52 protein-coding genes, 2 tRNA genes and 1 pseudogene (2 of these 55 cut by a window edge) are annotated in these 56,515 nt (G+C 60.1%); 32 read left to right on the top strand and 23 right to left on the bottom strand.

The window, feature by feature from the left end:
- Positions 1-27, top strand: the final stretch of a protein-coding gene (choV, locus tag ACF8R4_RS06780) for a choline ABC transporter ATP-binding protein (RefSeq protein ID WP_060499153.1). The gene continues 1,152 nt to the left of window position 1, outside the view; only the last 27 of its 1,179 coding nucleotides appear in the window; the start codon falls outside the window, past its left edge; its stop codon occupies positions 25-27.
- A gap of 36 nt (positions 28-63) precedes the next feature.
- On the opposite strand, the gene hisF is transcribed toward choV, so the two are convergent.
- The 6 genes from hisF to ACF8R4_RS06810 all read right to left on the bottom strand — a co-directional run bounded on the left by hisF (position 64) and on the right by ACF8R4_RS06810 (position 4,935).
- Positions 64-834 (bottom strand): imidazole glycerol phosphate synthase subunit HisF, encoded by a 771-nt coding sequence (gene hisF, locus ACF8R4_RS06785; protein WP_003255729.1) that lies wholly within the window; start codon positions 832-834, stop codon positions 64-66.
- 10 nt (positions 835-844) lie between these two features.
- Positions 845-1,582 (bottom strand): 1-(5-phosphoribosyl)-5-[(5-phosphoribosylamino)methylideneamino]imidazole-4-carboxamide isomerase, encoded by a 738-nt coding sequence (gene hisA, locus ACF8R4_RS06790; protein WP_016714501.1) that lies wholly within the window; start codon positions 1,580-1,582, stop codon positions 845-847.
- A 27-nt stretch (positions 1,583-1,609) separates the two neighbouring features.
- Positions 1,610-1,870, bottom strand: coding sequence for a DUF2164 domain-containing protein (locus ACF8R4_RS06795; protein WP_016714500.1), 261 nt, complete (start codon positions 1,868-1,870; stop codon positions 1,610-1,612).
- On the bottom strand, positions 1,871-2,509 hold the full coding sequence (hisH, locus tag ACF8R4_RS06800) for an imidazole glycerol phosphate synthase subunit HisH (RefSeq protein WP_016714499.1): 639 nt from the start codon (positions 2,507-2,509) through the stop codon (positions 1,871-1,873).
- The gene (gene hisB, locus ACF8R4_RS06805) at positions 2,510-3,103 is read right to left on the bottom strand and encodes an imidazoleglycerol-phosphate dehydratase HisB (RefSeq protein WP_009682881.1); all 594 of its coding nucleotides are present in this window, start codon (positions 3,101-3,103) and stop codon (positions 2,510-2,512) included.
- A gap of 170 nt (positions 3,104-3,273) precedes the next feature.
- Positions 3,274-4,935: an OFA family MFS transporter gene (locus tag ACF8R4_RS06810; protein ID WP_104833593.1), complete on the bottom strand. Its 1,662-nt coding sequence runs from the start codon at positions 4,933-4,935 to the stop codon at positions 3,274-3,276.
- Positions 4,936-5,185: 250 nt separating this feature from the next.
- Between ACF8R4_RS06810 and ACF8R4_RS06815 the strand changes: the two genes are divergently transcribed.
- The 5 genes from ACF8R4_RS06815 to ppk2 all read left to right on the top strand — a co-directional run bounded on the left by ACF8R4_RS06815 (position 5,186) and on the right by ppk2 (position 10,091).
- A complete protein-coding gene (locus ACF8R4_RS06815; protein ID WP_392491963.1) occupies positions 5,186-7,444 on the top strand; it encodes an AsmA family protein in 2,259 nt (752 codons plus the stop codon).
- Positions 7,441-8,508 carry an A/G-specific adenine glycosylase gene (mutY, locus tag ACF8R4_RS06820; protein WP_392491965.1) on the top strand — a complete coding sequence of 356 codons (1,068 nt, stop codon included), beginning with the start codon at positions 7,441-7,443 and terminating at the stop codon, positions 8,506-8,508. Before ACF8R4_RS06815 ends, mutY begins: the two co-directional genes overlap by 4 nt.
- On the top strand, positions 8,505-8,777 hold the full coding sequence (locus ACF8R4_RS06825) for an oxidative damage protection protein (protein ID WP_060499157.1): 273 nt from the start codon (positions 8,505-8,507) through the stop codon (positions 8,775-8,777). The genes mutY and ACF8R4_RS06825 overlap by 4 nt, the downstream gene beginning before the upstream one ends.
- A 90-nt stretch (positions 8,778-8,867) precedes the next feature.
- Positions 8,868-8,943 (top strand) — tRNA-Phe (locus ACF8R4_RS06830).
- A 167-nt stretch (positions 8,944-9,110) separates the two neighbouring features.
- Positions 9,111-10,091, top strand: a complete 981-nt coding sequence (gene ppk2 / locus ACF8R4_RS06835) for a polyphosphate kinase 2 (protein ID WP_156868112.1) — start codon at positions 9,111-9,113, stop codon at positions 10,089-10,091.
- A 56-nt stretch (positions 10,092-10,147) separates the two neighbouring features.
- Here ppk2 and ACF8R4_RS06840 read toward each other — a convergent pair whose 3' ends face one another.
- Positions 10,148-10,381 (bottom strand): hypothetical protein, encoded by a 234-nt coding sequence (locus ACF8R4_RS06840; protein WP_060499159.1) that lies wholly within the window; start codon positions 10,379-10,381, stop codon positions 10,148-10,150.
- Between the two features lie 232 nt (positions 10,382-10,613).
- Between ACF8R4_RS06840 and ACF8R4_RS06845 the strand changes: the two genes are divergently transcribed.
- Positions 10,614-11,060 carry a hypothetical protein gene (locus ACF8R4_RS06845; protein ID WP_392491967.1) on the top strand — a complete coding sequence of 149 codons (447 nt, stop codon included), beginning with the start codon at positions 10,614-10,616 and terminating at the stop codon, positions 11,058-11,060.
- Between the two features lie 97 nt (positions 11,061-11,157).
- On the opposite strand, the gene gabP is transcribed toward ACF8R4_RS06845, so the two are convergent.
- Positions 11,158-12,543 carry a GABA permease gene (gabP, locus tag ACF8R4_RS06850; RefSeq protein WP_392491969.1) on the bottom strand — a complete coding sequence of 462 codons (1,386 nt, stop codon included), beginning with the start codon at positions 12,541-12,543 and terminating at the stop codon, positions 11,158-11,160.
- 641 nt (positions 12,544-13,184) lie between these two features.
- Here gabP and ACF8R4_RS06855 point away from each other — a divergent pair.
- The 5 genes from ACF8R4_RS06855 (at position 13,185) to ACF8R4_RS06875 (ending at position 17,490) form a co-directional block, all read left to right on the top strand.
- Positions 13,185-13,958, top strand: a complete 774-nt coding sequence (locus ACF8R4_RS06855; protein ID WP_003255746.1) for an ABC transporter ATP-binding protein — start codon at positions 13,185-13,187, stop codon at positions 13,956-13,958.
- Positions 13,959-13,969: 11 nt separating this feature from the next.
- Complete coding sequence (locus ACF8R4_RS06860) at positions 13,970-14,722, top strand: ABC transporter substrate-binding protein (protein ID WP_011953233.1); 753 nt, start codon at positions 13,970-13,972, stop codon at positions 14,720-14,722.
- A gap of 53 nt (positions 14,723-14,775) precedes the next feature.
- A complete protein-coding gene (locus ACF8R4_RS06865) occupies positions 14,776-15,468 on the top strand; it encodes an ABC transporter permease (protein ID WP_060499162.1) in 693 nt (230 codons plus the stop codon).
- The gene (locus ACF8R4_RS06870) at positions 15,468-16,157 is read left to right on the top strand and encodes an ABC transporter permease (RefSeq protein WP_016497592.1); all 690 of its coding nucleotides are present in this window, start codon (positions 15,468-15,470) and stop codon (positions 16,155-16,157) included. The genes ACF8R4_RS06865 and ACF8R4_RS06870 overlap by 1 nt, the downstream gene beginning before the upstream one ends.
- A 127-nt stretch (positions 16,158-16,284) precedes the next feature.
- Complete coding sequence (locus ACF8R4_RS06875) at positions 16,285-17,490, top strand: methyltransferase (protein ID WP_392491972.1); 1,206 nt, start codon at positions 16,285-16,287, stop codon at positions 17,488-17,490.
- Between the two features lie 292 nt (positions 17,491-17,782).
- On the opposite strand, the gene ACF8R4_RS06880 is transcribed toward ACF8R4_RS06875, so the two are convergent.
- Positions 17,783-18,070: a DUF3077 domain-containing protein gene (locus tag ACF8R4_RS06880; protein ID WP_156868109.1), complete on the bottom strand. Its 288-nt coding sequence runs from the start codon at positions 18,068-18,070 to the stop codon at positions 17,783-17,785.
- Between the two features lie 503 nt (positions 18,071-18,573).
- On the opposite strand from ACF8R4_RS06880, the gene ACF8R4_RS06885 reads away from it, so the two are divergent.
- The 3 genes and pseudogenes from ACF8R4_RS06885 (at position 18,574) to ACF8R4_RS06895 (ending at position 20,488) form a co-directional block, all read left to right on the top strand.
- Entirely contained in the window at positions 18,574-18,822 is a 249-nt protein-coding gene (locus tag ACF8R4_RS06885) for a hypothetical protein (RefSeq protein ID WP_016714488.1), read from the top strand.
- 98 nt (positions 18,823-18,920) lie between these two features.
- A tRNA-Thr gene (locus ACF8R4_RS06890) sits at positions 18,921-18,996 on the top strand.
- A 164-nt stretch (positions 18,997-19,160) separates the two neighbouring features.
- A pseudogene (locus ACF8R4_RS06895) lies at positions 19,161-20,488 on the top strand (tyrosine-type recombinase/integrase).
- A 923-nt stretch (positions 20,489-21,411) separates the two neighbouring features.
- On the opposite strand, the gene ACF8R4_RS06900 reads toward ACF8R4_RS06895, so the two are convergent.
- The 3 genes from ACF8R4_RS06900 to ACF8R4_RS06910 all read right to left on the bottom strand — a co-directional run bounded on the left by ACF8R4_RS06900 (position 21,412) and on the right by ACF8R4_RS06910 (position 26,140).
- Positions 21,412-22,050 carry a hypothetical protein gene (locus tag ACF8R4_RS06900; RefSeq protein WP_392491974.1) on the bottom strand — a complete coding sequence of 213 codons (639 nt, stop codon included), beginning with the start codon at positions 22,048-22,050 and terminating at the stop codon, positions 21,412-21,414.
- Between the two features lie 104 nt (positions 22,051-22,154).
- Entirely contained in the window at positions 22,155-25,271 is a 3,117-nt protein-coding gene (locus tag ACF8R4_RS06905; RefSeq protein WP_392491976.1) for a DEAD/DEAH box helicase, read from the bottom strand.
- On the bottom strand, positions 25,268-26,140 hold the full coding sequence (locus ACF8R4_RS06910; protein ID WP_392491978.1) for a hypothetical protein: 873 nt from the start codon (positions 26,138-26,140) through the stop codon (positions 25,268-25,270). The genes ACF8R4_RS06905 and ACF8R4_RS06910 overlap by 4 nt, the downstream gene beginning before the upstream one ends.
- Positions 26,141-27,352: 1,212 nt before the next feature.
- Here ACF8R4_RS06910 and ACF8R4_RS06915 point away from each other — a divergent pair.
- Together ACF8R4_RS06915 and ACF8R4_RS06920 are read left to right on the top strand one after the other, a co-directional pair.
- Positions 27,353-27,601: a type II toxin-antitoxin system Phd/YefM family antitoxin gene (locus ACF8R4_RS06915; RefSeq protein WP_025754068.1), complete on the top strand. Its 249-nt coding sequence runs from the start codon at positions 27,353-27,355 to the stop codon at positions 27,599-27,601.
- Between the two features lie 10 nt (positions 27,602-27,611).
- Positions 27,612-27,959 (top strand): type II toxin-antitoxin system RelE/ParE family toxin, encoded by a 348-nt coding sequence (locus ACF8R4_RS06920; RefSeq protein WP_060501213.1) that lies wholly within the window; start codon positions 27,612-27,614, stop codon positions 27,957-27,959.
- A 37-nt stretch (positions 27,960-27,996) separates the two neighbouring features.
- Here the strand turns inward: ACF8R4_RS06920 and ACF8R4_RS06925 are convergent, their stop codons facing one another.
- Entirely contained in the window at positions 27,997-30,294 is a 2,298-nt protein-coding gene (locus tag ACF8R4_RS06925) for a TonB-dependent siderophore receptor (protein WP_104833620.1), read from the bottom strand.
- A gap of 140 nt (positions 30,295-30,434) precedes the next feature.
- On the opposite strand from ACF8R4_RS06925, the gene ACF8R4_RS06930 reads away from it, so the two are divergent.
- From ACF8R4_RS06930 to ACF8R4_RS06940, 3 genes are all read left to right on the top strand, one after another.
- Positions 30,435-31,157, top strand: coding sequence for a response regulator (locus tag ACF8R4_RS06930; protein ID WP_392491980.1), 723 nt, complete (start codon positions 30,435-30,437; stop codon positions 31,155-31,157).
- 1 nt (position 31,158) lies between these two features.
- On the top strand, positions 31,159-32,526 hold the full coding sequence (locus tag ACF8R4_RS06935; protein WP_164524045.1) for an ATP-binding protein: 1,368 nt from the start codon (positions 31,159-31,161) through the stop codon (positions 32,524-32,526).
- Positions 32,527-32,663: 137 nt separating this feature from the next.
- Entirely contained in the window at positions 32,664-34,331 is a 1,668-nt protein-coding gene (locus ACF8R4_RS06940) for an FMN-binding glutamate synthase family protein (protein WP_392491982.1), read from the top strand.
- Between the two features lie 30 nt (positions 34,332-34,361).
- Here the strand turns inward: ACF8R4_RS06940 and ACF8R4_RS06945 are convergent, their stop codons facing one another.
- Positions 34,362-35,681 (bottom strand): OprD family porin, encoded by a 1,320-nt coding sequence (locus ACF8R4_RS06945; protein WP_060501223.1) that lies wholly within the window; start codon positions 35,679-35,681, stop codon positions 34,362-34,364.
- A gap of 475 nt (positions 35,682-36,156) precedes the next feature.
- On the opposite strand from ACF8R4_RS06945, the gene ACF8R4_RS06950 reads away from it, so the two are divergent.
- A complete protein-coding gene (locus ACF8R4_RS06950; RefSeq protein ID WP_060501225.1) occupies positions 36,157-38,232 on the top strand; it encodes a TonB-dependent siderophore receptor in 2,076 nt (691 codons plus the stop codon).
- Positions 38,233-38,303: 71 nt separating this feature from the next.
- On the opposite strand, the gene ACF8R4_RS06955 is transcribed toward ACF8R4_RS06950, so the two are convergent.
- Entirely contained in the window at positions 38,304-38,501 is a 198-nt protein-coding gene (locus ACF8R4_RS06955; protein WP_060501227.1) for a hypothetical protein, read from the bottom strand.
- Between the two features lie 183 nt (positions 38,502-38,684).
- Positions 38,685-39,791 carry an agmatine deiminase gene (gene aguA, locus ACF8R4_RS06960; RefSeq protein ID WP_060501229.1) on the bottom strand — a complete coding sequence of 369 codons (1,107 nt, stop codon included), beginning with the start codon at positions 39,789-39,791 and terminating at the stop codon, positions 38,685-38,687.
- A gap of 278 nt (positions 39,792-40,069) precedes the next feature.
- Here aguA and rfbC point away from each other — a divergent pair, with 278 nt between their 5' ends.
- Genes rfbC through ACF8R4_RS06980 form a run of 4 tightly spaced genes read left to right on the top strand, consistent with a single transcriptional unit; the run spans position 40,070 to position 44,330 of the window.
- On the top strand, positions 40,070-40,615 hold the full coding sequence (rfbC, locus tag ACF8R4_RS06965; protein WP_060501231.1) for a dTDP-4-dehydrorhamnose 3,5-epimerase: 546 nt from the start codon (positions 40,070-40,072) through the stop codon (positions 40,613-40,615).
- 42 nt (positions 40,616-40,657) lie between these two features.
- On the top strand, positions 40,658-42,472 hold the full coding sequence (locus ACF8R4_RS06970) for an ATP-binding protein (RefSeq protein ID WP_060501232.1): 1,815 nt from the start codon (positions 40,658-40,660) through the stop codon (positions 42,470-42,472).
- A complete protein-coding gene (locus ACF8R4_RS06975) occupies positions 42,469-43,875 on the top strand; it encodes a sigma-54 dependent transcriptional regulator (RefSeq protein ID WP_060501234.1) in 1,407 nt (468 codons plus the stop codon). The genes ACF8R4_RS06970 and ACF8R4_RS06975 overlap by 4 nt, the downstream gene beginning before the upstream one ends.
- Complete coding sequence (locus tag ACF8R4_RS06980; RefSeq protein WP_060501235.1) at positions 43,875-44,330, top strand: YiiD C-terminal domain-containing protein; 456 nt, start codon at positions 43,875-43,877, stop codon at positions 44,328-44,330. Before ACF8R4_RS06975 ends, ACF8R4_RS06980 begins: the two co-directional genes overlap by 1 nt.
- Here the strand turns inward: ACF8R4_RS06980 and cysQ are convergent.
- Together cysQ and nudE are read right to left on the bottom strand one after the other, a co-directional pair.
- Positions 44,319-45,146 carry a 3'(2'),5'-bisphosphate nucleotidase CysQ gene (cysQ, locus tag ACF8R4_RS06985; RefSeq protein WP_104833622.1) on the bottom strand — a complete coding sequence of 276 codons (828 nt, stop codon included), beginning with the start codon at positions 45,144-45,146 and terminating at the stop codon, positions 44,319-44,321. The two genes, ACF8R4_RS06980 and cysQ, sit on opposite strands and share 12 nt — an antisense overlap.
- Complete coding sequence (gene nudE / locus ACF8R4_RS06990) at positions 45,143-45,709, bottom strand: ADP compounds hydrolase NudE (protein WP_060501240.1); 567 nt, start codon at positions 45,707-45,709, stop codon at positions 45,143-45,145. The genes cysQ and nudE overlap by 4 nt, the downstream gene beginning before the upstream one ends.
- Before the next feature lie 64 nt (positions 45,710-45,773).
- On the opposite strand from nudE, the gene yrfG reads away from it, so the two are divergent.
- On the top strand, positions 45,774-46,436 hold the full coding sequence (gene yrfG, locus ACF8R4_RS06995; RefSeq protein ID WP_164524042.1) for a GMP/IMP nucleotidase: 663 nt from the start codon (positions 45,774-45,776) through the stop codon (positions 46,434-46,436).
- 50 nt (positions 46,437-46,486) lie between these two features.
- Here yrfG and lysM read toward each other — a convergent pair whose 3' ends face one another.
- The gene (lysM, locus tag ACF8R4_RS07000; RefSeq protein WP_060501244.1) at positions 46,487-46,927 is read right to left on the bottom strand and encodes a peptidoglycan-binding protein LysM; all 441 of its coding nucleotides are present in this window, start codon (positions 46,925-46,927) and stop codon (positions 46,487-46,489) included.
- A 177-nt stretch (positions 46,928-47,104) separates the two neighbouring features.
- Between lysM and fdhD the strand changes: the two genes are divergently transcribed.
- The 3 genes from fdhD (at position 47,105) to ACF8R4_RS07015 (ending at position 50,962) form a co-directional block, all read left to right on the top strand.
- Positions 47,105-47,935 carry a formate dehydrogenase accessory sulfurtransferase FdhD gene (fdhD, locus tag ACF8R4_RS07005; protein WP_104833624.1) on the top strand — a complete coding sequence of 277 codons (831 nt, stop codon included), beginning with the start codon at positions 47,105-47,107 and terminating at the stop codon, positions 47,933-47,935.
- A gap of 5 nt (positions 47,936-47,940) precedes the next feature.
- Positions 47,941-50,286 carry an FdhF/YdeP family oxidoreductase gene (locus ACF8R4_RS07010; protein ID WP_104833625.1) on the top strand — a complete coding sequence of 782 codons (2,346 nt, stop codon included), beginning with the start codon at positions 47,941-47,943 and terminating at the stop codon, positions 50,284-50,286.
- A 196-nt stretch (positions 50,287-50,482) separates the two neighbouring features.
- A complete protein-coding gene (locus ACF8R4_RS07015) occupies positions 50,483-50,962 on the top strand; it encodes a glycine zipper domain-containing protein (protein ID WP_060501250.1) in 480 nt (159 codons plus the stop codon).
- Positions 50,963-51,017: 55 nt separating this feature from the next.
- On the opposite strand, the gene ACF8R4_RS07020 is transcribed toward ACF8R4_RS07015, so the two are convergent.
- The 3 genes from ACF8R4_RS07020 to hslO form a co-directional block, all read right to left on the bottom strand.
- On the bottom strand, positions 51,018-51,458 hold the full coding sequence (locus ACF8R4_RS07020; protein WP_060501251.1) for a thioesterase family protein: 441 nt from the start codon (positions 51,456-51,458) through the stop codon (positions 51,018-51,020).
- 232 nt (positions 51,459-51,690) lie between these two features.
- Positions 51,691-53,232 carry a phosphoenolpyruvate carboxykinase gene (locus ACF8R4_RS07025; RefSeq protein WP_060501253.1) on the bottom strand — a complete coding sequence of 514 codons (1,542 nt, stop codon included), beginning with the start codon at positions 53,230-53,232 and terminating at the stop codon, positions 51,691-51,693.
- A 179-nt stretch (positions 53,233-53,411) separates the two neighbouring features.
- Complete coding sequence (hslO, locus tag ACF8R4_RS07030) at positions 53,412-54,311, bottom strand: Hsp33 family molecular chaperone HslO (RefSeq protein ID WP_060501256.1); 900 nt, start codon at positions 54,309-54,311, stop codon at positions 53,412-53,414.
- Positions 54,312-54,431: 120 nt separating this feature from the next.
- On the opposite strand from hslO, the gene ACF8R4_RS07035 reads away from it, so the two are divergent.
- Positions 54,432-55,226, top strand: coding sequence for a phosphatase PAP2 family protein (locus ACF8R4_RS07035; RefSeq protein WP_019096895.1), 795 nt, complete (start codon positions 54,432-54,434; stop codon positions 55,224-55,226).
- Between the two features lie 27 nt (positions 55,227-55,253).
- Here ACF8R4_RS07035 and ACF8R4_RS07040 read toward each other — a convergent pair whose 3' ends face one another.
- Positions 55,254-55,655 (bottom strand): RNA-binding S4 domain-containing protein, encoded by a 402-nt coding sequence (locus ACF8R4_RS07040; protein WP_060501258.1) that lies wholly within the window; start codon positions 55,653-55,655, stop codon positions 55,254-55,256.
- Between the two features lie 174 nt (positions 55,656-55,829).
- Between ACF8R4_RS07040 and ACF8R4_RS07045 the strand changes: the two genes are divergently transcribed.
- Together ACF8R4_RS07045 and rimK are read left to right on the top strand one after the other, a co-directional pair.
- Positions 55,830-56,246, top strand: a complete 417-nt coding sequence (locus tag ACF8R4_RS07045; protein WP_232905545.1) for an ATP-dependent zinc protease — start codon at positions 55,830-55,832, stop codon at positions 56,244-56,246.
- Positions 56,243-56,515: the start of a 30S ribosomal protein S6--L-glutamate ligase gene (gene rimK, locus ACF8R4_RS07050; protein WP_060501259.1), read on the top strand. 633 nt of this gene lie beyond the right edge of the window; the window shows 273 of its 906 coding nt (coding positions 1-273); the start codon lies at positions 56,243-56,245; the stop codon falls past the right edge of the window. Before ACF8R4_RS07045 ends, rimK begins: the two co-directional genes overlap by 4 nt.

Genomic DNA, 56,515 nt, shown 5'->3' on the forward strand with positions numbered 1-56,515 from the left:
GCGCTGCTCGGCAAGAATCACGGGTGATGCAATTGGGGCCGCGTTGCGGCCCCAATCAATCTGTCAGCGAACGACGATGCCGCGCGAAGCCATGTAGGCTTTGGCCTCAGGCACCGTGTACTCACCAAAGTGGAAGATACTGGCCGCCAGCACCGCACTGGCATGCCCTTCCAGAATACCGTCAGCCAGGTGCTGCAGGTTACCCACACCACCCGAAGCAATCACCGGAATACCCAGCGCATCGCTGATGGCCCGGGTAACGCCCAGGTCAAAGCCGTTCTTCATGCCGTCCTGGTCCATGCTGGTCAGCAGGATCTCGCCAGCCCCCAGGCCTTCCATCTTCTTCGCCCACTCGACTGCATCCAGCCCGGTCGGCTTGCGCCCACCGTGGGTGAAGATTTCCCAGCGCGGTGCTTCACCCGGCCCGGACACCTTCTTGGCATCGATGGCGACAACGATGCACTGCGAGCCGAAACGGTCAGCGGCCTCGCCCACAAACTCCGGGTTGAACACCGCCGCCGTGTTGATCGATACCTTGTCGGCACCAGCGTTGAGCAGGTTGCGAATATCCTGCACGGTCCGCACGCCACCGCCCACGGTCAGCGGGATGAACACCTGGCTGGCCATGCGCTCGACGGTATGCAGGGTGGTGTCGCGGCCATCGACGCTGGCGGTGATGTCGAGGAAGGTGATTTCATCGGCACCCTGCTCGTCGTAGCGACGGGCGATTTCCACCGGGTCGCCAGCATCACGGATGTTCTCGAACTTGACGCCCTTGACCACCCGGCCGTTGTCCACGTCCAGGCAAGGGATGATGCGCTTGGCCAGTGCCATGGTTCAGTCCTCAGCCTTGGTAGTTGTCGCAGAAGGCCTGGGCCTCGGCGACATCGAGGGTGCCTTCGTAGATGGCACGGCCGGTAATGGCGCCGATGATGCCTGGGGCCTTGGCGTCCAGCAGGGCCTTGATGTCGCCCAGGTTGTGGATGCCGCCCGAGGCGATTACCGGAATGCGGGTGGCCTCGGCCAGTGCCTTGGTGAACGGCACGTTGCAGCCCTGCATCATGCCGTCCTTGGCGATGTCGGTGTAAACGATCGACGACACGCCATCCGCCTCGAAACGCTTGGCCAGGTCGATAACCTGAACCGCGCTGACTTCGGCCCAGCCATCGGTGGCAACGAAGCCGTCTTTGGCATCCAGGCCAACAATGACCTTGCCCGGGAAGGCCTTGCACGCTTCGGCCACGAACTCCGGCTCTTTGACCGCCTTGGTGCCGATGATGACGTAGCTGACGCCAGCCTTGACGTAGTGCTCGATGGTTTCCAGCGAGCGGATGCCGCCGCCGATCTGGATCGGCAGGGTCGGGTAGCGCTTGGCGATGGCGGTGACCACTTCACCGTTGACCGGCTGGCCTTCGAAAGCGCCGTTGAGGTCGACTAGGTGCAGGCGGCGGCAGCCACCCTCGACCCACTTGGCGGCCATGCTTACCGGGTCGTCGGAAAATACCGTGGAGTCTTCCATGCGGCCCTGGCGCAGGCGCACGCAGGCGCCGTCCTTCAGATCGATAGCGGGGATAATCAGCATCTTGGGAACCTGTCTGTTCTTAGGGTTTCAGGGCTTCTCGAGCGCCCACAGATCACTTTCGATGCTCTCGAACCGCTCCTTGAGGTGCAGCTGAACATCGGCAATCGCCCTGTTGTAGTAATGGGGTGCAATTTCTTTGCTGAACAGCTCGAGGACCTCGGCCACCTCGAACGACCCCAGCTGCAGCTCGAAACGGTCTTCGAGGAAGCGCTTGAGGGTGTCGAGCGCGTCGCGCTCCTGCTCGGGGGCCAGGGTAATGACCGGGGCCTTGGTCTTCGACCTGCTCATTTACCAGCGCCCGTCCCAGGCGACGAAGTTCTGCAGCAACTGCAGGCCATGGGTATGGCTCTTCTCCGGGTGGAACTGCACGGCAAAGCGCGAGCCATCGGCCAGCGCAGCGGCGAAATCGACACCGTAATGGCCGCGACCGACCACCTGGCCCGGCTTGCCGGCATTGATGTAGTAGCTGTGCACGAAGTAGAAACGCGCGCGGTCGGGGATGTCGTGCCACAGCGGGTGGTCGATGGTCTGGCCCACTTCGTTCCAGCCCATGTGCGGCACCTTCAGGTGCTCGCCGTCTTCTTTCAGGTCTTTGCCGAAGAAGCGCACCTGCCCGGGGAACAGGCCGATGCAGTCGACACCGTCGTTCTCTTCGCTGTGCTCCAGCAGTGCCTGCATGCCGACGCAGATGCCGAGGAACGGACGGTCTTGGCTCACTTCACGCACCAGGCTGTCGAAGCCCAGGCGGCGGATTTCGGCCATGCAGTCGCGGATCGCGCCTACACCCGGGAACACCACGCGGTCAGCTTCACGGATGACCGCAGCGTCGCTGGTGACCAGCACCTTGCCGGCGCCGACGTGCTCAAGCGCCTTGGCCACCGAGTGCAGGTTGCCCATGCCATAGTCGATTACGGCTACCGTCTGCATTTACAAGCACCCTTTGGTCGACGGCATTTGCCCGGCCATGCGCTCGTCGAGGGTCACGGCCATGCGCAACGCGCGGCCAAAAGCCTTGAACACGGTTTCGATCTGGTGGTGGGTGTTGTGGCCACGCAGGTTGTCGATGTGCAGGGTCACCAGGGCGTGGTTGACGAAGCCCTGGAAGAACTCCTGGAACAGGTCGACATCGAAGCCGCCGACGCTGGCACGGGTGTAAGGTACGTGCATCTGCAGGCCTGGGCGGCCGGAGAAGTCGATGACTACGCGCGACAGTGCTTCGTCCAGCGGCACGTAGGCGTGGCCGTAGCGGAAGATGCCTTTCTTGTCACCGATAGCCTGGGCGAATGCCATGCCCAGGGTGATACCGACGTCTTCGACGGTATGGTGATCGTCGATATGCGTGTCACCCTTGCACTCGATATCCAGATCGATCAGCCCATGGCGGGCGATCTGGTCCAGCATGTGTTCAAGGAAAGGCACGCCGATATCGAATCGGGCCTTGCCACTGCCATCGAGGTTGATCGAGCACTTGACCTGGGTTTCCAGGGTATTGCGCTCGACGGAAGCCTTACGTTCGACCATCACCAGCTCCGCAAAATCATGGGGCGAAAAGGGCTCCATTATAGGCCCAGAACGCGCCAGCTTGAAACGCGGATGACATATGGCAAAACGAGGAATTACGGGGGCTGGATGCAGTTACAAGTCTATACAAGCAAGTAATCGGGGCTGCTTTGCAACCCCGATGTCCGGGATCAGTGGAACAGCGCTGCAGTTTTCTGCAAGGTTACCCACACCCCCCAGACCAACGGCACAACCACCACCGCCCAGGCCAACAGCACCAGCGGCAGGCTGCCCGGTGCGGCTCTCCACTCCAGCGAACGCGCACCGTCGGCCCCTTTGTCATGGCTCAACGCTCGCTCGGCCGCCAGTTCGGCATCGCTCATGAAGTGCTTGTCGGCCACCGGCCGCACCAGCATGTTGCAGATAAAGCCCAGTACCAGCAGGCCGGCGAGGATGTACAGGGTCATGTCGTAGGCCGCCGCACGCTCAACCCCCGCCGCCAGTTGGTATTCGCGCAGGTAGGTGATCAACACAGGCCCCAATACCCCCGCCGCCGCCCAGGCGGTCAGCAGGCGACCATGAATGGCGCCGACCATCTGCGTACCGAACAGGTCGGCCAGGTAGGCCGGCACCGTGGCAAAACCACCGCCGTACATTGAAAGGATGATGCAGAACGCCGCCACGAACAGCGCAACGTTACCCAGGTGCCCCATGTTCGGCACCAGGCTGTACAGGCCCACACCCAGGGCGAAGAAGGCGAAGTAGGTGTTCTTGCGGCCGATGTAGTCGGAGAACGACGCCCAGAAGAACCGCCCACCGATGTTGAACAGGCTCAACAGGCCGGTAAAGCCGGCAGCAATCGCGGCAATCTGCGCCAACTGAGCCGCATTCAGCTCACTGAACGTCAGCTCGTTGCCCAGCAATTTGCCCGCGAACACTTCCTGCAGGAGTGGCGATGCCATGCCGAGAATGCCGATGCCGGCCGACACGTTCAGGCACAACACCAGCCAGATCAAGGCGAATTGTGGGGTTTTCCAGGCCACACTGACGTGCACATGGCGGTCGGTGACCATGGCATTGCCAGCTTTTCTGGCCGGAGCGACCCAGCCTTCGGGCTTCCAGCCAGTCGGCGGCACGCGGTACGCCAGGGCGCCAGCGGTCATGAATACAAAGTAGATCGCCGCCATGGCGACGAAGCTCTGCCATACGCCCACTTCGTGCTCATTGCCAAAGTGCCCCATCAGCGCAGTGGCCAGTGGTGCACCCACCATGGCACCGCCGCCAAAGCCCATGATCGCCATGCCGGTGGCCATGCCGCGTTTGTCAGGGAACCATTTGATCAGCGTCGACACGGGCGAGATATAGCCCAGCCCCAGGCCGATACCGCCAATGACACCGGAGCCCAGCCACATCAGCCACAGCTGGTGGGTTTTCACGCCAATGGCCGAGATCAGCATGCCGCCGCACCAGCACAGCGCCGAGACCAGGCCGGCCTTGCGCGGGCCGGCGTGCTCCAGCCACCCGCCCAGTACGGCCGCCGAGCACCCCAGGAAAACAAAGAACAGGGTGTACACCCAACTCAACATCGAGATCGGCCAGTCGCATTCGGCGCTGAACATACGGGCCATGAAGCCCATGTCCGCTGCACAGGCGACAGGCGCGGTGATGCCGAGGGCTTGCGAAAGGGGCAACCAGAACACCGAGAAACCATAGGCCATGCCAATGCACAGGTGAATGGCCAGGGCGGCTGGCGGGACCAGCCAGCGGTTGAAGCCCGGGCGGGCGATGATGCGTTCCTTCGTCAGGAAGCCAGGCGCACTGGCCACAGAGCCGGTTGCGACGGTACTGGTCATGGATCTGATCCTTTTTATGGGGAGGGTGCTCGCAAAGCGGCGCAAGGGTAGCAGAGCCAAGTAGCGCGAAAGCAGTCTGATATCGTTAATTCTTGCCCGGCTGAAACGGTCATATTTGCTTGTGGAAAGCCGTACCCTCTGCTGCAAGCGTAAGAAATGCCCTGTATCTCTGGTCGAATACGCAGGGACATCCACTGCGGCGTTATACTCTGCCGTCTGAATTTCACTAACGGACTACAAGGACTCGCCCATGAAAGCGTTCGGCAAAATCCTGGGACTGGGGCTTCTCGGGTTGCTGCTGATCATCGTGGCGCTGGGCTTCGCCCTGACCCACCTCTTTGATCCCAACGACTACAAAGACGAGATTCGCCAGCTGGCGCGCGACAAGGCTAACGTCGAACTGACACTCGACGGGGATATCGGCTGGAGCCTGTTCCCGTGGCTAGGCCTGGAGCTGCATGAGGCCAGCATTGCCACCCTGGCCAAACCCAAGGAACCGTTCGCCGACCTGCAAATGCTCGGCCTGTCCGTGCGTGTGCTGCCGCTGCTGCGCCGCGAAGTGCAGATGAGCGACGTACGCGTCGAGGGCCTGAACCTGACCCTGACCCGTGACGAACACGGCCACGGCAACTGGGAAGACATCGGCAAACCGCTGCCCGCGCAAAACGCCACCCCTGCCGATGCGCAGGCCAATGCCTCCGTTCAGGCACCCGCTGAACAGAAGCCGGCACCTGCCGAAGGCAACGAGCGTGCCGTCAAGCTGGACATCGACAGCCTGACCGTCAACAACGCCCGCGTGCAGTACACCGATGCCAAGACCGGCCAAAGCTATAGCGCCGAAAGCATCCAGCTAAGCACGGGCCCGGTCCACGAAGGCGCCAACATTCCGCTCAAGGCCAGCGCCTTCATCAGCGCCAGCGAGCCGAACATCAAAGCCCGCACCGAACTGGCCGGCGAGCTGCGCTTCGACCGCAAGCTCAAGCGCTACAACTTCGAAGACATGCGCCTGTCGGGCGAAACCTCGGGTGAACCCACCGGCGGCAAGACCGTGACATTCGCCGCCCAAGGCCAGCTGCTGGCCGACCTGGCTGCCAATGTCGCCTCCTGGAACGGCCTGAAAGTCTCGGCCAACCAGCTGCGAGCCCTGGGCGAGCTGAACCTGCGTGACCTGGACAAGGCGCCACAACTGAGCGGCGGCCTGTCCATCGCCCAGTTCAACCTGCGCACCTTCCTCGACAGCATTGGCCGCCCGCTGCCGGCTACCAACGACCCGGCGGCCTTCGCCAAGCTGGAGCTGGTCACCCGCCTGCAGGGCACGCCCAACAGCCTGGCGCTGGAAGACCTGGCCGTGAAGCTGGACGACAGTACCTTCAGTGGCCGTGTGGCCGTGGAAGACTTCGCCAAGCAGGCCCTGCGCCTGCAACTGAAGGGCGATACCTTCGACGCTGACCGCTACCTGCCCGCCAAGAGCGAAGAGGCCAAGGGCGCCACTGCCGCGCGCCAAGCCGAGGTCAAGCAGCAAGAGGCCAGCGCCGTGGCCGGTGCCGGCACCACACCATTGCCCAACGCCCCGACCCAAGTGGCCTGGAGCGACGAAAAGCTGCTGCCGGTCGACCGCCTGCGCGCCCTCGACCTGCAAGCCGACCTGGCCTTTGGCTCGCTGACCGTGGACAAGCTGCCGATCGAAGACGCCCAGCTCAAGGCCATCGGCCAAGGCGGCCTGCTGACCCTGCAAACCCTGCGCGGCGAGCTGTACAACGGCACCTTCGAAGCCAAGGGCACGGTCGACGTACGCCCTGCTGTCCCGCAACTGGGTGTGAACACCAACATCCAACGGGTGCCGGTGGAGCACTTCATCAAGACCGAAGGCAAGGAGCAGGCACCTCCTGTGAAAGGCCTACTGACCCTGACCAGTGATCTGACCGCCACCGGCAACAGCCAGAAGGCACTGGTCGACACCCTTAACGGCAGCGCAAACTTCACCATCAACGATGGTGTGCTGGTCAACGCCAACCTGGAGCAGCAGCTGTGCCAGGCCATCGCCACGCTCAACCGCAAAACCCTGAGCGGCGAGCCACGCGGCAAGGACACCCCGTTCCAAGAGCTGCGCGGCAGCCTGGTGGTGCGCAATGGCGTCGCCAACAACCCCGACCTCAAGGCACGCATCCCGGGCCTGACCGTGAACGGTAACGGCGACCTCGACCTGCGTGTGCTGGGCATGGATTACAACGTGGGCGTGATCGTCGAAGGCGACCAACGCGCCATGCCGGACCCAGCCTGCCAGGTCAACGAACGCTACGTTGGCGTTGAAGTGCCGCTGCGCTGCCGTGGTCCGCTGGAGCTTGGTGCCAAGGCCTGCCGTCTGGACCAGAACGGCCTGGGCAAGGTCGCTGCCAAGCTGGCCGGCAACCGCCTGAAAGACAAGATTGACGAAAAGCTCGATGAAAAACTTGGAGACAAAGTGAGCCCGGAAGTGAAAGACGCGCTCAAGGGGCTGTTCAAGCGATGAGCCCCGAGCAGTTCTCCAGCGCTGTGCTGGATTGGTATGACGAGCACGGCCGGCACGACCTGCCCTGGCAACAGGGCATCACCCCGTACCGGGTGTGGGTGTCGGAAATCATGTTGCAGCAGACCCAGGTCAGCACCGTGCTCAACTACTTCGACCGCTTCATGCAGGCGCTGCCGACCGTGCAGGCCCTGGCCGAAGCGCCGGAGGACGAAGTGCTGCACCTGTGGACGGGGCTGGGCTATTACACCCGTGCACGCAACCTGCAAAAGGCCGCCAGGATCGTCGTCGAGCAACATGGCGGCGAATTCCCACGCAGTGTCGAGCAGCTCACCGAGCTGCCCGGCATCGGCCGCTCCACCGCAGGCGCCATCGCCAGCATCAGCATGGGCATTCGTGCGCCGATTCTGGATGGCAACGTCAAGCGCGTACTGGCCCGCTACACCGCCCAGGCGGGCTACCCCGGCGAACCTAAGGTGACCAACCAGCTGTGGGCCACGGCCGAGCGCTTTACCCCGCAGCAGCGCGCCAACCACTACACCCAAGCGATGATGGACATGGGCGCCACGCTGTGCACGCGCAGCAAGCCCAGCTGCCTGATCTGCCCGCTGCAGCGCGGCTGCGAAGCGCACCTGCACGGTGAAGAAACCCGCTACCCCGAGCCCAAGCCGCGCAAGGCACTGCCGCAGCGGCGTACGCTAATGCCACTGCTGGCCAACCACGAAGGCGCCATCCTGCTTTACCGCCGCCCCTCCAGCGGGCTGTGGGGAGGGTTGTGGAGCCTGCCGGAACTGGACGACATCGCCCAACTCGATGACCTGGCCTACCAGCATGGCCTGCGCCTGGCTGACAGCCGCGCCATGGACAGCCTGACCCACACCTTCAGCCACTTTCAGCTGGCCATCGAGCCTTGGCTGGTGCGCGTCGACCCGGTCGGTCAGCACATGGCCGAGGCCGACTGGCTCTGGTATAACCTCGCCACCCCGCCGCGCCTGGGCCTTGCCGCCCCGGTGAAAAAGCTGCTTAAACGCGCGGCCGACGAACTGATTGCAGGAGACACCCGATGACCCGCACCGTGATGTGCCGCAAGTACCAAGAAGAACTGCCAGGCCTGGAACGCCCGCCCTACCCAGGCGCCAAGGGCCAGGACATCTTCGAACACATCTCGCAGAAGGCCTGGGCCGACTGGCAGAAACACCAGACCATGCTGATCAACGAAAAGCGCCTGAACATGATGAACGCCGAAGACCGCAAATTCCTCCAGACCGAGATGGACAAGTTTTTCGCCGGCGAAGAATACGCGCAGGCGGAAGGCTACGTTCCACCGGCCGAATGACCCCAAAAATCGTAAGCGACGGAATTAATTTAAAATTTTTTCAAAAAGTCGTTGACGAGCGGTCCGGAAATCTATTTAATTCACCTCGTCGCCCAGATAGCTCAGTCGGTAGAGCAGAGGATTGAAAATCCTCGTGTCGGCGGTTCGACTCCGTCTCTGGGCACCACCTTCAAGCTTCTGGTGGTTGCAAAGTTACCCGAAGCGACACAAGAAACCCGCCCAGTGCGGGTTTTTTGTTGTCTACAGTTTTCTTATTGACCAACATCAAATAGCCATTATCCGCTCACCTTCAAAATCGAGGATGGACATCCGACTCGACTTACAAGGACCTCCATGAGCGAAGAATCCCCCCTCCTGCTCCCTGCCCCAAGTGAACCCGCTATTACCCCGGCCCGCACGCGCCGCCCACGCCAGCGCAAGCCGGAGCCGACGATTACCAGCATCAGCCAGCAGCCTGCTGCACTGGAAGTGGCCACTGCCCCCAGGGGCAGCAACGAAGACAGCACAAGGGCGCGACTGCCGGCCAGCTACCCATACCGCACCCGCTTGCGCCGCCAGGAATACGAGAAAGCCAAGCATGAACTGCAGATCGAGTTGTTGAAGGTGCAGAGCTGGGTGAAGGAAACCGGCCAGCGCGTCGTGGTCCTGTTCGAAGGGCGCGATGCTGCAGGCAAGGGCGGCACCATCAAGCGCTTCATGGAGCACCTCAACCCTCGCGGTGCGCGCATCGTTGCCCTGGAGAAGCCTTCCGAGCAGGAACAGGGCCAGTGGTATTTCCAGCGCTATATCCAGCACCTGCCCACAGCGGGGGAAATGGTGTTCTTCGACCGTTCCTGGTACAACCGCGCCGGGGTCGAGAAGGTGATGGATTTCTGTACACCGCTGCAGTACCTGGAGTTCATGCGCCAGGCGCCGGACCTTGAGCGCATGCTGTGCAACAGTGGCATCCTGTTGTTCAAGTACTGGTTCTCTGTAAACCGCGAAGAGCAGCTGCGCCGCTTCATCTCTCGCCGCGACGACCCGCTCAAGCACTGGAAACTTTCGCCCATCGACATCAAGTCGCTGGACAAGTGGGACGATTACACCAGCGCCAAGGAAGCGATGTTCTTCCATACCGACACCGCCGATGCGCCATGGACGGTGATCAAGTCCGATGACAAGAAGCGTGCGCGGATCAACTGCATCCGGCATTTTCTGCACTCGCTGGATTATCCAGGCAAGGACCTCAGCGTGGCGCATGCACCGGATGAACTGCTGGTCGGGCGGGCTTCGCGCGGTTTTGAAGAAGACGAAGCCACCCAGCCGGCAGCCTGAAGACTTAACCTGCCCTCGAAAAACCCCGCAGCCCGAAGACGGGCTGCGGGCAAACCTTATTCATCCTCCATGGAACGAAGGTGCTCGAAAGCGTCCTCTGTCATGTGGCCCAGATAGGAAACACTGTGCAGGTTCAGCGAAAACTCACTGTCGTTTTTGGCTTTTTCCATAATTGCGAGAATGTCGGCCTTTGTAATCAACTGCAGCTTGCACTTGGCGAAGCCAGTAGCATAGAAAAGGTCACCCTCTTCGTCGTAGCCATACAGGGTCACAAGATAGAAATGCTTCATGGTTCTCTCCTTAAGCGCAAATGTGCTCATTCTGAAAACGCCGATTTGGCGTAGTGAGCCCCCAAAAAATGGGTGGCAGCGAGAGAGAGGTTACGCAGGGCAAGCTGTGGGCATAATCTGGATACGCCTCCTCATCAACTGGCACCAGCCTGCACTGCGCCAGCACACGGCTTGGGTTTCTCGGGCAATTGCGCTTCAATACGCACTTTTCAGCCCCCCCAAGGATTGCCCCATGGCCACCCCTACCAAGCAACAGAAACGCGCCAAGCGCGCCGCCAGCAAGGCCAAGCAGAACCGCATGGTACGCAGCGGCCAGGCGGTCAAGGCCAGTGCCGGTGACAGCGCCAGCGTCGAGCAGGTGTACAACAAGGCCATGGAGTCGGGCAGCTACGACGCGATGTTCATCAAGATGAAGGAAGCCCAGGAGAGCGGCGGCCTGGTACCGATGATTTCGGTGTTCCTGGTAGACCCGCTGCTGGCCCTGGTGCTGAAGGGGCACAAGGAAGAACACGCCACCGACTACATCGTGCTGGTGTTCAACGCCTATCGCAAATGGCTGGACGGCGCTGATGAAGAGGCCACCATGGCCTGGCTGGAGAGCGATGAGTTCCAGGAGGCTTATATCGCCGCTTCCGAGCTGGTGGCCAAGCAGCAGCAACAGCAGAAGCAGTTTGGCTGACAGAACCATGTAACCTGCCCGCGAAAGGGCCGGCACAGGCAACAAAAAAGGCCGCGCCCTTCACAGGGCGCGGCCTTTTCGTTACAGCCAGCGCGGATCAGTTGTCCAGCGCTACCCGCCCGGCAGCTTCACGCTTGCGGTGCACCAGCAAGCCAGCCGCCACCACGCCAATGCTCAGCAGCGCAGTCGCAATGATCTCAGCACGGTGATCCTCACGCAGCGCCATCACCACCAGAATGGCAATGATGAAGGCAATGGTCGCCCAGGTCAGGCCCGGGAACAGCCACATCTTGAAGGTAATCTTCTCGCCGCGGGCTTCACGCTGGGCACGCATGCGCAGTTGCGACACGGCAATCACCAGGTACACCAGCAGCGCAATGGCGCCGGAGCTGGCCAGCAGGAACTCGAACACCTGAGCCGGTGCCACGAAGTTGGCGAACACACAGAGGAACGCCGCTGCAGTGGACAGCAATACCGCCACATGCGGGGTCGCCGACTTGGTGGTGCGCTGGGCAATGGCCGGGGCATCGCCACGCTTGCTCAGCGAGAACAGCATGCGCGAAGAGGTGTACAGCGCCGAGTTCAGGCAGCTGGTCACGGCAATCAGCACGACGATGTCGACGATCAGCTTGGCATTCGGCACGCCGACGCGGCTCAGCACGGTCTGGTAGGAACCGGTCTCGGCCAGGGCCGGGTCGTTCCATGGCACCAGGGCCACCACCAGGAAGATCGACACCAGGTAGAACAGGCAGATACGCCAGATCACCGAGTTGGTGGCGCGGCTGATCTGCTTGCCCGGGTCCTTCGACTCGGCAGCAGCGATGGTGACGATTTCAGTACCCATGAACGAGAACATGGTGGTCAGCATGGCTGCCAGCACTGCGCCCAGGCCGTTGGGCATGAAGCCTTGGGTATCGAACAGGTGGCTGGCACCGCTCACTTGGCTGCTTGGCACGAAGCCGAACATGGCAGCGCAACCCACGGCGATGAAGCCGATGATCGCCAACACCTTGAGCAGGGCGAACCAGAACTCGAACTCGCCGTAGTTCTTCACGCTGCACAGGTTGGTCAGGGTCAGCGCCAGGGTAATGATGAGGGAGAACGCCCACAGGTCGACCGCAGGGAACCAGGCGTGCAGGATGGCGGCGGCAGCGTTGGCCTCCAGCGGAATCACCAGCACCCAGAACCACCAGTACAGCCAGCCAATGGTGAAACCGGCCCAACGCCCGATGGCGCGGTCGGCGTATGTAGAGAATGAACCGGTGTCTGGCGAAGCGACCGCCATTTCACCCAGCATGCGCATCACCAGCACGACCAGCGTACCGGCAGCAGCGTAAGCCAGCAGCACGGCCGGGCCGGCCGCTGCGATGGCGTGGCCAGAGCCTACGAACAGGCCGGCACCGATGACGCCAGCGATGGACAGCATGGTGACATGCCGTTGTTTGAGCCCCTGAGCGAGGTCATTGGAATTGTTACCGCTCATTGAAACTACCTTTGTAAGGAGTGGACCACTCCGACTGCGGGTACGGAGCGCGCCAAGGGTTGACCTAGGCGTCGCTGCAATCGGCGGTTTCCTACTGGCAATAAGCAGGCCATGTGCTGAATGCATTCGCCAGAAACTTCTGCAGGCCTTTTAGGACAAGGTTTGGAGGGCTTTCAGCCACACCTTGACCGAAAGGGCGCCAAATCATCGGATTACTGAAATACCCACTTACAAACGCACCAAAGGTGCTCCACGGTAACACCTGTGCACCACTGCAATGCGAAAAAGTGCAACCTATGGGTACAACCTCAAAAGCGCCTGACGCATTCGCGGGTAAACCTGCACCCACTGCAAACGTTTGACCTAAAGGTCGGGTTTACCCCTTCAATGGGCCAAAACCGCTTCCATGAGCGGGCCAAAGCTGGCACCATCGCGCCTTTTTTCATCAAGGCTCTGGTGCTGGGCGACACCTTCGCGGACATCTGCGCGACGTTACGCTGTAGCGATGCGACAAACTGCCCCACCAGTGCCCACAGTCCCCGGCGACCCTGTTGGCCGTCATAATGCCGCTATGCTAGCTTGGCGCACGCCAGGAAGGCCGCCAACAGCTGGGAACGCACCCGAACACATGAGGACCGCACATGGCTCAGGCCACGCCCGCGCTGGAAATCCGCAATCTGCACAAACGCTACGGCGAGCAGGAAATTCTCAAGGGTATTTCGCTGACCGCTCGCGACGGTGACGTGATCTCCATCCTGGGGTCGTCCGGCTCCGGCAAGTCCACCCTGCTGCGCTGCATCAACCTGCTCGAGAACCCGCACCAGGGCGAAATCCTGGTGGCCGGCGAAGCCCTCAAGCTCAAGGCCGCCAAGAACGGCGACCTGATCGCAGCCGACAACCGCCAGATCAACCGCCTGCGCAGCGAAATCGGCTTTGTCTTCCAGAACTTCAACCTGTGGCCGCACATGTCGATCCTCGACAACATCATCGAGGCGCCACGCCGCGTGCTCGGCCAAAGCAAGGCCGAGGCCATCGAAGCCGCCGAAGCGCTGCTGAACAAGGTTGGCATCTACGACAAACGCCACAGCTACCCCGCCCAGCTTTCCGGTGGCCAGCAACAGCGCGCCGCCATTGCCCGTACCCTGGCCATGAAGCCCAAGGTCATCCTGTTCGACGAGCCAACCTCGGCACTCGATCCGGAAATGGTCCAGGAAGTGCTTAACGTTATCCGCGCACTGGCCGAAGAAGGCCGTACCATGCTGCTGGTAACGCACGAGATGAGCTTTGCCCGCCATGTGTCCAGTGAAGTCGTCTTCCTGCACCAGGGCCTGGTAGAAGAGCAGGGATCGCCGCAACAGGTCTTCGAAAACCCGACCTCGGCGCGTTGCAAGCAATTCATGTCCAGCCACCGCTAACGGAGCAATACATGCACACTTACAAGAAGTTCCTCCTGGCAGCTGCTGCCACGCTGGTGATGTCGGCAAACGCCATGGCCGCAGAAAAACTGCGCATGGGCATCGAAGCCGCCTACCCACCGTTCAACAACAAGGACGCCAGCGGTAACGTGGTCGGCTTCGACAAAGACATCGGCGACGCCCTGTGCGCCAAGATGAAAGTCGAGTGCTCGGTCGTCACCTCCGACTGGGACGGCATCATCCCGGCCCTGAACGCCAAGAAGTTCGACTTCCTGGTGTCGTCGCTGTCGATCACCGACGAGCGCAAACAGGCCGTCGACTTCACCGAGCCGTACTACTCCAACAAGCTGCAGTTCATTGCGCCGAAAAACGTCGACTTCAAGACTGACAAAGAGTCGTTGAAGGGCAAGGTCATCGGCACCCAGCGCGCCACCCTGGCCGGTACCTACTTGGAAGACAACTTCAAAGGCGTCGACATCAAACTGTACGACACCCAGGAAAACGCCTACCTGGACCTGGTGTCCGGTCGCATCGACGGCATCCTGGCCGACAAGTACGTGCAGTACGAGTGGCTGAAGAGCAAAGACGGCTCGAACTTCGAGTTCAAGGGCGAGCCGGTGATGGACAGCGACAAGATCGGCATTGCCGTGCGCAAAGGTGACACCAAGCTGCGCGACGACCTGAACAAAGCCCTGGCCGAAATCAAGGCCGACGGCACGTACAAGAAGATCAACGACAAGTACTTCCCGTTCAGCATCGAATGACCCGCCCTGACCGGCGCGCCCCGTGGCGCGCCAGTCCCTAATATGACCTGCCCATGAATATCGACCTGCACGGATTCGGTCCGGCCATGATGGCCGGCACCCTGATGACCGTAAAACTGGCGCTTTGCGCCTTGCTGCTGGGGCTGGTGCTGGGCCTGCTCGGCGCCCTGGCCAAAACCTCTTCGATCAAGCCGTTGCAATGGCTTGGCGGTTTCTACTCGACCCTGGTTCGCGGCGTGCCCGAACTGCTGTGGGTTCTGCTTATTTATTTCGGCACCGTCGGGTTGATGAACGCCCTCGGCGAGGCCCTGAACATGCCAGGCCTTGAGCTCAGTGCCTTTGCCGCAGGCGTGATCGCCCTGGGCCTGTGCTTCGGCGCCTACGCCACCGAAGTGTTCCGTGGTGCCATCCTGGCGATTCCCAAGGGCCACCGTGAAGCTGGCCTGGCACTGGGACTGTCCAAGGGCCGCATCCTGTCGCGGATCATCCTGCCGCAGATGTGGCGCATCGCCCTGCCGGGCCTTGGCAACCTGTTCATGATTTTGATGAAGGACACCGCGCTGGTGTCGGTGATCGGCCTGGAAGAAATCATGCGCCACGCGCAAATCGGCGTGACCGTGACCAAGGAGCCGTTCACCTTCTACATGGTCGCGGCCTGCATCTACCTGAGCCTGACCGTCATTGCCATGATCGGTATGCACTTCATGGAAAAACGCGCCGCTCGCGGCTTTGCGAGGGCTGAATAATGAATTGGGAAGTCATCTTCAAATGGCTGCCACGCCTGGCCGAGGGCGCGGTCCTGACCCTGGAGCTGGTGGCCATTGCGGTGGTTGCCGGGTTGATCCTGGCCATCCCGCTGGGCATCGCCCGCTCCTCGCGCCACTGGTACGTGCGCGCCGTGCCGTTCAGCTACATCTTCTTCTTCCGCGGCACGCCGCTGCTGGTGCAGCTGTTCCTGGTCTACTACGGCCTGGCGCAGTTCGATGCCGTGCGCTCCAGCTCGCTGTGGCCGTACCTGCGCGATCCGTTCTGGTGCACGGTGCTGACCATGACCCTGCACACCGCCGCCTACATCGCCGAGATCCTGCGCGGCGCGCTGCAATCGATCCCCAAAGGTGAGATCGAGGCGGCACGGGCGCTGGGCATGTCGCGTGGCAAGGCGCTGTTCTACATCATGCTGCCGCGTGCTGCGCGCATCGGCCTGCCGGCGTACAGCAACGAAGTGATCCTGATGCTCAAGGCCAGCGCCCTGGCCAGTACCGTGACCCTGCTGGAACTGACCGGCATGGCCCGTACCATCATTGCCCGTACTTACCTGCCGGTGGAGATCTTCTTTGCTGCGGGTGTGTTCTACCTGGTGATCTCGTTCCTGCTGGTGCAAGGCTTCAAGCTGCTGGAGCGCTGGTTGCGCGTGGATGCCTGCCAGGGTCGCTGAGACCTCACTGACTGCTTCGCGGGCAAGCCCGCTCCCACAGGTAAATCACTGGCCTTTCGAGCTGTGATATACCTGTGGGAGCGGGCTTGCCCGCGAAGAGGCCCTGAAAACCAACATACATCTACCCATGCCCAGCCACCTCCACAGCCACCACCTAAGCACCCGCTTCCAGGCCCTCGACGAGTTCCTGATCGAGCACCAGCAGCTGTGGAAACCCCGCCCCTTCACCACCCTAAGCCTGGACTGGGAAACCACCCACCCCGAGCTTGCCAACCACCTGCGCCACTGCTCACTGGCCGACGCCGAAACCGAATGCCCCGCTGACGCCTTGCCGGCCCCGTTCCCGCATCTGGCCCAACAAGCCCAACAGCTCGCCGCCCTCGGCCACCTCCCGGCAACCGACCTGCCCCCCGCCGCCCACCGCCTGGACGTCGCCGTCCCCGGCCGCAAATGGCAGCAGATCGAAGCCTTCGCCAGCCACCTGGCCTTCCACGACCAGCCCCGCCACTGGCTGGACTGGTGCTCCGGCAAAGGCCACCTCGGCCGCCGCCTGTTGCAACCCGGCCAGCAGCTGACCTGCCTGGAATACGATGCCGATCTGGTCGCAGCCGGCCAGGGCCTGAGCACCCATCATCACTCACCCGCACAGCACGTACATCAAGATGTGATGGCCAGCGACAGCGCCCGCCACCTGGCTGGCGACAAAAGCGTGGTTGCCCTGCACGCCTGTGGCGACCTGCATGTACGCCTGATGCAGCTGGCCAGCCAGCAAGGTTGCCGGCAATTGGCCGTAGCCCCCTGCTGCTACAACCGCATTGCAGTGCAGCAATACCAGCCGTTATCCACAGCCGCGCTAGCGTCCGGCCTGCAGCTGTCGCTGGACGATCTGGGCCTGCCCCTGAGCGAAACCGTTACTGCTGGCGCCCGGGTGCGACGCCAACGCGATACCTCGATGGCCCGCCGCCTGGGCTTCGACCTGCTGCAACGCCAGCAGCGCCAGCGCGATGACTACCTGCCAACACCGTCGCTGCCGGTAGCCTGGCTGGAAAAGCCCTTCGAGCAATACTGCCGCGACTTGGCCGAACTCAAGCAGCTGCCATTGAATGGCAATCCGGACTGGGCCGCTCTGGAAGCCGCCGGCTGGCAACGCCTGGCCGAAGTACGCAACCTGGAGCGCGTGCGCAACCTGTTCCGTCGGCCATTGGAGTTGTGGCTGGTGCTCGATCGCGCCCTGTTCCTCGAAGAACAAGGCTTTGAGGTGCGCCTCGGCTTGTTCTGCGACTACCTGCTGACCCCGCGCAACCTGCTCATCCTTGCCGAACGCGACCGATAGCCGCAGCACAACCTGTGGATAACTCTGTGAACAAGCTTGTGATTACCTGTTGGATCCCAACGCTATTTCAAGCGCTCGGCTTATTCCTGCTTGTGCGTCAAGCCCAGTAAAAACAGGCGTTTGCGCAAAGACCGGCGGCGCAGCAATCCGGCATGCCTTTCGCGCAAGCTATCAATGCCACTTGTGCATAAACATTTCTTGTGGTTTGCGCAAGAGGCGTCTGCGGGGTCATTTGTGGGAGCGGCCTTGCGTCGCGAAAGGGCCGCCAAGCGGCCCCGGCGATCTCACATTTTCAATGCGATTTATTCTTGGCAATCTCGATATCGTTCATCAGCGCTTTGGCCATATCGCACAAGTAATCAGCCGCCCCCAGGAATTTATGGTCATCCTCCATATCCCCCTCACGTACCAGGTGCTTGATGTAGCCCATCAGAATCGAAACATGCTCATAGGCCGCATCGACCGGGACGCCGGGCTCTACGCGTAGCAGGTTGAGGGAGGGGTTGCCGGCTGCGAGGAAGGTTTCCACGCCTGCGGTGGTGATTGGTTTGGACGTGCTATCAGGTGGAAGGTTTTTCAACTTTTCAAACTCCTATATTCCTCAAGGAGTCACCGCATTCATCCTTTCTCACGGAACAAATGGCGGCAACCATGCACGGGGTGAGAAACCGAGTGAATATAGGAAGCCTCGGCCAGACCGAAGTCTGCCCGCGCACGGTCGCCATTACGCAGCCGCTAAATTCGTAATCGGGTTCTCACACCCGGTCGCCAGAGCGACCCGAAAACGGTATCCGTGAGCCACTTCCCCGACAACAGCGATACTTCGGCGGCGCGCGTAGGATAGTTCCGAAGCAACCAAACCCTGAAGCCATTAGCTCCCAAGTTCAGAATTTTCGTACAGCTGATGGCCCTTTCGCGGGTTCACCCGAGGCAACAAAAAGCTAAAGCCCCTCCGCTGACCCCGCCCAACGGTGTATCATCCGCCCCCCAATCATTAGAAAGTGACGTCGCGCGCTGCCCGCCAGCCCCGCGACCTTCTGGCGTTGCGCCAGTACCGACAGTGGACCAACGGACCTGACCATCGTGACCCAAGCCAAACCCCTCGCCCTGCTGACCCTCGCCCTGGCCCTGACCGGCTGCGCCAGCGGCACCGCGCCCCACGCCAACAGCAACCTGGGCTGGAACCACCCCGGCATGCAACTGGGCGGCGACAACGGCCTGCCCCTGCGTACCGAAAGCCCTTGCCGCAAGCGCGGCTGCGACAACGACAAGCTGTTCTTCAACCCGGGCAAAAGCGAGCCAAGCGTTACCACGATCCACCGTGGCTGGTAGGAAAATTCTCCTTTTGGGCCGGTGACTTAGGTCTTTTGCGAACATTCGCAACGAAGTGGTTTACAGGCGCCAAACGATCGTTATAATGACGCCCCATTGCCGGTATAGCTCAGATGGTAGAGCAACTGACTTGTAATCAGTAGGTCCCGGGTTCGATTCCTGGTGCCGGCACCATATCCAGCTCAATCGCGTTCCACCGAATGCCTTTGAAGCCCCTAAAACCCGCCCTTTGGCGGGTTTTTTCGTTCCAGGACCCTCCGTCGGGATCCAACAAAATACCCCATCCCCGGGGGTATTTTTAGGGTACAGCGTCTTGCCTGCATGGAGAACGTACCCTTATGCCACGCCTAACCGTTCCTCTCAGCGACCTCAAATGCCGTACGGCGAAACCTCGCGAACGTGCCTACAAGCTATTCGACGGTGGCGGCATGTACCTCTTCGTGAAACCCAACGGCGTGAAAACGTGGCGATTGCGCTACTTCAAGCCCAGCGGCAAGGAAGGCACGCTGATCATCGGCAACTACCCCATCATCTCGCTGGCCGTCGCGAGGACCAAGCGCGATGAAGCCAAGGCCCTGTTGATCGACAACATCGACCCGATGGAAGAGAAGAAGAAAGCGAAGCTTGCTGCTCAACGGGCTTCCCTGCTTTTTGAAACCGTCGCCCTGAGTGGCACGCCGAAATGTCGCGGCGCTGGACGGAGGGACACGCCAAGACCGTCATGAGCCGGTTGCGCACCCACGTCTTCCCCCTGATCGGCCAACGTCCCATCGCTGAGCTTGATACCCATGATCTGCTTGAGATCACTCTGCGTATCAAAGAGCGCGGCACCATGGACGTTGCTCTGCGCGTGCAGAATTATCTCTCCACGATCATGCGGGGCGCGAAGCGGGCGCGCCAGATCAACCAGAATCCGGCTCTCGATCTGGCAGGGTCGATTCATGCCCCGCGTACCGTGCACCGCCCTGCCCTCTCACTCAACCGCCTCCCCGAACTACTTAGCCGGATCGACAACTACAACGGCCGTGAGCTAACCAAGCTGGCTGTATTGCTGACGCTGCATGTGTTCGTGCGCTCCAGTGAACTGCGCTTTGCGCGCTGGGATGAGTTCGACCTGCAAAGGGCGATGTGGGAAATCCCGGACACCCGTAAGCCAATCGACGGCGTGCGCAATTCCACCCGTGGCACCAAGATGAGCGGAGACATACAGATGGTGCCGCTCTCTCCCCAAGTCATCGCGATCCTTGAACGGCTGCGCGGCTTGAGTCGCTTCTCCGAACTGGTGCTGCCCGGTGACCACAAGTACTGGAAGCCAATGTCGGAGAACACGGTTAACCAGGTGCTGCGCAACGTTGGCTACGACACATCAAAGGAGGTATGCGGGCATGGATTCAGGACCATGGCCTGTAGCGCCTTGCTGGAGTCAGGGCTGTGGACAGACGCGGCTATTGAGCGGCAGATGAGCCACAAGGAACGCAATCGCGTGCGCGCCGCCTATATCCACAAAGCCGAATTTTTAGAGCAGCGCAGGCTGATCATGGCGTGGTGGAGCAATTACATCGATGCCAACAGATCGGGGCATGTGACTCCACATGAGTTCGCCCATCCAGCTGGCGACAACATCACTCCCTTGCCAAGTGGGCGTGGCGCATTCAATCGTCGGTGAACATTCGAGAACACCGTTGGCCGCTCTTTAATTCGGGTCCATCCAAACAGGGCTGCAAAGCCGCCCCGTTTGGATGGACCTCGCTTTGCAAAGCTAAAAGCCGACACGGATCCTCTGGATACCACTGATTTCCACCGGTGGATAATTTCATGCACAGGCCTAAATGCCCCGTGGATTCTGGCGTTGACCAAATTTATCCACAGGTGTAGAACTGAGGGTGCAAACGCTGTCTTGGACAGCACCCAGGTGACCAGAACCTTGAAGGTCACGCCGCTCTCGCGGTGGTTCTCCCCCCAAATGGCGATTCGCATCCGGCAGCTCGCCCGGTCACCTCCCTGGTGATGGATGCCTACTTCACATCTTGGCCCTCGTGCGCCAGACAACACCTCCTACTTCGCTGCCCTGCAGCAACCTATCCGCTTGGCCGAATCTTGCGCCAACCTGCGCCCGTCTCTTTCTCTAGGAAAGAGACGGGCGCTTCTAGCACTGCTGCAGCCCTCATCGCACTTGGCTTTGCGGCTACTCCACTCGTGACAATCGGCATGACAAACGCCGATGTCACCAGCAACAGCGATGTAGATGATGGTGCCGCAGACCAGGGAATGGACTGCACCTGACTGACAGTCAGGCATGCCCCGGTCATCGCAGTGCTGCGTTCACCCGGCTCAGGATCTTCAGGCGCTGGTTTAGTCAGCCAGCGCAGCCTCCACCCGCCCACCGGTAACGGTGCTAAGGAGGCCAGATCATGAGATGCCCTTGCTCCCGGACGTAAGGAGCCGCCAGTCCCGCGCTAGAGGACATCCCCACAGGTCGCAGGGGCCTTGATCCCTGATAACACTCAGCATTCTTGGCGGGATGACGTGGGGGAAATCGGAAAATAGTGGGAAATTCTTGCCAACAAGAACTAAAAAATATCGAAAGTGTTACTTTTTGTCGGTCAAGGCATTAATACCATTGATCGAGAATTTCCGACTATATCTAGGAGACTTAAAGTAAGCAGCAGATACTTTTTCTGCCGTTTCAATCAACTCACGAACAGCATCCTCCAGCCCTTCCTGTGCGTAAGCTGTCGACTTATCGTTCGAGTACGGATGATCGGGATCTCTTGTAAAGCACTCTACTCTTGGATGTGCAATTTCATCCAAATATTTATAAAATGCCTCTTTAGATATTACAGTGCCATACATGCGCCAAGCATATTTTTTCCCCCAATAATAGCCGTCAACTGCTTCATGCGTGACGCGATCATCATTTTTTGCTTTTTCCGCTGTGAAATTCCCTCTTGCTATTTGCTGCGCCGCCAAATAACTCAACATAGGGTTAACTATTGAAGTCAGAGACAAGGCCGAAAGATCTACTATATTTCGCCCATCCTTAACCAAATACCCCACATTATAGCGCTCTCCCTCAACAATCACAGGCGCAGAGCTAGCCTCAAACTCATAGACTGTATTGGTAGTCGCAGGCGTAAACTTATGCAAGTAAACACCTGGCGAGATTTTTTCGATCAAGTAGTTACTGGCAATCAAATCATGTGTCGTAAACAGGTCTCTGGACTTCATGGTTAACTTTATCCTTAAAATTCAGATGAAACATATGATCCCAAACATCAAAAGCAAGAGAATGATATGAAAACATCATGATGTCGGCACATCTAATAATACAACTATAAAAACCCTTGCCCTTCTCTCCATACCGCTCGAAGATCGGAACCGCTGACCTTACCATGCAGGGCGGAGCGTGAAACACTTTTATCCCAAAATGCCTCATCGGATGTTTCCAATGCCTTCCTAAATTTGACGCTTTCGGTCGAGCTTAGTTTTCCATTCTGATCTTCATATACTTCCGCAACTCCCATAGCTAAAGCCCTGGGTACGCCTAGTATCGATGCGACAACCGCCTCAGGCTTACTGACACCATATTGGATGTACGCAGGAAGCATTAGCTCTTCGCCAGCACTTTCTTCACTATCTCCACGCGCCACAACCCTGCCTTTCAAATAGGCATGCGCCCCCCAAGAGACCGTTTGCGATACTTTACTAAAAACGTAAGTTCCTGCTGCACGGATTTGATCTGCAGGTGTTTTGCCAACGAAAGACGAAGAAAGATCAGATATTGATGATCCACTTATCCAACCATGAACGATTTTCGCCACAAGCCCTGTATCTATTTGACCAGCCCCCCGCTCTAAAGCGAGAGAAAGTTCAGGAAGCTTGCTCAACGCGTCGACCAAATGCCGCAACCCCTCTGGACTCCTGATTATCGTAGGATCTCCTTCCATCAGGATGCTATCATTTTTTATATGATAGAATAACTCATCGAAACTGTAAGAACCCAAACCGGTTTTATCAGCAACTTTAAGATAATTTTGATTTTTTTCAGCAATCTCGCCTAAATACCTTTTCGCGAGAACAAAGAGAAAGTCCTTAGATTTCTTACTTTTCCCGGACAGACTTGCCTCTACTAAACGTTCAAGATCGCCAAACGTACTTCTTACACCATATGTAGCACTTGCGTGAGACAAATACTGAAGAAACGGCCGAATCGCCTCATGCTTTCTGTAGATCCATTTCAATGAATCTGCACTGTTAATTTCTTCAATAACAGCATCTAAGGCTGAATCAATCCGCTCAGACAAATTGTTTGTGTAATGCTCCCAAAGGCCTCTGTGACTTGTGTTCGCGAAAACAATTAGCCCCCGTTCTGAAAGCCCTACGCGTCCTGCACGTCCAGCAATGTTCCAGAACTCAGCTGGAGAAAGGTTCCCGCTTTGATTATGTATAGAATGTATTACCACACTTGAAACTGGAAAATTCATTCCTTGGGCCAGGGTGGTGGTAGCGGCTAAAAAATCAATTTTCTTTGAAGCAGCCAACCTCTCAACTAAGTATCTGAGTTCACCAGATAGAGCTGAATGATGATAAGCAACTCCTCGACGAAGACAATACGCCAAAGTAGAGGTATCACCATACTCACACTCTGCGAGCGCAACAGCAACCCTGTGCTCCGGAGATGAGTACTCTAAATCAACCTCTAAGCGTTGCGAAGCAAATTCAGAAGCAGCCTTCTCTGCGGCCGTTCTGGAAGATGGGTACATACCTAAAACAGGTCCGATTTTTTGTAAACGGCCCCCAATTATAATTGACTTATTAAGCGCCGAACTGGACTCAGAAAGTTTAAAAACTTCATCTGTAGTCAAAGCCATCCGAGTTTTTGTCAAAGCGCCTGAGTTTCGATGAGGCTCCTTCCATTCAATCTCAAGAACTTTATTCGGTTTCCGTCCAGTGAACGAAGCCAAACCAATCATTAGCCTTGACGGTCTCCATTTAACATCTACAGGAGAACCCCGCTCACCGCTAAGCCAGTCGGCTAACTCATTAGCATTTTCTACAAATGGAGTGAGAAGCAGTATTCTTACATGAGGCTGCTCCCTTCGAAAATTCGCTAGGAGGAGCTCTAATCTTGCTCCTCGTTCACCATCCCGAATGAGATGAGCCTCATCAACTATCAACAGACGTACACTAGAGAACCACTCAGGATGACTGCGTAGTAAAAGGTCCATTTTCTCTGGCGTAGAAACTACGACACCTGAAGAGTTCTCAAGCAAAGAGAGTTCATAGGGATCTTCTTCATATGCGCTTCCCGCAGAAACAACCTCAATCCCCATCTCACGGAAATCAGCTCCCAAAGTTCGCCGCACTTGAGTAGATAGAGCGCGGGTGGGTGTCAAATACACTACACGCGCATCAGAATAAGAGGATACGGTATGTAGTGTCGCAAGCTCAGCCATCAATGTTTTTCCAGAGCTTGTTGGCATCTGAAGAACTACAGCTTCATTACGAGCATCTAAGAAATTTTGCTTGAGAGCTTCCTGCTGAGAAGGCAAGAGACTGAATATAGGATTTCCGCGCGCAGCCAGATGAGATATAAACTTATCAATCAGAACGTTTATATTTTTTGCGTTAGTCCATATGGCATCTGACCGGAGACTAAAAATCGCGCTCGCTGCAGACTTCACCCAAGTAATAAGCTCTGGATCAGATGATAATTCCGCATACTCATCCGCTTTACCTATGAGGACACTGAGCTCGTTTTGAGCACTTGCAGGTCGTCCAGAAGCAGTTTTTACTTCCCCCGAAATTAAATAGCTGGCTAGTGTATCGGCAGCAGCAGATACGTGATAGAGAGAAAGCAGACTTAGTGCAGACTGCTCTTTATTATCTTTCCCCTCTAGCCAAACACGCTCACGCTCAACCTGCTTCGATCTAATATTTGAGAGCGTAACCGCAGCCATTTCAATGTCTGACGAGCTTGATTGACGAGCCAACAAAAATATAGACCTAGCAATACTAGACCTGACTTCAGACAACCAATCCAAGCCACGACCACCTACACTTACAACGGTTTCAATCTTGCTCTTTAGAAGCAACTGACGCAACTCAGTCTGCCTATTAGAAAGCAGGCCTGTCGAAATAAGGCGCATTACATCTCTTTGCTCAGGAATATCCAGATGCAAGCTTGACTCTATAAATGCAAGCCACTTGTCAAAGGATTTACTTGCCCACTCGACTCCACGAGCGTTAGCTGAATCGAGTTTTTCGGCGCAAACATTATCGTCTACGGACAACATTGCAGCTGTCCACAAGTCGCTAATTTCTCGCTGATCAGGGGGTGACAACTCAACCTCATTCGAAACAGCCCCTTGAAAAGCATAGTTATCAAGCCTATTAACTAGGCCATTGATAGATTCCGACTCATAGAACTCTTTTAATGGGTCATTCATGATTGCCGCGCCATATTCATTGCCACCCTACCAAACTCATTTAGATTAGCTCCAACGGACAAGCTAATCCCACGAGTTCGCGCACCTACGAAACTACCTGAGGCTGACTTCAAGGTTGACAAGTCGTCATGATCGGCTTCGACAACTCCGCGGATCAGAACAGGTGCAACAATAATGTCTTTCACGCACTTATCTTGGTGCAAACCAGCCAACATACTTACTAAAACCGGACCAAAATGTGTGCCTTTACAGCGGATCGCACATGCGGAAATGAAGCCTTTCAACTTTTCTAAGTCAACAGGCGCTTTTGAGCATTCAGCTATAAGTTTAGCGGCTTCGCCGGGTGGCCTCTTCAGATCATCAGTCGCTTTTACTTGAATGAGTACGAGTGCAAGCCCCCCACACTCCAACCCCATAAGTGTCCAGCCATCGAATCCTAAAATTGGCTGATTTCTATTACCTTTGGTGGCATGAAGAGATGGCGGAGTTAACATTTTAAATACTCGCGCTAGCGCCTCTCGTGCGAGAATTTCTGCAGTCTCTGAGCGATAGTTTGACAACTGCCCAGGCTTATTTCCTTCTGCATCTGGATTAGGCAAGCCCTCTCGAAAGCTCGCAAGCAAATCACCAAGGTTAAATTGGGATAATACAGTATCTGCAGGCTCAGGCAGCTGTATAAATAATGCCTCTTCAGCGATCTCCCTAATTTCCTGTTCGCCATAAGCATCTCGGATGGCTTGAGCAGCTAGTGCCAACAGTTTATCGGTCGAGTCAGAAGGATCGCATTTCTCCATCACCACCGCCCAATGGTGATCGCCATCTTCAACAAGGTCGACAACTGTACAAAATTCCGAGACACCGGTGGTCATTCTAACTCTACTCCCTGAGCGCCTGGGCCTGAGTGGGGCCTGAAACAGACTAAATACCGTCCGGGGACTATACAGCATAGTTCAATCAAAATGATAGCCATATGATATCAATCGCTACACGTGATTCTACACCAAGCCAAGAGCTAAGGGTTGCCCATTCTCTGCAGAATCCGACCATATGCAGACATTCTGCACAGCCCAGGGAGCATAGAGCCAAACTTATAAATTATTTCTACCAAAATATATGGCCCGATAGATTTGAGCAATCCAATCTCCACTGCACAAGCTCACAAATTGTCGCTACGCATAACTATCGTATTGAGATTACATATCGAAAAGTTGCTAGCCTTAACGAACACGCCCACGAATAACAAGCTAGCAATTTACTCTAGACTGTAAGGTACTGCTGCGCGGCAATGCTATTCAAATATATCTTGAAACTTTATATAAAACTGCTACACGTTATCGCAAGAAGAGAAATCAAAGCATGCCTAATTCGATTCCACCAACAGCCATAATTAGCTGATTTATTTATAGCTACCCTATGAGGTACACCAAAAAATCCACTAAATTCCAACTCCGCGAATTCCTTGCCCTCACAGCTAGAAACCGTTCGTCTGGTGCCGGCACCATACGCAGTACTCAAAAGGCTCACCGAAAGGTGGGCCTTTTTTGTTTTCGGTGTCACAAATCCTTGAAGGCGACGCGATCGGTGTAGGAGCTGGCTTGCCTGCGATGGGCTGCGCAGCGGCCCCGGCAATCTCAAGAGAGCACATTTTCTAGGCAACAACGCAGCTCAAAAAACAGACACGCCTTCGTCGCCAGGCAAATCGGGGCACATGCTATCTACCCTCAAGACCCCGATGAACCCCGCCGGAACCCTTGCGAATGCCTTATACATCACAGAAGCTCTCACACAACACACCCGCCATGCCTATGACTGCTCCGGCAGTTATGCACAAATTGAGCGGGTTTTTTATGCCTGGTCGCTTTGTGTGAGGCCATTCACCACGCCTGCAATCGGCATCTCTACGCAGCTTGCGCTGCCAAGCAACAAGGCAAAGGCGCAAACCTGACCACACATTCTGTGGAACTGGTCTGCGAAGGTTCGGACAGTCGCAAAGTGATGAAACTAACCACCACATGACAGACGGTCTTTTTATGGTCCATATTCGGTCTAAAATGGCTTCCACTGAACATGGAGCCAGTCCGATGCGAGTAGAAACGATCAGCTACCTGAAACGCCATGCTGCTGACCTGGACCTGGAAGAACCCATGGTCGTGACACAGAACGGTGTGCCTGCCTATGTGGTCGAGTCCTACGCGGATCGCAAGCAACGGGATGAAGCCATAGCCTTGGTGAAACTGCTCGCCATCGGTTCCCGTGAGTATGCTCAGGGCAAACACAGCTCGGCCGAAGACCTCAAGACTCGCCTTCTCAAGAAATTTTCTGAGGAGTAATGGGTAGCGCATGAGTAAGCCGACCATACGCTTCACCCATTCCGCCTCTCAGAGCATCGAAGATCAAGTCCACCATCTGGCCGTCTATCACGGTACCGCAGCGGCACTTGAGAAAATCACCACACTGGTCGACACCATTGAGCACCGGCTGGCTGCCGCGCCCGTGGGTTACCCGGTCAGCCCACAAGCGAGCGGGCTGGGTGTCATGCAGTATCGTGAGCTGAATGTCGACGGGTACAGGGTGTTCTACGAAGTGATCGAAACCGACAATGCCATTGCCGTGGGGTTGGTTCTCAGGCAAAAGCAGAGTGTTGAACAGGCATTGATTCGGTATTGCCTGATTTACCCATTACCTTGATGAATTGGGGCTGCAAGGCAGCCCCAGGCGGTGTTGATCAGAACGCCGTACTAACGGTCAGCGAAAGGTTACGCGGGTCACCATAAATCGCCCCCGCATAGAACCCGTACTGGGTGTAGTAGTGCTTGTCGAACAGGTTGTTGGCATTAACGCTGACACTGGTGTCGTCAGTCAGCTGATACTTGGCCATGGCATTCCAGATGGCATAACCCGACCAGTTCACGTCGGCGGTACCGTTGCTCACGCCATTGGTGGGCTGCCCTGCCGGGCTGGAGATGGCGCGGATGTTGGTTTGCGCGGTCACACCGGCACCCAGGGTCAGGCGGTCGAGTGGGCCGCTGAGGCGGTAGGTGGTCGAGGCCTTGAACAGGTGCGACGGGTCGCTGCGGCCGTCACTGTCAACGCGGCGGAAGTGCAGGTAGGTGTAGCCGGCATACACGTTCCAGTTCGGAGTCAGAGCGCCCGCGACTTCCAGGTCGATACCGTCGGTTTCCTGGCCGGAGCCGGCCTTGTAGGCGTTGCCACCGGTCGGGGTGGTCAGGTCGCCGTCCAGCACCGCTTTGTTTTCCTGCTTGGTGCGGAAGTACGCCGCCGAGGCGTTCAGGCGGCCGTCGAACCACTCACCCTTGATACCGGTTTCGTAGCTTTGACCACGAATCGGCTCCACCTTACTGCCGCTGCTGGTTTCAGACGTCTGCGGCGTGAAGATGTCGGTGTAGCTGGCGTACAGCGAGTAGTTGTCGTTCAGGTCGTATACCGCCCCCAGGTAGGGGGTGACGATGCCGTTTTCTTCCTGGCTACTGCGTGCACCGGCCACGCTGCGGGTGACAGAGGAGTAGTTGCTGGTGCGCACGCCGACGATCACCGACAACGGGTCGGTGATGCTCAGGCGGGTGGCGGCGTACATGCCCTGCAAGCGGGTGGTGGTTTTGCTGTGGCGGCCGGTGCGTGAGGCGATGATGTCGTAGTCGTCGTCCACGCCGTTACGCCAGTCGGTCAGCGGGAAGCCGTTGTTGGCGCGGAACTGGCAACCCAATGCAGGCGCGCTGGCCATGCCGTCGCCAACCATGGTGCAGGTGTACTCCGGCGACCAGCCTACGGTGCGGCTGTCGTTGTAGCCGACCATCGCCTGGTGGGTGCGGCCGAACAGCTGGAACGGGCCGGACAGGTCGATCTGGGCCGACTGTTGGGTGGTGTCGCTGGAGCTGTGCAGGCCGTTGAGTACTGCGCCGCTGCCGTCCTGGTCCCAGTAGCCGCCATAGGTGCCGCGCCCGGCCGAGTTGACCTTGGCCAGGCCACGGTGGTTCAGGGCTTCGGTAGTGGCCTGGGCGGCTTTCAGGTCCAGCGTCCAGTCGTTGTCGAAGCGGTGTTCCAGCGAGCCGAACGCGGTGCGCGTGGTGTACTCGCCAAAGCTCCAGCTGGGTACCACGTTGGTGCTGCGTGGCAGGTCAGTCTTGCTGCCGTCGCGGTACCAGATCGGGATGTTTGCGCCCCAGCCGCCGCCCACCACCTTGTTGTACTCGTACTGGTAGCCGGCACCGAGGGTGGTGGCGTCGTCCAGGTCGAATTCGAAGTTGGCCAGCGCGGCGCGGGAACGCTCGGACTGGTTGTCGCGGAACGAATTGGCGTCCTGCTGGGTCATGACAAAGCGCGAACGCAGGCGGCCATCCTCGGACAGCGGCAGGTTCAGGTCGGCGCCCAGGCGGCGTTTGTCCCAACTGCCGTAGGTGGCGTAGGCGCTGCCGCCGAAAGTTTTGGTGGGGGCCTTGCGGATCAGGTTGACGGTGGCCGAAGGGTCGCCGGTGCCGCCCAGCAGGCCGTTGGCGCCGCGCACGATGTCGATGCGCTCGTACAGGTCCATGTTCAGCGCGTTGCCGCTGCCGCTGAAGTCGGAGCCGCCCTGGGTCTGCAGGCCATCCACCTTCCAGTTGCTGATCGAGTAACCACGGGCACGGTAGTCGGTACGCCCACCCACTTCGGACTTGTTGGCCGTTACACCCGGCGTGGTTTCCAGCGCTTGCTCGATGGTGTGGATGTCGCGGTCATCCATCTGCTGGCGGGTGATGGTGGTGACCGACTGCGGCGTCTGCCGTGGCGTCAGCGCCAGGCCGGTAGAGCTGCGGGTGCTTTCGACCGTGTAGCCCAACTGGCCGGCATCGTCGGCGGGCAGCAGGGCGCTGTCTTCGATCTGCGTGGCGTCCAGTTCCAGGGGTTTACTGTCGGCCGCCATGGCACCACCGCTAATGGCGACGGCGACGAAGAAGGCCAGCGGCTTGATGCGGTTGCCGCTTCGGCTGATAGGGGTGAAGGATTGCGGGATGCTCATGGGATTCATTTGGGAAGGCTTCGTATTTGCAGATGATTTTTTGTTAGGATTCTAGGGATCGGCCCTCCGGGCTCCAGACCCGACATGTACGGGGATGTAATTGAACGTAACGAGCGCCACCGGCCCTCACCAAACAGGTGTTTTTCCGCATGAGCACGACCCTGCTGGTTGTCGACGATGACGACGAGATCCGCGAACTTCTTTGTGACTACCTGACAGATGCCGGCTACAACGTGCTGGCCGCTGCCGACGGCCAGCAAATGCGCGACCAGCTGGCCCGGCACAAGGTGGAGCTGGTGGTGCTCGACTTGATGCTGCCGGGCGAAGATTGCCTCAGCCTGTGCCGCCAACTGCAAGCGACGCCGGGGCTGGCAGTCATCATGCTGTCGGCCAAGGGCAGCACGCTGGACCGCATCATCGGCCTGGAAGTAGGCGCCGACGACTACCTGGCCAAGCCTTTCGAGCCCCGTGAGTTGATCGCCCGGATCAAGGCCGTGCTGCGGCGCCCGCAACGGCTGGAGCCCTCTGTCGAAGAGCCTGCCGTGGTGGATGCCCAAGTGTTCGCGGGCTTCCGCCTGGAACATGTGAAGCGCCTGCTCACCCGCCCCGATGGCGAAACCCTGACCCTGCCGCGCTCCGACTACCGCGTGCTGCGCGAACTGCTGGAAGCCAACAACCGGGTCGTTTCGCGCGATCAGCTGACCCGCAGTGCGTTCGGCCGCGACCACCTGCCCGATGACCGTTCGGTGGACATGTGCGTCAGCCGCCTGCGCCAGCACCTGCGCCGCGCGCCGGCAGGTGCCGCGCAGATACTCACCATCCGCAATGAAGGCTACCTGCTGAGCATCGCCAGTAACGTGGCGGATGCCTGAGATGCGCTGGCTTCGCCGCCTGTGGCCACGTACCTTGTTTGGCCAACTGCTGCTGATCATGGTCAGCGGCACGTTGGTGATCCAGTTGATGTCGAGCAGCATCTGGTTCGATGTGCGTTTCGCGCAGGTACTCGAAGCCCCCATTCGGCTGATCGCTGCACGCAGTGCACCGCTCATCGCCCAGGCCGACTGCCACGCTGGCCCGTTGCAGGTACCCGCCCACTACCACCTGCGTTGCGCCGAAACCTTGCCCACACCAGCGCATGACGAACGTCGCGGGCGCAGGCGTGTCGAGCTGTTGCTGCATCAGGCCCTCAAATACGAACTGGGGCATGCCCAGGACGTGCGCCTGATAAAGGTGCAGCTAACCGATGAGCTGGGCCAGCCAATCGTCTGGCGCAGCCTGTTCGGGCTGCGCACGGCCCAGGCGCATATCCAGTTCGCGGTGCCGTTGGCCGATGGCCATTGGCTGACCATCGACGGCCAGGAACTGCAAGGCTGGAGCGGCGAGTCGGCCTGGGTGTTGATCAGCGATTACCTGTTGCGGGTGTATGCACTGCGCATCGTCGCGGTGCTGCTGGTGTGCCTGATAGCCGTACGCCTGTGCTTGCGCCCCTTGCGGCGCTTGGCCGATGCCGCACGTGGCCTGGGTAGCAACCTTGAGCAAGCGCCTTTGGCACTGGATGGCCCGGAGGAAGTGCGCCAGGCTGCCCAGGCCTTCAATGCCATGCAGCAACGCCTGATTGCCATGGTCAACGACAAGGCCTACTTCCTGGCCGCCGTGTCTCACGACCTGCGTACCCCGCTGACCCGCATGCGCCTGCGCCTGGAGCGCCTGCCTGACGATGAGCACCGACAGCGTCTGCGGCAGAACATTACGCAGATGGACGACATGATCGGCCAGGTGCTCGACTACCTGCGCGCAGGTGAGCAGTTGAACCGGCAGCAAGTGGACCTGGACCGGCTGGTGGCACGCCAGTGCGCTGAACTGGCTACCCCTGAAGAACCGCTACCGGTGCATGGCCAAGCGGGTCATTCACAGCTCGATGCCCTGCTGCTGCAGCGCTGCCTGCAAAACCTGCTGGTGAATGCGTTGCGATACGCCAAGGACGTTTCGGTCACACTGGAACGGGCTACCACGGGGGTGTTCATCCATATCGATGACCGTGGGCCAGGGATAGCGCCAGCGCTGCTAGCGACCATCACCGACCCGTTCGTGCGCGGTGAAGGGTCGCGTAACCAGGCTTCCGGTGGGTATGGGTTGGGGTTGAGCATCGCTCAACGGATTGCCAGCAGCCATGGGGGGGAGCTGATGCTGGCAAATCGTGAAGGCGGTGGGTTGCGGGTCAGCATACTGCTGCCCATCTGAAGGCAGACGCGGTCCTACAGGGGACCGCGAGCGCTCTGGAATACGCAATCAGGTAACAGTCTTTTACCGATTACCCAGGTTTTCCCCTGCCCGCCTTTGCCTATCCTATGCCCGGTCATCCTGCCTGCGATGGACCCATGAAACACTCTCTGCCCAGCCGCTACGCCTGCCTTGCCATCTGCCTGTTGTTCAGCTTCGCCAGCCTGCCACTGCTGTCCCAGCATGCCTGGCTCTGGCCACTAACGCTGATCACCGCCCTGCTCAGCCTGGTCGGTCTGAACGACCTGCGCCAAAGCCACCACGCCGTGCGCCGCAACTACCCGATTCTGGGCAACATCCGTTACCTGATCGAAACCATCCGCCCGGAAATCCGCCAGTACCTGATCGAGGGTGACGACGACAAGCTGCCGTTCTCCCGTTCGCAACGCTCGCTGGTGTACGCCCGCGCCAAGAACGAAAGCGCCGAGAAAGCCTTCGGCACGCTCAACGACGCCTACAAGCCCGGCTTCGAGTTCATCAGCCATTCCATGCTGCCAGTGGCTACGCCAGACCCGGCATCGTTCCGCATCGCCATTGGCGGGCCGCAATGCCGCCTGCCTTACTCGGCCTCGATCTTCAACATCTCGGCCATGAGCTTCGGCGCACTCAGCGCCAACGCCATCGCCGCCCTGAACCGGGGTGCGCGCATGGGCCGTTTTGCCCATGACACCGGCGAAGGCAGCATCAGCCCGTACCACCGCGAACATGGCGGTGACCTGATCTGGGAGGTCGGCAGCGGCTACTTCGGTTGCCGCACCGAGGACGGCCGCTTCGACCCTCGACGCTTCGCCGAGCAGGCCCGCTCGCCGCAGGTGAAGATGATCGAGATCAAGCTCAGCCAAGGTGCCAAACCGGGCCACGGCGGCATTTTGCCAGGGCACAAGGTCAGCCCCGAAATTGCCGAAACCCGTGGTGTGCGCGTAGGCGAGGACTGCATCTCGCCGGCAGCGCACAGCGCCTTCCGCACACCAGTGGAATTGCTGCAGTTCGTTGCCAGCCTGCGTGAGCTGTCGGGTGGCAAACCCGTTGGCTTCAAGTTTTGCCTGGGCCACCCGTGGGAATTCATGGGTATCGCCAAGGCCATGCTGGCCACCGATATCACCCCGGACTTCATCGTCGTGGATGGCAAGGAAGGCGGTACCGGCGCGGCACCCCGCGAGTTCAGTGACAACATCGGCGTGCCCATGCGTGAAGGCCTGATGTTCGTGCACAACACCTTGGTCGGCCTGAACCTGCGCTCCAGCATTCGCATTGGTGCGGCGGGCAAGATCGTCAGTGCCTTCGATATCGCCAGCGTGCTAGCCATCGGCGCGGACTGGGTCAATTCGGCACGCGGCTTCATGTTCGCCATTGGTTGCATCCAGTCGCAGAGCTGCCACACCAACAAATGCCCGACCGGTGTAGCCACGCAAGACCCGCTGCGCCAGCGTGCCCTGGTGGTGCCAGACAAGGCCGAGCGGGTAGCCAGCTTCCACCGCAACACACTGCATGCACTGGCCGAAATGCTGGCAGCTGCAGGGCTGGAGCACCCTTCGGAGCTTAAGCCCAAGCACCTGGCCCGGCGCATCAGCCCTAGCGAAATAGGGCTGTTTTCGGACCTGCATACGTTCCTCAAGCCAGGCGAACTGCTCAGTGGTTCGATTGAAAGCGAGTTTTATGCGCGCATGTGGCGGATGGCGCGCAGCGACAGTTTTGCGCCGGAAGCAGGAGAACTGATGCCCGCTGGGGCAAAAGCCGCGCGCCGAAAAGAAACAGCCCCGGCATAAGCCAGGGCTGTTCGATACATCAGATCAGGATCAGAAGATGCTGATCGGGTACTCGACGAATACGCGGACTTCGTTGCCGTCGTCGTTGTAACCGTTCTGCTGCACGGCATTGTTGGTACGCAGGAACGAGCTACGCAGCTTGATGGACAGGTCTTTGGCCGGGCCGTCCTGCACCACGTAACGGATCTGGTTGAAGATTTCGCGCTCTTTACCTTCGCCGAAGCCCTGCGGGTTGGCGACGTTGCGGGTGTTGATGTTGTCACCCACCACGTAGGCCAGCTTGTAGGTCAGGCCCGGGATGCCGTAGGCACCGAAGTCCAGGCCGTAGCCCAGCTGCCAGGAGCGCTCGTCTTCGGCGTTGAAGTCGGACCAGTACGAGTTGGCCAGGTAGATGGTCGAACCACCGTCACCCACGCCACCAGCGTTCTGGTAGAAGCCGTAGTTGTAACCGGTGCTGCCGGTGCTGCGCTGGTGGGCGAGGGTGAACGAGTGCGCACCGTACGCGTAAGTCGCAGCCAGGCTCCAGATGGTGTTGGAGTCGCCGTTCAGGCCAGCAGCCTGGACGTATTGCTTGTCGATGTCCGACTTGTAGCCGTTGAAGTCCAGGGTCAGGGACTGGTCGCTGGCAATCGGGAAGACGTAGTTCAAGCCCAGGTAGTGCTTCTTCATCACGTCTTCGGTGTCGGCGGTGTACAGCGAAGCGGTGAAGTTGTCGGTGAACTTGTAGCTACCACCGAAGACGTTGATCGACTTCAGACCGCCACTATCGCGGCCCTCGGCACTTTTGCGCGCTTCCTGGGTGAAGCGACCGGCGTTCAGTTCCAGGCCCTGGATCTCTTTGGAAGTGATCAGGGTACCGGTGTAGCTTTCTGGCAGCAGACGCGCATCGTCGTATTGCAGCACTGGCAGTGCTGGCATCTGGTCACCATACTTCAGCACGGTGTTGGAGATGCGGAACTTCACTGCTGCACCGGCGCGGGCCAGGTTGTGCGGCGAGCTGGCGTTGCCTTCGGCGTTGGTGGTTTCGTGCGGCTTGAAGAAGTCGACGCCGCCGCCACCGTTGTGGCCTTTGCCGCCATCAAGGCGAACAGCGTACAGGCCGAATGCATCGACGCCCACCCCAACGGTGCCTTGGGTGAAACCGGAGTTGAAGGTGCCGATGAACGCCTGGCCCCATTCGATCTGGTCGTCGGTGCCGTGCTTCTTGTCACGGTTGATGTAGGCGTTGCGCAGAAGGACGTTGGCGTGGCTGTCCTCGATGAAGCCCTTGCTGTCGGCCTGGTCATTGGCCTGTGCCTGGGTCGCGGCGATCATTGCCAGGGCGACCAGGCTGATCCTGGTTTTCAACATGTTGTTTTCCTTATTTCTTAATCAAAAACGCTCTGCACTATGACGCCAGGAACCAACGCCCCTTCGTAGGTTCGACGCTATGCGGATCCAGCCTGGTGGGCCTGCCGGTACGTACACGGCGGCCCTGGGCAGCAGCTTGGCCAAGATCATGGCCAGCAGGCGTTGGCCGAATCCTAGCCGTGTGCGATTACAAATGTCAAAAAGTCGTGAAATGCAGGTTGATATAACCAAAATGACCGGTAGGTCTGGTGCATTTTCACGCCTGCTTGCGCTATCAGTGGGCAATTTATCTTGTGCCGGAAATTGCCTTTTGATCGATCGGACAAATTCCCGCAAGCCGCAAATCGCATGGCGGCGAAGCCTGTTACAAACAGACACATATGTAAAGACAAGCCTTTACAAATACCCAAGCAAGAGCAAATAGCAAGCATTACCATTCGCACCTCTTTTTCACCTGCCCGGTCCGGATGTGCCCATGCTTGTACCCTGCCGCCTTTCCCCCCTCACGCTTGGCCTGTCGCTGCTGTTCAGCGCCAGCCTGGCCAGTGCCGCCACCACCACGCTGCCGGAGTCGTCGGTTACCGCCGACAGCGAGCGCGAGAAAGACAACCCGCGTGTCAAAGAGGTGAGCACCGCCACCCGCACCTCCACGCCCGTGCGTTACGTGCCTCAGGCGATCGACACGGTGAAAACCGCCAACGTGCTGGACTACGGCAGCAACACCCTGGGCAAGGCGCTGGAAGGCATCCCCAACGTCAGCAGTGGCGCCGACACCCGTTTCGACAGCGTGCGCATTCGTGGCTTCGAAGCCAGCAACGACTTCTACCTGGATGGCATTCGCGACGACAGCCAGTACATCCGCGACCTGCACAACATCGAGCGAGTCGAGGTTCTGAAAGGGCCAGCGGCAGTGCTATATGGCCGTGGCAGCCAAGGGGGCATCGTCAACCGGGTCAGCAAGGCACCGGAACCAGGCCGCCGCTCGACCATCGAGGCACAAGCTGGCAGCGAAGACCTGCGCAGCCTGTATGCCGACCTCAGCGCCGACCCCAGCGACACCGTCAGCCTGCGCCTGAACATGGGCAACCAGGACAACAACAGCTTCCGCGACGGGATCGACGGCAGCCGCCAGTTGTTCGCACCGTCGATCAGCTGGCAGATCAACCCCGACCTGAACTGGCTGGTGCAGTATGAATACAGCCGCTACAACCGCACCCCGGACCGCGGGATCCCCGGGGTCAACGGTCGCCCGGCCGACGTCAGCCGTGGTACCACCTACGGCGACCAGCGCGACTACATCGATGACCGCGCCCAGTCCCTGCGCTCACGCCTGAACTACCAGCTGAACGAAACCTGGCAGCTGCGCCATACCTTGGGCCTGTTCAAGCTCGACAGTGAGTTCGACAACACCTATGTCACGGGCTACAACGCCGGCACCAATGTCCTGACCCGCCAGCGCTGGCAGCAGGACCTGAACACCCGCAACCTGTTCAACAACCTGGAGGCTGAGGGCGATTTCGATACGTTGGGCCTGGAGCACAAGCTGCTGCTGGGCCTGGAGATCGGTAACCAGAAGCGTGACCCGGTGCTGTATACCGCCGGCAGTCAGTCGCTTCCGGGCTTGGGCAAACCCAGCAGCAACCAGCAGCACAATGGCAAGCTGTTGCTGTCGAGTGACAACCACACTGTGGTCGACAGCCGCGGCCTTTACCTGCAAGACCAGATCCGCCTGAGCGATCAATGGCAAATCCTGGCTGGCGTGCGCTTCGACCAGTTCGACGTGAAAACCACCAACAAGGACGGCATAAGCGAACCGCAGGACAGCAACGGTACCAGCCCGCGCCTGGGCGTGGTCTACACGCCATGGCGTGACCATTCGTTCTACGCTTCGTGGAGCAAAACCTTCTCGCCAGTGGGCGGCGGCCTGATCGGCATCACCCCGGATGCGCCGGGCAACGGCAACGACGCCAAGCCGGAAGAGACTCGCCAGAAAGAAATCGGGGTGAAAAGCGACTGGCTCGACCAACGCCTGACCACCACCCTGGCCGTCTACGAACTGGAACTGTACAACCGCCGCACCCGTGATCCGGAAAACCCTAACAACATCCTGCTCAGCGGCTTGCAGCGTTCACGCGGCATCGAGCTGACTGCCACCGGCAACATCGTCGGCAACTGGTATGTACGCGGCGGCATCGGCCTGCAGGACGCCATCATTGTCAAGGACAACAACGGCCAGGAAGGCAACCGCATCAACGATGTGGCCAAGCGCAATGGCAGCCTGTTCATCACCTGGAAACCGGAGCTGGGCTGGTATGCCGAAACCGGCCTGACGCTGGTGGGCGAGCGTTACGCGGACAACCAGAACACCACGGTGTTGCCGGGGTATGGCCGCTGGGATGCACTGGCGGGGTACCGCACCCATGACTGGGATGTGCGGGCGGCGTTGAGCAACATTGCCGATAAGACTTACTACAGTTCGGCGACCAGTGCTGCGCAGATCATGGTGGGAGATCCTCGCAGCCTGGTGGTCACGGGTAGCTACAGCTTCTGATCTCTATTGCCTGTACCGGCCTCTTCGCGGGCATGCCCGCGAAGAGGCCGGTACAGGTAATATCGATTCGATCAGTGCCACACCCCCATCAACGCCTGCATCTCTGCATCGCTGATCAGCCCCTGGGGGTAGCGCCCTGCAAGCAGCCGCTGTGGGTCGGTCGTCCTGACCTTGTTGCTTCCATGGTGCTTCAACCACTTCGCAACCAGCTTGAGCGATTGGTGATTCACTGCCGATGGGCGCAATGCCGACTCACTTGCTGCGTTCATTTCTACACGTACTCCCTGGCCCGTGAGCGGCAAATTTACGTAGGTATTGTTACAGATCCGAGAGCGCGGCCTGGCCGAGCTATCTATCTGAAAAACAATACAAAACGTATGCCACCCAGGCCTCCGGCCATCGCCCGAAAAAAAAGGCCCGTCACATGACGGGCCTCTTCATTCACCACGCGCTCAGCGCTTGACCGGCGCCGGCTGCTGCTGGGTCAGGCAGTGAATGTTGCCACCGCCCAGCAACAGTTCACGGCCAGGGATCATCACCACCTCGTGGTCGGGGAAGATCTTCGCCAGGATCGCTCTGGCTTCGGCATCTGCCGGGTCATCGAAGCTTGGCGCAATGATGCCGCCGTTGACGATCAGGAAGTTCACGTACGAACCGGCCAGGCGCACCGACGGGTCACGCTCCTGGCTACCGGCCACATGATCGACACCGGCACACTCTTCAGCCGTGGCGAACAGCGGGCCCGGAATCGGCATTTTATGCACGATGAACTCACGGCCCTTGGCGTCGCGGGTGTTCTTCAACACCTCCATGGCAGCGTGGCAGCGCACATAATTGGGGTCGTTGGAATCATCGGTCCAGGCCAGTAACACTTCGCCTGGGCGCACGTAACAGCAGAAGTTGTCGACGTGGCCGTCGGTTTCGTCGTTGTAGAGGCCATCCGGCAGCCACACCACAGTGTCGACCGCCAGCTGGTCGCGCAACACCGCTTCGATCTGCTCGCGGTTCAGATGCGGGTTGCGGTTACGGTTGAGCAGGCATTCCTCGGTGGTGATCACGGTGCCTTCACCGTCCACGTGAATCGAGCCGCCCTCAAGCACGAAGCCTTCGGTGTGGTAGCGCTGGCAGCGCTCCATTTCCAGCACTTTGGCGGCCAGTTCCTCGTCGCGGTTCCAGGGTGCATACAGGCCGCCATCGAAGCCGCCCCAGGCATTGAAGCCCCAGTCCACACCACGCACTTCACCCTGGTCGTTGATGACGAAGGTCGGGCCGGTATCACGCACCCAGGCGTCATCGTTGCTGATTTCGACTACGCGAATGTTCGGCTGGTCGAGCTGGCGGCGGGCATTTTCGTACTGGCCGGCAGAGGCTGCGACGGTCACAGGCTCGAAGCGGGCAATGGCCTTGGCCAAGGTGACGTGGGCTGCCTGGGCAGGCTTACCCCCCAGGCGCCAGTTGTCCGGGCGCTCCGGCCAGACCATCCACACCTGGGTTTGCGGGGCCCACTCGGCGGGCATGTGGAAACCATCGGCACGGGGCGTGGTGTTGAGGGTTTTCATGGGTGACCTCTGTGATGGCCCTGAGCCGGACTGTGCTGGGGCGTTTGTGAATTTATAACCGATATATATCGACATTTAAAGCCCGTCAGTCGGGACTTTTCCGCTAAAACGACAAACTTGTACCGATAACAATCGAGCCTAATCTGCCCTTGTCTGGTGCCGATAACAGTCTGACGTCTACCATAGCCACACCTTATGCATCCTGTTACAGCTCCCAGCGGAAAATTCCAGCGGGGCCGACTAGGGTCAATACTTGGGCAACGGGCCAGCGAGCCACTATGAACATCATTCCTACTGCAATACCTGAAGTACTGATTATCGAGCCGAAGGTTTTCGGTGACAGCCGTGGTTTTTTCTTCGAAGCATTCAACGCGCGTGAGTTCGCACGGCAAACCGGCGTGAATGCCGAATTCGTCCAGGACAACCACTCACGCTCCATCAAGGGTGTACTGCGCGGGCTGCATTACCAGGTGAAAAACACCCAAGGCAAACTGGTGCGCGTGGTGCAGGGGGAAATCCGCGATATCGCCGTGGACGTACGCAAAAGCTCGCCAACGTTCGGCCAATGGGTCGCCGTGCATCTGTCGGCCGACAATCACCGTCAACTGTGGATTCCACCTGGCTTCGCCCATGGCTTTGCAGTCATGAGCGAGTCGGCCGAGTTTCTCTACAAGACCACCGACTACTACAACCCGGACGCCGACCGCTGCATCCGCTGGGACGACCCCCAACTGGCAATCAACTGGGGGCTGCAGCAACCCCCGGTGCTATCAGACAAGGACAAGCTAGGGCTGCCACTCTCAGAGTCGGAACTGCTGCCTTAACTAGCGCATAATTGCGCCAGACTTTTCTGGCGCATTTACGTGATGATTGCAAAACCCACGCCCCCACGCCGTCCCCGCTGGCGCAGCCTGGCCCTGTTGGCCCTTTGCCTGGCCCCGCTCCTGTGGCCTCTGCACCACCTGGCCGAGCGTTACTACCAGGATGAACTGGCCTCGCAGAACCGCCAGACCCTCGACCTGTACGTCGCCAACCTGCTCGGCACCCTGCACCGTTATGAAACCCTGCCACAAATCCTTGGCGACCTGCCGGCGCTGCGGGGTGTACTGGCCGACCCGTTCCGCCTGGAAGCAGTAACCAACGCCAACCGCCTGCTAAAAGACATCGTGCAGCAGACAGGCGCCGAGGTGATGTACCTGATGGACATCAGCGGCAACACCCTGGCCGCGTCCAACTGGGACAAGCACGACAGCTTCGTCGGCCGCAATTTCGCCTTCCGCCCCTACTTCAACGAAGCCATGGCCGGCCACCTGGGCCGCTTTTTCGGCCAGGGCACCACCTCGGCCAAGCGCGGCTACTTCTTTGCCGCCGCCGTGCGCGACCGTGAGCGTGTCGTTGGCGTGCTGGTGGTGAAGGTTGACCTCGACCACACCGAGACCCTCTGGGGCCGTACCCCCGAGCAGCTGTTGCTGACCGACCACAATGGCGTGGTCATCCTCACCTCGCGGCCTGACTGGCGCTTCCGCGCTACCCGTGTGCTGACCGAAGCCGAACGCCAGGCCATCATCGCCATCCAGCCCTACCCAACCCAGGCACCGCAACCCCTGATGCTCAACCCGGATGCCTGGATCACCCAGACCCGCGATATCAAGGAAACCGGTTGGCAAGTGAGCATTCTCGCCCCTCGCCTACTGGTCGACCGTTCGGTACAGACGGTAATGGCCATCGGCGCAGGCACCCTGCTGGTGGTGATGCTGTTGGCCGGGCTGGTGATGCAGCGGCGCCGCCACTACATCGACCGTATCGACTTCGAGGCCCGTGGCCGCCAGCAGCTGGAAAAGCGTGTGGCCGAACGTACGGCCGACCTCGAAGGCCTCAACTCCCGCCTCAAAAGCGCCGTGCTGGAGCGCGAGAACGCTCAGCAGGAAGCGGTACGTGCCCAGGACGAACTGGTGCAGGCCGGCAAGCTGTCGGTTCTCGGCACCATGTCGGCCAGCATCAGCCATGAGCTGAACCAGCCACTGGCGGCCATCCGCAGTTACGCGGAAAACGCCGAGATCCTGCTCGACCACCAACGCACCGAAGACGCCCGCGGCAACCTCAAGCTGATTGGCGAACTGACCGGGCGTATGGCCTCGATCATTGCCCACCTGCGCGCCTTCGCCCGCCGCGACCGGCACGCCCCGGAGAGCGTAGCCCTGCAACCGGCCCTGGACGATGCCCTGGCGCTGCTGGCCAAGCGCCGCCGGGCCATGGCCGTGGAGCTGATCCGCGACCTACCCGAGGCCACCTTGTGGGTACAAGCCGGCGAAACCCGCCTGCGCCAGGTATTGGGCAACCTGCTCGCCAACGCACTCGACGCCCTGACCGAAAAAGCCAACCCGCGCCGCTTGTGGCTAAGTGCCGAGCAACGTGATGACTGCGTCTACCTATACATCCGCGACAACGGCCCCGGCTTCAGCCGCCAGGCCCTGGAGCACGCCAAGGAGCCATTCTTCACCACCAAGACCCGTACCCAGGGCCTGGGCCTGGGTCTGGCCATCTGCGAAAGCCTGATGCGTGCACTGGGCGGTGAACTGCTGCTGGCCAACCACCCGGAAGGGGGCGCGCTGCTGACCTTGCAGCTGCGCGTGGCCGCACCTGGCGCTACTTTGCCTAATTCGGAGGACCCCTCGGCATGACCACCGAGACACTGATCGACAGCCGAGCCCAGGTCATCCTGGTCGACGATGACCCGCACCTGCGCCAGGCACTGAGCCAGACCCTGGACCTGGCCGGCCTCAAGGTGGTCGCCCTGGCCGATGCCCAAGGCCTGGCCGACCGTATCGAGGCCGATTGGCCCGGCGTGGTGGTCAGCGACATTCGCATGCCCGGCATCGATGGCTTGCAACTGCTGGAGCAATTGCATGGCCGCGACAGTGAGCTACCGGTGCTGCTGATTACCGGCCACGGCGATGTACCGCTGGCGGTGCAGGCAATGCGAGCCGGGGCTTATGACTTTCTGGAAAAACCCTTTGCCACAGATGCCCTGCTCGACAGCGTGCGCCGCGCCCTGGCCCTGCGCCGCCTGGTGCTGGACAACCGCAGCCTGCGCCTGGCGCTGAGCGACCGCCAGCAACTGGCCACCCGACTGGTAGGCCATTCACCGTCCATGCTGCGCCTGCGTGAACAGATCGGCGCCTTGGCCGGTACCCGCGCCGATGTGCTGATTCTGGGTGAAACCGGCGCCGGCAAGGAGGTAGTGGCCCGCGCCCTGCACGATCTGTCCAGCCGCCGCGAGGGGCCGTTCGTGGCAATCAATGCCGGCGCGCTGGCCGAGTCGGTGGTCGAGAGCGAACTGTTCGGCCATGAGCCCGGTGCGTTCACCGGCGCGCAGAAGCGCCGCATCGGCAAGTTCGAGTTTGCCAACGGCGGCACGCTGTTCCTCGACGAAATCGAGAGCATGAGCCTGGATGTGCAGGTAAAGCTGCTGCGCATGCTGCAAGAGCGGGTAGTCGAACGCCTGGGCGGCAACCAGTTGATCCCGCTGGACATCCGCATCATCGCCGCGACCAAGGAAGACCTGCGCCAGTCTGCCGACCAAGGCCGCTTCCGCGCTGACCTGTACTACCGCCTGAACGTGGCACCGCTGCGTATTCCACCGTTGCGCGAACGCGGCGACGACATTCTGGTGCTGTTCCAGCACTTCGCCGACGCTGCCAGCCAGCGTCATGGCCTGCCACCGCACACCCTGCAACCGGCCCAGCGCGCCGTGCTGCTGCGCCACGACTGGCCAGGCAATGTACGCGAGCTGCAGAACGCGGCCGAACGCTTCGCCCTTGGCCTGGAACTGGCCCTGGACGGTCAGGCGCCACCGGCAGCGGTACCTGCAGCGCCCGTGCTGATTGGCAACCTGAGCGAGCAGGTCGAGCAGTTCGAACGCTCGCTGATCGCTGCCGAACTGGCCCAGCCACACAGCTCCATGCGCAGCCTGGCCGAGGCGCTGGGCATCCCCCGCAAGACCCTGCACGACAAGCTGCGCAAGCACGGCTTGAGCTTTGACGGCGGCAGCGGCGGGCATGACGACCATGAGGACAACCGTTGATGAACACCGATAGCCAATACCTGCAATCCGTCCTGCACAGCGACATCCCCCTGACCCGCGAAATGGGGCTTGAAGTACTCGACTGGCAGCAGCACACCCTGCGCCTGCAATTGCCACTGGCGGCCAACGTCAACCACAAGAGCACCATGTTCGGCGGCAGTTTGTACTGCGCAGCAGTGCTGGTGGGTTGGGGCTGGCTGCACCTACGTCTGCGTGAGCTGGGGATCGATGACGGGCATATCGTGATCCAGGAGGGGCAGATCAGTTACCCGCTGCCGGTTACCGGTGCAGCGGTAGCGCGCTGCGCGGCGCCGGATGAGAAAACCTGGGAGCGGTTCGTGAATATGTACCAGCGTCGCGGGCGGGCGCGGTTGACGCTGGAGACCACGGTGAGCAATGTCGGGAGTGACGAGCCCGCAGTCAGGTTCAACGGGCAGTACGTGTTACATCGCTGAGGCAAGCTGAATCAGCGCCTGGCGCCAGCTGGCAGCGCTAGGCAAGGCCAGGAAGAAGGGGTTGAGCAGGGACTCACGCGCCGGGTAGCGAAACGGCTTACCGTCAAGGCCAATCACATCGCCCCCGGCCCCTTCCAGCACGCCTTGTGCCGCAGCAGTATCCCACTGCGAAGTCGGCGCCAGGCGTGGATAACAATCGGCACTACCCTCAGCCAACAGGCAAAACTTCAGCGAACTGCCAATATTGGTCAGCTCCAGCTCGCCCACCGCAGCCCCCAGCCCGGCCAACAGCGCCTCCTGCTCCGGGCTGGAGTGCCGACGGCTGGCAACCACGGTGAAACGCTCGCCCACAGCGGGTGCGTTACGCACCTGGATCGGCTGTGCTGCCTCACCGGCCTCCGCACGCCAAGCCCCAAACCCGCGCCCACCAAAGTAGCAGCGCCCATTGGTCGGCATCGACACCACGCCAAACACCACCTCGCCGTTTTCAACCAGGGCGATGTTGACCGTAAATTCCTCACTGCCCGCAATGAATTCCTTGGTGCCATCCAGCGGGTCGACCAGCCACCAGCGGCTCCAGCCCTGGCGCTCGGCCAGCGGAATATTGCAGTCTTCTTCGGACAACACCGGAATGTGCGGGGCCAGCGCCAACAGGCCATCGGCAATTACCCGGTGCGCTGCCAGATCGGCGGCGGTTACCGGCGAGTCATCAGCCTTGTTGGTAACCGCCACATCGGCACGCCAGAACGGCAGGATCGCCTCGCCCGCCGTCAGCGCCAGCTTGACCACTTCATGCATCAGTTGCAGGTCGTTCATAGCTCCAGCAGCCCCCGCTGGATCAGCAGGTCACGCGCCAGGTACAGCGCCGCCAAGGCGCGTCCTTCGGTGAACTGCGGGTGCATGGCCAATGCCGACAGCTCACGCAGGTTGACCTTGTCGACCCGCATCGGCTCTGGCTCGTCGCCTTCCAGGCGTTCTTCGTACAGGTCGCTGGCCAACACCACCTGGATCTTCTGGCTCATGTAGCCCGGCGACAGCGACAGCTCGGTCAGGTGCTCCAGCTGACGCGCGCCAAAACCAGCTTCTTCCTTGAGCTCCCGGTCGGCGGCCGCCAGCACGTCTTCGCCCGGTTCGATCAGGCCTTTGGGCAACGACAGCTCGTACTCATCGGTGCCACCGCAGTATTCCTCCACCAGCACAGCGTGCTCGGCGTCGAGCATGGCCACGATCATCACCGCACCATAGCCGTTACCCCGACCCACCAAACGCTCGTAGGTACGTTCGTTGCCATTGCTGAAGCGCAATTGCACGGCTTCGACGCGAAACAGGCGGCTGCTGGCGACGATTTCGCGGCTGAGGACGGTGGGTTTCTGGCGCATGGGGCGGCTCCTTGGCGTGAACGGGTTACTATACCGTGGCTTGCCGACTGAACGAGAGTTTCCCATGCCTGTTCTTCCCTGGTCTGCCATCGATACCGTCCTGCTGGACATGGACGGCACCCTGCTCGACCTGCACTACGACAACCGCTTCTGGCTGGAGCATCTGCCCCAACGCTATGCCGAGCTGCACGGGGTAAGCCGGACCATGGCGGAAATGGAGCTGCAGCCGCTGTTCGAACGCAATGCCGGCACGCTGAACTGGTATTGCCTGGACTTCTGGAGCCGCGAGTTGCGCCTGCCGATTCGCGAGCTGAAGCAGGAAATCGCCGACCTGATTGCCCTGCGGCCGGATGCCGATACTTTCCTGGCGGCGATTCGCCAAGCCGGCAAGCGGGTGGTGATGATTACCAATGCGCACCGCGACTCGCTGTCGCTGAAGCTGGAGCGGGTGGAGCTGGCGCCGTATTTCGAGCGGCTGATCAGCTCACACGATTATGGCTACCCGAAGGAAAGCCCACAGTTCTGGGATGCGTTGCAGGCGGATATCGGTTTTGATCCGGAGCGCAGCCTGTTTATCGATGACACGTTGGCGATTTTGCGCAGTGCGCGGCGGTTTGGTGTGGGGCATTTGTTGGCGGTTCGCCAGCCGGACAGCAAGGCAGAGCCGCGGGATACCGAGGAGTTTGCCGCGGTCGAGGATTACCGGGAATTGTTGGTCGGCCTGTGAGGGCCTCTTCGCGGGCAAGCCCGCGAAGAGGCCCTCACAGGCTGTGAAGATCAGTCAGGAATACGCAGCACCTGCCCCGGATAGATCTTGTCCGGGTGCGACAGCATCGGCTTGTTGGCCTCGAAGATCTTGTTGTACTGGTTGGCATTACCGTACACCACCACAGAAATGGCCGACAGCGTGTCGCCCTTCTTCACCGTAACAAACCTGGCCGCCGCAACCACCGGCCCGGTCACGGTGATCTGGTCATCCACGCTGGCCACGCCATTGATGTTGCCGGCGGCGAGAATGATCTTCTCCTTCTCCTCCTGGCTGGCCACCTCACCCTTGAGGATAATCTTGTCACCCTCTACCGTGGCACTGATGTTCGGGTTACCCAGGCCGACACTTTCCACGTGTTTCTTCAACTGCTCTTCGGCATTGGCGTTACCGGGGGTCAGCAGGTCGATCAACTTCTCGCCGGCTTCCTTCACGAAACTGAACAGGCTCATTGCGTTCTCCTTGTTGACGAAACCTCGGACACACGAGTCTAGGCCAGCTTTTCCACTCCCGCCCCTGTGCGACCAATCGACGCGGTCTATCACGGCATAGACCCTAGCGATTAGACGCCGCCGGCCCGCAAGCCTAGGCTTGTGCTATCAGAAAGCCGCCGGTATTCAACGCCTCCGATGAACAGCAAACCTCCGGTCTGCACGGCCTCATCGCCCTTGTCCATGCCCGCCGCCAGCAACACCTATGATTACGTTCAGCTCAACGACGCTAAACGTGACAGCACGCCGCTGGCCGAAGAAGTAGCCCTGGCCATCGTCTACAACGGCCTCAACCAGGCAGTGATGCTGGTCAGCCCCACCGACCTGGAAGACTTCGCCGTAGGCTTCAGTGTAGGTAGCGGCATTGTCGAAGGCACGGCCGAAATCTACGACCTCAAGCTCTCCGGCAGCGGCTCGGCCATGTACGCCGACTTGGAAATATCCAGCCGCGCCTTCTGGAACCTGAAAAACCAGCGCCGCCAACTGGCCGGCACCAGTGGTTGTGGCCTCTGCGGGGTCGAAGCACTGGAGCAGGCCCTGCCGGACCTGGCCGTACTGCCCGGTGCACCCTTGCCCCCGGCCCAGTGGCTGGTCGGCCTGCGCGAGCGCATCGATGCCTTCCAGCCGCTGGGCCAGCATTGCGGCGCCGTACATGCTGCGCTGTTCATGGACCGTCATGGCGAATTGCTGCTCGGCCGCGAGGACATCGGCCGGCACAACGCCCTCGACAAGCTGATCGGCGCACTGCTGCGCCAAGGCATCGACAGCCAGGGCGGCCTGGCCATCGTCACCAGCCGCTGCAGCCTGGAGCTGATCCAGAAGGTGCTGCGTGCAGGCATCCAGACCCTGGTCAGCCTGTCGGCGCCCACCGGCCTTGCCCTGCAATGGGCGCGCAAGCACAACCTCAACCTCATCCATTTGCCCAAGCACAGCGCACCGCGGGTCTACAGCCCAGCGGCGGAGTCGTAACAGCCGTGACCTCGTACCAGCACCTTCCGGAAAACGCCCCAGCCTCCCCCCCTCGCTACAAGCCCTACCCCGGCCCCGCCGGTGGCTGGGGCGCATTGCGCAGCGTGGCCAAGGCCTGGGTCGGCAGCGACAACGCGCTGAAGAACATTCGCGCCCTGCTCAAGACCAACCAGAACGGCGGCTTCGACTGCCCGGGCTGCGCCTGGGGCGACTCGCCGGAAAGCGGCATGGTCAAGTTCTGCGAGAACGGCGCGAAGGCGGTGAACTGGGAGGCGACCAAGCGCCGCGTGGATGCCGCCTTCTTTGCCCGTTACAGCGTCACCTCGCTGCTGCAACAGAGCGACTACTGGCTGGAGTACCAAGGCCGGTTGACCGAGCCAATGGTCTACGACGCCCCCAGCGATCGCTACCAACCCATCAGCTGGGATGCTGCCTTCGCCCTGATCGCCCGCGAGCTGAACAAACTGGCCAACCCTGACCAGGCCGAGTTCTATACCTCGGGGCGCGCCAGCAACGAAGCGGCCTACCTGTACCAGCTTTTCGTCCGTGCTTACGGCACCAACAACTTCCCCGACTGCTCGAACATGTGCCACGAAGCCAGTGGCGTTGCCCTGGGGCAGAGCATCGGGGTCGGCAAGGGCACCGTCACCTTTGACGACTTCGAGCATGCCGATGCGATTTTCGTCTGGGGCCAGAACCCGGGCACCAACCACCCACGCATGCTCGACCCGCTGCGCGATGCGGTGAAACGTGGCGCCCAGGTGGTGTGCATCAACCCGCTCAAGGAACGTGGCCTGGAGCGCTTCCAGCACCCGCAAAACCCGCTGGAGATGCTCACCAACAGCGACCGGCCGACCAACACCGCTTTCTTCCGCCCGGCGCTGGGCGGCGACATGGCGATGCTGCGTGGCATGGCCAAGTTCGTCCTGCAGTGGGAACGCGAGGCCCAGGCCAAAGGCGAGCCGGCCGTGTTCGACCATGCCTTTATCGCCGAACATGGCCACGGCGTCGACGAGTACCTGGCAGTGGTGGATGCCACACCCTGGGAACACATCCAGGCACAATCCGGCCTGACACTGGCGGATATCGAACTGGCCGCGCGCATGTACTGCCGTGGCAAACGGGTGATCATGTGCTGGGCGATGGGCATCACCCAGCACCGCCACTCGGTGCCGACCATCCAGGAAATCGTCAACCTGCAGATGCTGCGCGGCAACATTGGCGTACCAGGCGCAGGCTTGTGTCCGGTACGCGGGCACAGCAACGTGCAGGGTGACCGCACCATGGGCATCAACGAACGCCCACCGGTCGCGCTGCTGGATGCCATCGAAAAACGCTTCGGCTTCCCCGTACCGCGGCACAACGGCCACAACACCGTCGAAGCGATCCACGCCATGCTGGAGGGCCGATCCAAGGTCTTCATCGGCCTGGGCGGCAACTTCGCCCAGGCCACGCCGGATACCGAACGTACCGCCCAGGCGCTGCGCAACTGCGAACTGACCGTGCACATCAGCACCAAGCTCAACCGCAGCCACCTGGTGCATGGCAAGCAGGCGCTGATCCTGCCGTGCCTGGGCCGCACCGACATCGACCTGCAAGCCGACGGGCCGCAGGCGGTAACGGTGGAAGACTCGTTCAGCATGGTCCATGCCTCCAACGGCCAACTGAAACCCCTGTCGACGCACATGCGCTCGGAACCGGCAGTGGTAGCCGGCATTGCCGCCGCCACCCTGGGCAAGCAACCGGTGGACTGGCACTGGCTGGTGGCCGACTACGACCGTATTCGCGACCTGATCGGCGATACCATCGCGGGCTTCAGTCATTTCAACCAGCGCCTGCAACACCCCGGCGGCTTCTACCTGGGTAACAGCGCCGCCAGCCGCGAATGGAAGACCGGTACCGGCCGCGCCAACTTCAAGGCCAACCTGTTGCCAGATACGTTGCTCGACGAACGCGTGCGCGCCAGCGGCCAACTGCCAGATCTGATCATGCAGTCGATGCGTTCGCACGATCAGTACAACACCACCATCTACGGCCTGGACGACCGCTATCGTGGTGTGCGCGGCCAGCGCGAGGTGCTCTTCGCCAACGAAGCCGACATCATCCGCCTGGGCTTCCAGCCGGGGCAGAAAGTGGACATCGTCTCGTTGTGGGGGGATGAGCATGTGCGCCGGGTGCAGGGCTTCACGCTGCTGGCCTTCGACATCCCGGCCGGGCAGGCGGCGGCGTACTACCCCGAGGTGAACCCGCTGGTGCCGCTGGAGAGCATTGGCGATGGCAGCCATACGCCAACCTCGAAGTTCATCGCCATCAAACTGGAGCGGGCGCAGGACGACAGGCGTATCCTGTAAAAACGAAAAAAGCCCTGTTCCGTAACGGTTCAGGGCTTTGTCATAAAGGTCTCAGACAGCCATAAATCGATAAAGTTTCACAGCAAATACAGTAACTTAGAGAATTGTGTACAACTCGTGTTACTCGTCGGATTTCGTTTGCCAGCCACGCCGCTTAGCCTCAAATTCGCCTCGTCATCCTTATGAGGCTCTCTTGATGAAGAAGTACTCCTCGATTCTGTTGTTGTCTTTTAGCTTGCTCAGCGGCGTGGCCATGGCAGGCGGCACCACCGAGGCCGGCATTGGCGGCGCATTGGGTGGGGTACTGGGCTCAGTGGTGGGCAACTCCATCGGTGGTAGCACCGGTGGCGCCATTGGTGCCGGTCTTGGCGGCGCAGCCGGCGGTGCCTTGGGCGCCGACAAGCGCCAGCGCGGTGAGGCCGCTATCGGCGGCGCACTAGGCGCCGCAGGCGGTAACGTGGTCGGTCGCTCGGTGGGCGGCACCACCGGTAGCTACATTGGCGCGGCAGCCGGCGGTGGTGCCGGTGGCGCACTGGGTAACTACATGGGCAACAAGGCCGACGAAGACGAGCGCCACGAGAACCGCCGCTACCGTCGCGACTATGACGACCGTCGTCACTACGACCGTGGCCACCACTACGGCCACCGCAAGCACAAGCGCCACTGGCGCGACTAATGCCTGAGGGCCTCGCCCCGGCAACAAAAGCCCCGTCCCTGCCAGCGGGGCTTTTTTATGCCTGTGGTTCCAGCACCAGGCCGGACAGGATCACCTGCAGCGCCTCTGGCAGCGTCACAGGCCGGCCACTGGCCCGTTCGATGAACACCTGCACCACCGTGCCTGCCGCGCACGCCTCTGGTTCGCCCGGGCGGAACAGCGCCAGACGGTACTCCACCGTACTGCCCGCCAGGCGCGTTACACCCAAGCCCACCTCCAGCACATCCGGGAAGCCCGGCAGCGCGTAGAAGTCCGCCGCCGAACTGACCACGAAGGCCGCCAGTTCACCGTCACGCAGGTCCAGCTCGGCCTGCTCTACAAGAAACGCTTGAATGGCCGTCTCGAAGAAACCGTGCACGGTGGCGCCAGCGATATGGCCGTTCAGGTCGTTGTCCTGAGGGCGGGTAAGGATGGGGTGGAAGTGAGAGAAGGCAGTGCGCTGAGGGGATTCGGTCATCTGTCTGGCTCTTGTCTTCGCAATGGATGCTGACAGTGAAACAGAATTTCCGCACTTTGGCTGCCTGTGCGGGCCTCTTCGCGGGTAAACCTGCTCCCACAGGATTACCACTGCATTCAAGATATGCGCTGTACCTGTGGGAGCGGGTTTACCCGCGAAGAGGCCCGCGCAGGCAGTAGAAAACAAAAAGGCCACCCCAAGGGGCGGCCTTCTTGTTGCGGCTGGTTTCAGCTTACAGCTGTGGACCAGCAGCCTTGATGGCGTCAGAAACTTCGAACTTCTTGAAGTTTTCGATGAACAGCTTGGCCAGGCCTTTGGCGGCCTCGTCGTAGGCCGCTTTGTCAGCCCAGTTGGTGCGCGGGTTGAGCAGCTCGGTTTCAACGCCCGGAACGGCCTTCGGCACGTCCAGGTTGATGATGTCCAGGTGCTCGGTTTCAGCACCGACCAGCGCGCCGCTCTGGATCGCAGCGATCACGGCACGGGTAGTCGGGATGCTGAAGCGCTTGCCAACGCCGTAGCCACCGCCGGTCCAGCCGGTGTTGACCAGGTAGACCTTGGAGTTGAAGCCGTTGATACGCTTGATCAGCAGCTCAGCATACTCGCCAGCCGGGCGCGGGAAGAACGGTGCGCCGAAGCAGGTGGAGAAGGTCGACTTGATGCCGCCGCCCGAGCCCATTTCGGTCGAACCGACCAGCGCGGTGTAGCCGGACAGGAAGTGGTAGGCCGCCTGCTCGTTGTTCAGGATCGAAACGGGTGGCAGAACACCGGTCAGGTCGCAGGTCAGGAAGATGACTGCGTTAGGCTCGCCGCCCAGGTTCGCTTCGGAACGCTTGGCAACGTGCTCCAGCGGGTAGGCCGCACGGCTGTTCTGGGTCAGGCTGACATCGGTGTAGTCGGCGTGCTTGTTGGCGTCGAGCACGACGTTTTCCAGCACCGCACCGTGCTTGATGGCTTTCCAGATGACCGGCTCGTTCTTCTCGGACAGGTCGATGCACTTGGCGTAGCAGCCGCCTTCCATGTTGAAGACAACGCCTTCGCCCCAGCCGTGCTCGTCGTCACCGATCAGGTAACGGCTTTCGTCGGCCGACAGGGTGGTCTTGCCGGTGCCGGACAGGCCGAAGAACAGGGTCACATCGCCTGCTTCGCCGATGTTGGCGGCGCAGTGCATTGGCAGTACGTCGGCAGCCGGCAGCAGGAAGTTCTGCACCGAGAACATGGCTTTTTTCATTTCGCCGGCGTAGCGCATGCCTGCGATCAGCACTTTCTTCTGGGCAAAGTTGATGATCACGCAACCATCGGAGTTGGTGCCGTCACGCTCAGGCTCGCATACGAAGTTGGCGACGTTGAGGACCTGCCACTCGCCACGGCCAGCCGGGTTGTACTGCTCCGGGTTGATGAACAGGCAACGACCGAACAGGTTCTGCCAGGCAGTCTGGGTGGTCATCTTCACCGGTAGGTAGTGCTCGGCGGCCGCCCCTACGTGAACGTAGGAAACGAAGTGATCCTGGGCGTTGTTGAACGCCTCGACGCGGTCCCACAGGGCATCGAACTTGTCGGCCGGGAACTTGCGGTTGATCGGGCCCCAGGAAATGGCGTCCTGGGTGGAAGGTTCTTCGACGATGAAACGGTCAGCCGGCGAACGGCCAGTACGGTGACCAGTCTCCACGACCAGTGCACCAGTATCGGCTAGTACGCCTTCACCGCGTTGCAGCGCTTCTTTTACCAGCTCATCGACGCTCAGGTCGGTGTACACGGTGTTGTTGGCTTGCGTCATGAGATACCCCATCCGGCCCGAGGCCGAGTGCTCCAAACGTTTTGTAGTTGTCTTGAAAAAACTACTACAGCGAAAAAAGTGGCCGGATTATGCCAGAAACGCCCAAAAAAAGTAGGCCCCTCCTGTCGTAACCGCGCTTTTGCGCAATTCGACAGGAGATTTCCCTGCAATTAAACGTTTCAGTGACGAGTTTCTGAGGCTACGTCCGTGCCGCCACCGGCAAACAGTTGCGCCACATCGCTGGCATCGAAGAAATAGCGCTCGTTGCAGAACTGGCAATCGATCTCCACCGTCCCGCCGCATTCTTCCACCAACGCTTTGGCGTCGTGCTCACCCAGACTGACCAGCGCATTACCGGAGCGCTCGCGCGAGCAGCTGCAATTGAACCGCAGTGGCTGGATATCGAACAGGCGCACGGCGTCTTCGTGGTACAGGCGGTGCAGCAGGGTTTCGTTGTCTTCAACCCACTCTTCAGGTTTGAGGGTCTTGGCCAGAGCCACCACGTGCTGCCAGCTTTCTTCACGCTCTTCGTCGTCCGGCTGACGATCACGCGGCAGTTGCTGCAGCAGCAGGCCACGAGCCTTGCCGGCTTCGGCATTGAGCCAGAAGCGGGTATTGAGCTGTTGCGACTGAACGAAGTAGTTGGTGAAGCACTCCGACAGGTTGGCACCATCGAGGTCCACGGTGCCCTGGTAGCGCTGACCCTTGACCGGATCGATGGTCAGGGTCAGGTGGCCGTCGGGCATCAACTGCGACAGGGTGGCGTCTGCCGGAATCTGGTCTGCCTCGTAACGGGCCATGCCGCGGATGTCGCGGTCACCGGAGCATTCCACCATCAGCAGCGGAATCGGCCCTGCGGAACGCGCCTGCAGAATCAGCAAGCCATCGAACTTCAATGCCCCCACCAGCAAGGCAGTGGCGGCCATCAGTTCGCCGAGCAGCGCCTTGACCGGTTGAGGGTACTCATGACGCGCCAGCACCGCAGCGTAGCTGTCGTCGAGAGACACCCACTCGCCGCGCACATCGCGCTCGTCGAAGATGAAACGTTGGGTGAAATCGGTATCAGGCAAATCGCTCATAGGTTTTGGCTATCTAAAAATGATGACAAAATGGTTACAAGGGTTATCGAAGAACCTGCGAGAACCCGTGACAGAGCGCTCAGAAGGCGCTCCGATTCCTGTTTGCAATAGAGGTATTTTATGGACAATCGACCACTGTTCCAAGCAAGGTGGTCCTTGGGGCCATTGGCAGCCTGCACGCTGCTACCCATCGCTCTACTGTGTTTCTGGTTATGGCCCATTGGCCAGATCTTGTGCCTGACTTTCGACGAGTGGCTGTTCCACAGCCTGAATGCGCCGCTGGCCGACAGCACCACCTGGCGCTACATCTGGACCGTCGGCAGCCTGCGCCCGTTCGACATCGTTGTCGGCCTGATCCTTCTGGCGGTGCTTATCCGGGGCGACTGGGTGTTCAAGGCCGCTCAAGTTCGTCAGGCCTTTTTCGGCTTTCTGGTCACGCTACTCCTCTTAGTGGTGATTCGCGCGCTGTTTTCCAAGTGGGTGGATGCAGCCGGGTGGCAACACAAGAGCCCGTCGATGATGTTTGACGACGTCGTCCACCTCAGTGACTACTACCCGAACCTGGAGGCGGCCTGGGAGCTGAAAGACCGCTCCAGCAAGAGTTTCCCGGGGGATCACGCCTCGGTGTTGCTGATCTGGGCGCTGTTCATGAGCGTGTTCAGCCGCCGGCTGGTGCAGTACCTGGTGATCTGGGGGCTGGCGGTGCTGTTCATGTTGCCGCGCCTGGTGGCCGGCGCTCACTGGGGGCAGGATGACTACATCGGCGGGTTGCTGATGGCGGTGCTGGCGCTGGGCTGGAGCTATTACACGCCGCTGGCGGCCAAGGGTAGCGCAGCGTTGATGCGCTGGACCGCGCCGTTGTTCAACATCGCGGCCAAGCTACCGTTGGTCAGGCGATTGGCGGTTATCCGCTAAATCGTTGGGGCCGCATAGCGGCCCCATTCAATCAAAGCTCCCATGCAGCTGGTGAATCTGCCGGCGCTGCTTCTTGGTCGGTCGGCCATCGGTGGTCACGCCCATGGCCCCCGCCTTGCGCAACTCGGCCGCCTGCTCGCGCCGGCGCACACTTTCTTCGGTTTCCTCGTATAACGTCTGCGCCTCCGGCGCCCCACGCCGCACCACCGACAACGCCTTCACCACCACGGTGCGCTCGTCAAACCCGGTGCGCAGCACAAATTCGTCCCCCACACGCGGCTCCTTGCCCGGCTTGCAACGCTCGCCCCGGCAATGCACCTTGCCACTCTCGATCGCCGCCTTGGCCAGCGCCCGCGTCTTGTAGAAACGCGCCGCCCACAGCCACTTGTCCAGGCGAACCTTGTCGTCGTCTTCGGCTTTTTGTGCCATCCCGTTACCTCGAACACTGTGTTTCATCGAACTGTACTACCGTAACCAGCGGATGCAAAAAATCCCCGCCATGCTTACAGTTCACACCTCATTCGCAGGGTGCGCTTCGTGAAGACATTTGACCATTTGACTGTGATCGGCCTGCGCGAGTGGGTCGCCCTGCCTGACCTCGGCGTGGCTGGGTTGCGCGCCAAGATCGACACCGGCGCCAGCACCTCCAGCCTGCACGCCACCGAGGTGGAGCCCTTCGAGCGCGACGGCAAGCCCTGGGTTCGCTTCACTGCGCACCTGGGCTCGGTGGTACAACTGCGCCACCGCCGTTGTGAAGCACCGCTGGTGACCATGAAAACCATCAAGAGCTCCAACGGCCAGGCCCAGACCCGTTATGTCATCCGCACGTCACTGGCCCTGGGCGATGGTGTCTGGGAAGTGGAGTTCACTCTGGCCTGCCGCAAGAGCATGCGCTACCGCCTGTTGCTGGGTTCCAAGGCCCTGATTCACGGCCAGTTGGTGGTCAACCCTGGCCTGAAATACGTACAAGACAAACCGGCCTTTCCGGCCACTCTTTCTCCTGCCACAGGTGCTGCATGAAGATCGCTGTGCTGTCGCGCAATCCGCGTCTGTATTCCACCCGCCGCCTGGTCGAAGCCGGTACCCAGCGCGGTCACGAAATGGTGGTGATCGATACCCTGCGGGCCTACATGAACATTGCCAGCCACAAGCCGCAGATCCACTACCGCGGCAAGCCGCTGGAAGGTTTCGACGCGGTCATCCCGCGTATCGGCGCCTCGGTCACCTTCTACGGCTGCGCAGTCCTGCGCCAGTTCGAGATGATGGGGGTGTATCCGCTCAACGAGTCG

Origin of the sequence: Pseudomonas sp. FYR_2 (genome assembly GCF_043106425.1) — a bacterium.
Classification (GTDB): Bacteria; Pseudomonadota; Gammaproteobacteria; order Pseudomonadales; family Pseudomonadaceae; genus Aquipseudomonas; species Aquipseudomonas monteilii.

Coding starts and splice junctions, on each gene's coding strand:
- hisF (WP_003255729.1), bottom strand. CDS start 834: ATGGCACTGGCCAAGCGCATCATCCCTTGCCTGGACGTGGACAACGGC.
- hisA (WP_016714501.1), bottom strand. CDS start 1,582: ATGCTGATTATCCCCGCTATCGATCTGAAGGACGGCGCCTGCGTGCGC.
- ACF8R4_RS06795 (WP_016714500.1), bottom strand. CDS start 1,870: ATGAGCAGGTCGAAGACCAAGGCCCCGGTCATTACCCTGGCCCCCGAG.
- hisH (WP_016714499.1), bottom strand. CDS start 2,509: ATGCAGACGGTAGCCGTAATCGACTATGGCATGGGCAACCTGCACTCG.
- hisB (WP_009682881.1), bottom strand. CDS start 3,103: ATGGTCGAACGTAAGGCTTCCGTCGAGCGCAATACCCTGGAAACCCAG.
- ACF8R4_RS06810 (WP_104833593.1), bottom strand. CDS start 4,935: ATGACCAGTACCGTCGCAACCGGCTCTGTGGCCAGTGCGCCTGGCTTC.
- ACF8R4_RS06815 (WP_392491963.1), top strand. CDS start 5,186: ATGAAAGCGTTCGGCAAAATCCTGGGACTGGGGCTTCTCGGGTTGCTG.
- mutY (WP_392491965.1), top strand. CDS start 7,441: ATGAGCCCCGAGCAGTTCTCCAGCGCTGTGCTGGATTGGTATGACGAG.
- ACF8R4_RS06825 (WP_060499157.1), top strand. CDS start 8,505: ATGACCCGCACCGTGATGTGCCGCAAGTACCAAGAAGAACTGCCAGGC.
- ppk2 (WP_156868112.1), top strand. CDS start 9,111: ATGAGCGAAGAATCCCCCCTCCTGCTCCCTGCCCCAAGTGAACCCGCT.
- ACF8R4_RS06840 (WP_060499159.1), bottom strand. CDS start 10,381: ATGAAGCATTTCTATCTTGTGACCCTGTATGGCTACGACGAAGAGGGT.
- ACF8R4_RS06845 (WP_392491967.1), top strand. CDS start 10,614: ATGGCCACCCCTACCAAGCAACAGAAACGCGCCAAGCGCGCCGCCAGC.
- gabP (WP_392491969.1), bottom strand. CDS start 12,543: ATGAGCGGTAACAATTCCAATGACCTCGCTCAGGGGCTCAAACAACGG.
- ACF8R4_RS06855 (WP_003255746.1), top strand. CDS start 13,185: ATGGCTCAGGCCACGCCCGCGCTGGAAATCCGCAATCTGCACAAACGC.
- ACF8R4_RS06860 (WP_011953233.1), top strand. CDS start 13,970: ATGCACACTTACAAGAAGTTCCTCCTGGCAGCTGCTGCCACGCTGGTG.
- ACF8R4_RS06865 (WP_060499162.1), top strand. CDS start 14,776: ATGAATATCGACCTGCACGGATTCGGTCCGGCCATGATGGCCGGCACC.
- ACF8R4_RS06870 (WP_016497592.1), top strand. CDS start 15,468: ATGAATTGGGAAGTCATCTTCAAATGGCTGCCACGCCTGGCCGAGGGC.
- ACF8R4_RS06875 (WP_392491972.1), top strand. CDS start 16,285: ATGCCCAGCCACCTCCACAGCCACCACCTAAGCACCCGCTTCCAGGCC.
- ACF8R4_RS06900 (WP_392491974.1), bottom strand. CDS start 22,050: ATGAAGTCCAGAGACCTGTTTACGACACATGATTTGATTGCCAGTAAC.
- ACF8R4_RS06905 (WP_392491976.1), bottom strand. CDS start 25,271: ATGAATGACCCATTAAAAGAGTTCTATGAGTCGGAATCTATCAATGGC.
- ACF8R4_RS06910 (WP_392491978.1), bottom strand. CDS start 26,140: ATGACCACCGGTGTCTCGGAATTTTGTACAGTTGTCGACCTTGTTGAA.
- ACF8R4_RS06915 (WP_025754068.1), top strand. CDS start 27,353: ATGCGAGTAGAAACGATCAGCTACCTGAAACGCCATGCTGCTGACCTG.
- ACF8R4_RS06920 (WP_060501213.1), top strand. CDS start 27,612: ATGAGTAAGCCGACCATACGCTTCACCCATTCCGCCTCTCAGAGCATC.
- ACF8R4_RS06925 (WP_104833620.1), bottom strand. CDS start 30,294: ATGAATCCCATGAGCATCCCGCAATCCTTCACCCCTATCAGCCGAAGC.
- ACF8R4_RS06930 (WP_392491980.1), top strand. CDS start 30,435: ATGAGCACGACCCTGCTGGTTGTCGACGATGACGACGAGATCCGCGAA.
- ACF8R4_RS06935 (WP_164524045.1), top strand. CDS start 31,159: ATGCGCTGGCTTCGCCGCCTGTGGCCACGTACCTTGTTTGGCCAACTG.
- ACF8R4_RS06940 (WP_392491982.1), top strand. CDS start 32,664: ATGAAACACTCTCTGCCCAGCCGCTACGCCTGCCTTGCCATCTGCCTG.
- ACF8R4_RS06945 (WP_060501223.1), bottom strand. CDS start 35,681: ATGTTGAAAACCAGGATCAGCCTGGTCGCCCTGGCAATGATCGCCGCG.
- ACF8R4_RS06950 (WP_060501225.1), top strand. CDS start 36,157: ATGCTTGTACCCTGCCGCCTTTCCCCCCTCACGCTTGGCCTGTCGCTG.
- ACF8R4_RS06955 (WP_060501227.1), bottom strand. CDS start 38,501: ATGAACGCAGCAAGTGAGTCGGCATTGCGCCCATCGGCAGTGAATCAC.
- aguA (WP_060501229.1), bottom strand. CDS start 39,791: ATGAAAACCCTCAACACCACGCCCCGTGCCGATGGTTTCCACATGCCC.
- rfbC (WP_060501231.1), top strand. CDS start 40,070: ATGAACATCATTCCTACTGCAATACCTGAAGTACTGATTATCGAGCCG.
- ACF8R4_RS06970 (WP_060501232.1), top strand. CDS start 40,658: ATGATTGCAAAACCCACGCCCCCACGCCGTCCCCGCTGGCGCAGCCTG.
- ACF8R4_RS06975 (WP_060501234.1), top strand. CDS start 42,469: ATGACCACCGAGACACTGATCGACAGCCGAGCCCAGGTCATCCTGGTC.
- ACF8R4_RS06980 (WP_060501235.1), top strand. CDS start 43,875: ATGAACACCGATAGCCAATACCTGCAATCCGTCCTGCACAGCGACATC.
- cysQ (WP_104833622.1), bottom strand. CDS start 45,146: ATGAACGACCTGCAACTGATGCATGAAGTGGTCAAGCTGGCGCTGACG.
- nudE (WP_060501240.1), bottom strand. CDS start 45,709: ATGCGCCAGAAACCCACCGTCCTCAGCCGCGAAATCGTCGCCAGCAGC.
- yrfG (WP_164524042.1), top strand. CDS start 45,774: ATGCCTGTTCTTCCCTGGTCTGCCATCGATACCGTCCTGCTGGACATG.
- lysM (WP_060501244.1), bottom strand. CDS start 46,927: ATGAGCCTGTTCAGTTTCGTGAAGGAAGCCGGCGAGAAGTTGATCGAC.
- fdhD (WP_104833624.1), top strand. CDS start 47,105: ATGAACAGCAAACCTCCGGTCTGCACGGCCTCATCGCCCTTGTCCATG.
- ACF8R4_RS07015 (WP_060501250.1), top strand. CDS start 50,483: ATGAAGAAGTACTCCTCGATTCTGTTGTTGTCTTTTAGCTTGCTCAGC.
- ACF8R4_RS07020 (WP_060501251.1), bottom strand. CDS start 51,458: ATGACCGAATCCCCTCAGCGCACTGCCTTCTCTCACTTCCACCCCATC.
- ACF8R4_RS07025 (WP_060501253.1), bottom strand. CDS start 53,232: ATGACGCAAGCCAACAACACCGTGTACACCGACCTGAGCGTCGATGAG.
- hslO (WP_060501256.1), bottom strand. CDS start 54,311: ATGAGCGATTTGCCTGATACCGATTTCACCCAACGTTTCATCTTCGAC.
- ACF8R4_RS07035 (WP_019096895.1), top strand. CDS start 54,432: ATGGACAATCGACCACTGTTCCAAGCAAGGTGGTCCTTGGGGCCATTG.
- ACF8R4_RS07040 (WP_060501258.1), bottom strand. CDS start 55,655: ATGGCACAAAAAGCCGAAGACGACGACAAGGTTCGCCTGGACAAGTGG.